This is a genomic window from Streptomyces pseudovenezuelae, assembly GCF_029892565.1.
Taxonomy (GTDB): Bacteria; Actinomycetota; Actinomycetes; order Streptomycetales; family Streptomycetaceae; genus Streptomyces; species Streptomyces pseudovenezuelae_A.
The window spans coordinates 1-56,822 of the sequence record NZ_JARXVH010000006.1 but is presented as its reverse complement, the minus strand read 5'-3'; the positions used below and the strand labels follow the sequence as shown (position 1 = coordinate 56,822).

At 71.7% G+C, this 56,822-nt stretch carries 52 protein-coding genes, 1 rRNA gene and 1 pseudogene; 16 read left to right on the top strand and 38 right to left on the bottom strand.

Annotated elements, in window-relative coordinates; translation table 11 throughout:
- Positions 1-172: 172 nt before the first annotated feature.
- Both M2283_RS20185 and M2283_RS20180 read left to right on the top strand, forming a co-directional pair.
- Entirely contained in the window at positions 173-1,414 is a 1,242-nt protein-coding gene (locus M2283_RS20185; RefSeq protein WP_280877702.1) for a hypothetical protein, read from the top strand.
- A 238-nt stretch (positions 1,415-1,652) separates the two neighbouring features.
- Complete coding sequence (locus M2283_RS20180) at positions 1,653-2,669, top strand: phosphatase PAP2 family protein (protein ID WP_280877701.1); 1,017 nt, start codon at positions 1,653-1,655, stop codon at positions 2,667-2,669.
- Positions 2,670-2,796: 127 nt separating this feature from the next.
- Here the strand turns inward: M2283_RS20180 and M2283_RS20175 are convergent, their stop codons facing one another.
- The 4 genes from M2283_RS20175 to M2283_RS20160 form a co-directional block, all read right to left on the bottom strand.
- Entirely contained in the window at positions 2,797-3,012 is a 216-nt protein-coding gene (locus tag M2283_RS20175) for an I78 family peptidase inhibitor (RefSeq protein WP_280877700.1), read from the bottom strand.
- Positions 3,013-3,356: 344 nt separating this feature from the next.
- Positions 3,357-4,340, bottom strand: coding sequence for a helix-turn-helix transcriptional regulator (locus tag M2283_RS20170; protein WP_280877699.1), 984 nt, complete (start codon positions 4,338-4,340; stop codon positions 3,357-3,359).
- A 14-nt stretch (positions 4,341-4,354) separates the two neighbouring features.
- Positions 4,355-5,659 (bottom strand): ABC transporter substrate-binding protein, encoded by a 1,305-nt coding sequence (locus tag M2283_RS20165; RefSeq protein ID WP_280877698.1) that lies wholly within the window; start codon positions 5,657-5,659, stop codon positions 4,355-4,357.
- Entirely contained in the window at positions 5,628-6,209 is a 582-nt protein-coding gene (locus tag M2283_RS20160) for a hypothetical protein (RefSeq protein ID WP_280877697.1), read from the bottom strand. Before M2283_RS20160 ends, M2283_RS20165 begins: the two co-directional genes overlap by 32 nt.
- A 131-nt stretch (positions 6,210-6,340) precedes the next feature.
- Between M2283_RS20160 and M2283_RS20155 the strand changes: the two genes are divergently transcribed.
- Genes M2283_RS20155 through M2283_RS20145 form a run of 3 tightly spaced genes read left to right on the top strand, consistent with a single transcriptional unit; the run spans position 6,341 to position 10,517 of the window.
- Positions 6,341-6,817, top strand: a complete 477-nt coding sequence (locus M2283_RS20155; protein WP_280877696.1) for a hypothetical protein — start codon at positions 6,341-6,343, stop codon at positions 6,815-6,817.
- A complete protein-coding gene (locus M2283_RS20150) occupies positions 6,817-9,777 on the top strand; it encodes an ABC transporter permease subunit (protein ID WP_280877695.1) in 2,961 nt (986 codons plus the stop codon). Before M2283_RS20155 ends, M2283_RS20150 begins: the two co-directional genes overlap by 1 nt.
- Positions 9,774-10,517 carry an ATP-binding cassette domain-containing protein gene (locus M2283_RS20145; RefSeq protein ID WP_280877694.1) on the top strand — a complete coding sequence of 248 codons (744 nt, stop codon included), beginning with the start codon at positions 9,774-9,776 and terminating at the stop codon, positions 10,515-10,517. The genes M2283_RS20150 and M2283_RS20145 overlap by 4 nt, the downstream gene beginning before the upstream one ends.
- On the opposite strand, the gene M2283_RS20140 is transcribed toward M2283_RS20145, so the two are convergent.
- Entirely contained in the window at positions 10,417-11,055 is a 639-nt protein-coding gene (locus M2283_RS20140) for a transglycosylase family protein (RefSeq protein WP_280877693.1), read from the bottom strand. The two genes, M2283_RS20145 and M2283_RS20140, sit on opposite strands and share 101 nt — an antisense overlap.
- Before the next feature lie 215 nt (positions 11,056-11,270).
- Positions 11,271-11,948, bottom strand: coding sequence for a transglycosylase family protein (locus M2283_RS20135; RefSeq protein WP_280877692.1), 678 nt, complete (start codon positions 11,946-11,948; stop codon positions 11,271-11,273).
- A 543-nt stretch (positions 11,949-12,491) separates the two neighbouring features.
- On the opposite strand from M2283_RS20135, the gene M2283_RS20130 reads away from it, so the two are divergent.
- Positions 12,492-13,274 (top strand): hypothetical protein, encoded by a 783-nt coding sequence (locus tag M2283_RS20130; RefSeq protein ID WP_280877691.1) that lies wholly within the window; start codon positions 12,492-12,494, stop codon positions 13,272-13,274.
- Between the two features lie 80 nt (positions 13,275-13,354).
- Complete coding sequence (locus M2283_RS20125; RefSeq protein ID WP_280877690.1) at positions 13,355-13,732, top strand: hypothetical protein; 378 nt, start codon at positions 13,355-13,357, stop codon at positions 13,730-13,732.
- A 63-nt stretch (positions 13,733-13,795) separates the two neighbouring features.
- On the opposite strand, the gene der is transcribed toward M2283_RS20125, so the two are convergent.
- The 6 genes from der to M2283_RS20095 all read right to left on the bottom strand — a co-directional run bounded on the left by der (position 13,796) and on the right by M2283_RS20095 (position 18,960).
- Positions 13,796-15,274: a ribosome biogenesis GTPase Der gene (gene der / locus M2283_RS20120; RefSeq protein WP_280877689.1), complete on the bottom strand. Its 1,479-nt coding sequence runs from the start codon at positions 15,272-15,274 to the stop codon at positions 13,796-13,798.
- A gap of 76 nt (positions 15,275-15,350) precedes the next feature.
- Positions 15,351-16,043, bottom strand: coding sequence for a lysophospholipid acyltransferase family protein (locus tag M2283_RS20115; protein WP_432423104.1), 693 nt, complete (start codon positions 16,041-16,043; stop codon positions 15,351-15,353).
- The gene (cmk, locus tag M2283_RS20110) at positions 16,001-16,696 is read right to left on the bottom strand and encodes a (d)CMP kinase (RefSeq protein WP_280877687.1); all 696 of its coding nucleotides are present in this window, start codon (positions 16,694-16,696) and stop codon (positions 16,001-16,003) included. Before cmk ends, M2283_RS20115 begins: the two co-directional genes overlap by 43 nt.
- Before the next feature lie 172 nt (positions 16,697-16,868).
- Positions 16,869-17,954: a prephenate dehydrogenase gene (locus M2283_RS20105; protein WP_280877686.1), complete on the bottom strand. Its 1,086-nt coding sequence runs from the start codon at positions 17,952-17,954 to the stop codon at positions 16,869-16,871.
- Positions 17,951-18,313, bottom strand: a complete 363-nt coding sequence (gene aroH, locus M2283_RS20100) for a chorismate mutase (protein ID WP_280877685.1) — start codon at positions 18,311-18,313, stop codon at positions 17,951-17,953. Before aroH ends, M2283_RS20105 begins: the two co-directional genes overlap by 4 nt.
- Before the next feature lie 146 nt (positions 18,314-18,459).
- Positions 18,460-18,960, bottom strand: a complete 501-nt coding sequence (locus M2283_RS20095; protein WP_432423103.1) for a YidB family protein — start codon at positions 18,958-18,960, stop codon at positions 18,460-18,462.
- Positions 18,961-19,057: 97 nt separating this feature from the next.
- Here M2283_RS20095 and M2283_RS20090 point away from each other — a divergent pair, with 97 nt between their 5' ends.
- The 4 genes from M2283_RS20090 to M2283_RS20075 all read left to right on the top strand — a co-directional run bounded on the left by M2283_RS20090 (position 19,058) and on the right by M2283_RS20075 (position 21,593).
- The gene (locus tag M2283_RS20090) at positions 19,058-19,723 is read left to right on the top strand and encodes a hypothetical protein (RefSeq protein WP_280877683.1); all 666 of its coding nucleotides are present in this window, start codon (positions 19,058-19,060) and stop codon (positions 19,721-19,723) included.
- 55 nt (positions 19,724-19,778) lie between these two features.
- A complete protein-coding gene (locus M2283_RS20085) occupies positions 19,779-20,360 on the top strand; it encodes a DUF6529 family protein (RefSeq protein ID WP_280877682.1) in 582 nt (193 codons plus the stop codon).
- The gene (locus tag M2283_RS20080; protein WP_280877681.1) at positions 20,357-20,767 is read left to right on the top strand and encodes a Rieske (2Fe-2S) protein; all 411 of its coding nucleotides are present in this window, start codon (positions 20,357-20,359) and stop codon (positions 20,765-20,767) included. The genes M2283_RS20085 and M2283_RS20080 overlap by 4 nt, the downstream gene beginning before the upstream one ends.
- Positions 20,768-20,855: 88 nt before the next feature.
- Entirely contained in the window at positions 20,856-21,593 is a 738-nt protein-coding gene (locus M2283_RS20075) for a nucleotidyltransferase domain-containing protein (RefSeq protein ID WP_280878191.1), read from the top strand.
- Here M2283_RS20075 and M2283_RS20070 read toward each other — a convergent pair.
- From M2283_RS20070 to M2283_RS20010, 13 genes are all read right to left on the bottom strand, one after another.
- On the bottom strand, positions 21,525-22,274 hold the full coding sequence (locus M2283_RS20070; RefSeq protein ID WP_280877680.1) for a nucleotidyltransferase domain-containing protein: 750 nt from the start codon (positions 22,272-22,274) through the stop codon (positions 21,525-21,527). The genes M2283_RS20075 and M2283_RS20070 overlap by 69 nt on opposite strands.
- A gap of 3 nt (positions 22,275-22,277) precedes the next feature.
- Entirely contained in the window at positions 22,278-23,300 is a 1,023-nt protein-coding gene (locus M2283_RS20065; RefSeq protein ID WP_280877679.1) for an ADP-ribosylglycohydrolase family protein, read from the bottom strand.
- The gene (locus tag M2283_RS20060; protein ID WP_280877678.1) at positions 23,297-24,031 is read right to left on the bottom strand and encodes an NUDIX hydrolase; all 735 of its coding nucleotides are present in this window, start codon (positions 24,029-24,031) and stop codon (positions 23,297-23,299) included. Before M2283_RS20060 ends, M2283_RS20065 begins: the two co-directional genes overlap by 4 nt.
- Before the next feature lie 145 nt (positions 24,032-24,176).
- Positions 24,177-24,776, bottom strand: coding sequence for a TIGR03086 family metal-binding protein (locus M2283_RS20055; RefSeq protein ID WP_280877677.1), 600 nt, complete (start codon positions 24,774-24,776; stop codon positions 24,177-24,179).
- 251 nt (positions 24,777-25,027) lie between these two features.
- Positions 25,028-26,221, bottom strand: coding sequence for a pseudouridine synthase (locus tag M2283_RS20050; protein ID WP_280877676.1), 1,194 nt, complete (start codon positions 26,219-26,221; stop codon positions 25,028-25,030).
- Positions 26,221-26,877 carry an SMC-Scp complex subunit ScpB gene (scpB, locus tag M2283_RS20045; RefSeq protein WP_280877675.1) on the bottom strand — a complete coding sequence of 219 codons (657 nt, stop codon included), beginning with the start codon at positions 26,875-26,877 and terminating at the stop codon, positions 26,221-26,223. Before scpB ends, M2283_RS20050 begins: the two co-directional genes overlap by 1 nt.
- Positions 26,874-27,944, bottom strand: coding sequence for a segregation and condensation protein A (locus tag M2283_RS20040; RefSeq protein WP_280877674.1), 1,071 nt, complete (start codon positions 27,942-27,944; stop codon positions 26,874-26,876). The genes scpB and M2283_RS20040 overlap by 4 nt, the downstream gene beginning before the upstream one ends.
- An 18-nt stretch (positions 27,945-27,962) precedes the next feature.
- Complete coding sequence (locus M2283_RS20035; protein ID WP_280877673.1) at positions 27,963-28,523, bottom strand: hypothetical protein; 561 nt, start codon at positions 28,521-28,523, stop codon at positions 27,963-27,965.
- On the bottom strand, positions 28,508-29,653 hold the full coding sequence (locus M2283_RS20030; protein ID WP_124002477.1) for a ParA family protein: 1,146 nt from the start codon (positions 29,651-29,653) through the stop codon (positions 28,508-28,510). The genes M2283_RS20035 and M2283_RS20030 overlap by 16 nt, the downstream gene beginning before the upstream one ends.
- Positions 29,654-30,098: 445 nt before the next feature.
- Positions 30,099-31,214, bottom strand: a complete 1,116-nt coding sequence (ald, locus tag M2283_RS20025) for an alanine dehydrogenase (RefSeq protein ID WP_280878190.1) — start codon at positions 31,212-31,214, stop codon at positions 30,099-30,101.
- A gap of 145 nt (positions 31,215-31,359) precedes the next feature.
- Positions 31,360-33,495, bottom strand: a complete 2,136-nt coding sequence (locus M2283_RS20020) for a tetratricopeptide repeat protein (RefSeq protein WP_280877672.1) — start codon at positions 33,493-33,495, stop codon at positions 31,360-31,362.
- A 201-nt stretch (positions 33,496-33,696) separates the two neighbouring features.
- Positions 33,697-34,323: an NUDIX hydrolase gene (locus M2283_RS20015; RefSeq protein WP_280877671.1), complete on the bottom strand. Its 627-nt coding sequence runs from the start codon at positions 34,321-34,323 to the stop codon at positions 33,697-33,699.
- Positions 34,324-34,443: 120 nt separating this feature from the next.
- Positions 34,444-36,093: a CTP synthase gene (locus M2283_RS20010; protein ID WP_280877670.1), complete on the bottom strand. Its 1,650-nt coding sequence runs from the start codon at positions 36,091-36,093 to the stop codon at positions 34,444-34,446.
- 505 nt (positions 36,094-36,598) lie between these two features.
- Here M2283_RS20010 and M2283_RS20005 point away from each other — a divergent pair.
- Entirely contained in the window at positions 36,599-38,401 is a 1,803-nt protein-coding gene (locus tag M2283_RS20005; protein WP_280878189.1) for a glycoside hydrolase family 15 protein, read from the top strand.
- 97 nt (positions 38,402-38,498) lie between these two features.
- Positions 38,499-39,881 (top strand): FAD-binding oxidoreductase, encoded by a 1,383-nt coding sequence (locus M2283_RS20000; RefSeq protein WP_280877669.1) that lies wholly within the window; start codon positions 38,499-38,501, stop codon positions 39,879-39,881.
- Here M2283_RS20000 and M2283_RS19995 read toward each other — a convergent pair.
- Positions 39,868-40,824 carry an LLM class F420-dependent oxidoreductase gene (locus tag M2283_RS19995; protein WP_280877668.1) on the bottom strand — a complete coding sequence of 319 codons (957 nt, stop codon included), beginning with the start codon at positions 40,822-40,824 and terminating at the stop codon, positions 39,868-39,870. The two genes, M2283_RS20000 and M2283_RS19995, sit on opposite strands and share 14 nt — an antisense overlap.
- A gap of 78 nt (positions 40,825-40,902) precedes the next feature.
- Between M2283_RS19995 and M2283_RS19990 the strand changes: the two genes are divergently transcribed.
- A complete protein-coding gene (locus M2283_RS19990; RefSeq protein WP_280877667.1) occupies positions 40,903-42,579 on the top strand; it encodes a PucR family transcriptional regulator in 1,677 nt (558 codons plus the stop codon).
- 52 nt (positions 42,580-42,631) lie between these two features.
- On the opposite strand, the gene M2283_RS19985 is transcribed toward M2283_RS19990, so the two are convergent.
- The 5 genes from M2283_RS19985 to M2283_RS19965 all read right to left on the bottom strand — a co-directional run bounded on the left by M2283_RS19985 (position 42,632) and on the right by M2283_RS19965 (position 48,129).
- Positions 42,632-43,768 carry a glycosyltransferase family 4 protein gene (locus tag M2283_RS19985; RefSeq protein WP_280877666.1) on the bottom strand — a complete coding sequence of 379 codons (1,137 nt, stop codon included), beginning with the start codon at positions 43,766-43,768 and terminating at the stop codon, positions 42,632-42,634.
- A gap of 468 nt (positions 43,769-44,236) precedes the next feature.
- Positions 44,237-45,955, bottom strand: coding sequence for a DNA repair protein RecN (recN, locus tag M2283_RS19980; RefSeq protein WP_280878188.1), 1,719 nt, complete (start codon positions 45,953-45,955; stop codon positions 44,237-44,239).
- A 161-nt stretch (positions 45,956-46,116) separates the two neighbouring features.
- Complete coding sequence (locus M2283_RS19975; protein ID WP_124002468.1) at positions 46,117-47,025, bottom strand: NAD kinase; 909 nt, start codon at positions 47,023-47,025, stop codon at positions 46,117-46,119.
- Complete coding sequence (locus M2283_RS19970; RefSeq protein WP_280877665.1) at positions 47,022-47,837, bottom strand: TlyA family RNA methyltransferase; 816 nt, start codon at positions 47,835-47,837, stop codon at positions 47,022-47,024. The genes M2283_RS19975 and M2283_RS19970 overlap by 4 nt, the downstream gene beginning before the upstream one ends.
- A gap of 7 nt (positions 47,838-47,844) precedes the next feature.
- The gene (locus M2283_RS19965) at positions 47,845-48,129 is read right to left on the bottom strand and encodes a hypothetical protein (protein ID WP_280877664.1); all 285 of its coding nucleotides are present in this window, start codon (positions 48,127-48,129) and stop codon (positions 47,845-47,847) included.
- A gap of 42 nt (positions 48,130-48,171) precedes the next feature.
- Here M2283_RS19965 and M2283_RS19960 point away from each other — a divergent pair, with 42 nt between their 5' ends.
- Positions 48,172-48,519, top strand: coding sequence for an SCP2 sterol-binding domain-containing protein (locus M2283_RS19960; RefSeq protein WP_280877663.1), 348 nt, complete (start codon positions 48,172-48,174; stop codon positions 48,517-48,519).
- Here M2283_RS19960 and M2283_RS19955 read toward each other — a convergent pair.
- From M2283_RS19955 to M2283_RS19940, 4 genes are all read right to left on the bottom strand, one after another.
- Complete coding sequence (locus M2283_RS19955) at positions 48,503-49,363, bottom strand: ABC transporter ATP-binding protein (protein WP_280877662.1); 861 nt, start codon at positions 49,361-49,363, stop codon at positions 48,503-48,505. The genes M2283_RS19960 and M2283_RS19955 overlap by 17 nt on opposite strands.
- A gap of 46 nt (positions 49,364-49,409) precedes the next feature.
- Entirely contained in the window at positions 49,410-50,447 is a 1,038-nt protein-coding gene (locus M2283_RS19950) for a FecCD family ABC transporter permease (protein ID WP_432423102.1), read from the bottom strand.
- Positions 50,444-51,487: a FecCD family ABC transporter permease gene (locus M2283_RS19945; protein ID WP_280877660.1), complete on the bottom strand. Its 1,044-nt coding sequence runs from the start codon at positions 51,485-51,487 to the stop codon at positions 50,444-50,446. The genes M2283_RS19950 and M2283_RS19945 overlap by 4 nt, the downstream gene beginning before the upstream one ends.
- Before the next feature lie 89 nt (positions 51,488-51,576).
- Positions 51,577-52,605 (bottom strand): HAD hydrolase-like protein, encoded by a 1,029-nt coding sequence (locus M2283_RS19940; RefSeq protein ID WP_280877659.1) that lies wholly within the window; start codon positions 52,603-52,605, stop codon positions 51,577-51,579.
- Between the two features lie 71 nt (positions 52,606-52,676).
- Between M2283_RS19940 and M2283_RS19935 the strand changes: the two genes are divergently transcribed.
- Positions 52,677-53,966, top strand: coding sequence for a DUF1015 domain-containing protein (locus M2283_RS19935; RefSeq protein WP_280877658.1), 1,290 nt, complete (start codon positions 52,677-52,679; stop codon positions 53,964-53,966).
- Between the two features lie 75 nt (positions 53,967-54,041).
- On the opposite strand, the gene M2283_RS19930 is transcribed toward M2283_RS19935, so the two are convergent.
- The 3 genes and pseudogenes from M2283_RS19930 to rrf form a co-directional block, all read right to left on the bottom strand.
- Entirely contained in the window at positions 54,042-54,935 is an 894-nt protein-coding gene (locus M2283_RS19930) for a tetratricopeptide repeat protein (RefSeq protein WP_280878187.1), read from the bottom strand.
- Positions 54,936-54,950: 15 nt separating this feature from the next.
- Positions 54,951-55,940, bottom strand: a pseudogene (locus M2283_RS51960) (hypothetical protein); the annotation flags it as partial.
- A gap of 586 nt (positions 55,941-56,526) precedes the next feature.
- A 5S ribosomal RNA gene (gene rrf, locus M2283_RS19920) occupies positions 56,527-56,643 on the bottom strand.
- Positions 56,644-56,822 lie beyond the last annotated feature (179 nt).

Sequence of the window (56,822 nt, the reverse complement as noted above, 5' to 3'; positions counted from 1 at the left end):
CCGGCCCGCGCAACGAAGGCGAGTGACACGTCAGCGTACGCGAGTTCGCGCCACCGTCACGTGGCGGACCTCTCAGACTTGGCACCCAACCCGTGTGGCGTACGCCACTCCCCCTGCCGTCGTCCACGTCGCGGCGGGCCCCCCGGTTCCGGGGCCGTCGATAATCGGGCCCGTGACCGATCTTGAGACGCGCGCGGTGAGCGCCGGCCCCTTGGCCGCCCTGCGCCGCGCGGCCCCGGCCCTCCTCGGGTACGCGGCCGTACGCGCCCTGGGCCTGCTCGCCCTGGCCCTGTGGAGCGCCGCACGCGGCAAGAGCGCGTACACGCTGCTGACGGCCCGCTGGGACGCGCTGTGGTACACGAGGGTCGCCGAGGGGGGTTACGGCTACGAGGTGCGCCTGCCGAACGGCGACGTCCACTCGAACCTGGCCTTCTTCCCGCTGCTGCCCTGGCTGGAACGGGGCCTCGCGGCGGTGTCCCCGCTGTCGTACGCCGACGCCGGTTTCGTCGTCGCACTGCTCGCCTCGCTCGCCGCGGCCTGGGGGATCTTCGCGGTCACCGACCACGTGTACGGCCTCCGGGCCGGCGTGTGCGCGGTGCTGGTGTGGGCCGTACTGCCGGTCGGGATCGTGCAGTCGATGGCGTACAGCGAGTCGCTGTTCACGGCGCTGGCCGCCTGGTCGCTGTACGCGGTCCTGACCGGCCGCTGGCTCACCGCGGGCACGCTGGCGCTGCTGTCCGGCCTGACCCGGCCGGTGGGGCTCGCGGTGGTCGCGGCGGTGTGGGCGGCGGGGGTCGTCTCCTTCCTGAGACGCGACTCTTTCGGGCGGGAGCGAAGCACGGCCGCCGCGCGGGGCGCACTGGACACACCGCACGCCCCATCCGCCGCGGACGGCGGGCCCCACCCCGGCGCACCGGCCTGGCGGCGCGCCCTCGCCATGCTCCTCGCGCCCCTGGGCGCCGCCGGTTACGTCCTGTGGGTCGGCCACCGCACCGGAAAGGGCCCCTTCGGCTATCTGGACGTCCAGGCGGGCTGGCGCAACGGATTCGACGGCGGTTACGCCTTCGCCCGCTTCGTCGCCGACAAGTTCACGTCGGTCCCGGGAGCGCTCGCCGGCGTGGGGCTGATGGTCGGAGTCGCCCTTGTGGTCTGGCTGTACGTCACCTGTGTGCGACAGCGTCAACCGCTCCCGCTGCTGGTGTACGCGGGCGTCGTCACCGTGCTCGCCCTGTGCGCGTCGAGCTATTTCGGCTCGAAACCACGCCTGCTGATGCCCGCCTTCCCCCTGCTTCTCCCTCTCGCCCTGGCCCTGGGCCGGCTACGAACGCGCAGGTCGGCGCTGGTGCTGGGCGGCATCGCGGTGGCCTCGGCCGTGTACGGAGCGTTCTGGCTGAACGGCTCCGGTCCACCATGATCGACCCGTGGCGGCCGGCGAGCGCCAGGCGAAATCAACCCCATCTCCAGGTGAACGAATTCATAAGTCCCTTTTAACCAAGGCCTGGAATGATCAAAGGAATTGAAGGAAGCGGTCATCCAACATTGCGGATTCCTCGGAAATAAACCCCGCCTTGAGAGGAATCCCACATCACATCGTCATCACAAAGCCGCTGATTCGCCCGGGAACTGAGCTCACTCGCTGTAACGTCGATTGGGTGCGTACCGAACGAACCCTCACCCGTCTGGACCGGGTGTTCGCCAGGCTCGACCGAGAGCCGGAACGCCCGGCCCACATCGATGTGCCGAAGATGAGCAGGCACAGGGTCGCCCTCCTTACCGGGACCCTGGCCTTCTATCTGGCGATCGTGTGGGCCGTGGTGACCACATCGTGGCTGGTCCGCCTCGACTGGCAGGTCATGTTCTTCCGCCCGTACCAGCAGTGGCAGGGCATCCACTGGTTCGTCGACTACTACGTGGTGCTCGGCCAGCGCGGCCCGACCGCGGTGATGGTCGCGGCCTGGCTGGGCTGGCGCTCCTGGCGGCAGCACACGCTGCGCCCGATGCTGACTCTGGGCGCCTCGTTGCTGCTGCTGAACATCACCGTCGGCGCCGCCAAGCTCGGCATGGGCCGCCTCGGGCCGCACTACGCGACCACGATCGGCTCGAACGAGATGGGTCTGGGCGGCGATATATTTCCGAGCGGTCACACCGCGAACGCCGTCGTGACCTGGGGAATCCTGGCCTATCTGGCCTCCAGCCCGAGGACGCGCCGCTGGCTTTCGGCCGTCTCCGCGGTGACCTCGCTGGGCGTCGGCATGGCCACCGTCTACCTCGGTACGCACTGGCTGAGCGACGTACTCCTCGGCTGGGCCGCCGGTCTGCTGGTCCTGCTCGCCCTGCCCTGGTGCGAGCCGCTGATCACCCGCGCCGAGACCGCGATCTTCGACCTGCGCGACCGCTGGCGGGCCCGCGCTCCCGTCGGGGCACCCGCACCGGCCCTCCCCGTGGGGGCACCCGTGCTGGTCGAACCGCGCTCCACGGCACAGGACGAGGCCGCGGCGCACGAGCCGGCCTCGGTCTCCCGCTCCGCCCGGGCGCCCGTCTATCTGGCCCCCGGCCCGCACACCACCCGCGCGGAGCGCACTCCGGTCACCCCGATCGGCAGCCGCCGCCCACCGCACGCGGACCGCGTCCCGCGCGGCACCCCGGCCCGCCCGGTGACGGCCGACTGACCGGCCACTGACGGGCGCCTGATCGGCGGCACGGACAGCGGGGTCGGTACGCACCACCACCCCCGCAGGACGAAGGCCCCGGTTCCCATCACAGAAAACCGGGGCCTTCGTCACGCCATGCGCCCGTTCAGCCCTTCCAGGCGCGGGCCACGCTGCCGTCCTTGACCTCGAAGTTCAGCCGGCCCACGCGGTACTCCATGGTGATGATCGCCCCCGGTGGCAGCGAGCGCACCGTGGACCACCCCCGCTCGCGCGCGCGCCGCTCGGCGTCGGTCGCGGCGAGGCCGACGTATCCGTCCGGACTGTCCTGGGGCTCCGCTGGAGGAGTCGGAATCGGTGCCATGCCGCCACGCTAGGCCCTGCCGGGCGGGCAGGGAAGCCGAGGCCGCGGCCATGGGTCCCATATCCCCCTCCGGTCACGCTTCTGTCACAGGATCACGACACGCGTTCCGTCCGAACTCCGCCACACGGAGGAGCGGTTCGGTACGCCTTCCGCCGGTAATCGAACGCAATTCCCGGGTGCCTCGGAGGCTCTTCTTATAGTCCGCCGGAAAGTGCCGCGAGAACTCCTCGGGACCGGCCCGCAGGGACCGTCCGGAGTCCATTCCCGGCCGATTCCACGCGGTCCGGCGGGAGCTGACGACGCATAGGAAATACACGGTTCCAGCACACAATCGCCGCACCGCCTCACGGTGCCTGCCCGGCTCCGGACCGGCCCAGCGAGCGGGTCAGCCGGTCACGGGCCGTGCTGATCGCCTCGGTGAGCTCGGTCGGCTCCAGCACCTCGAACTCGAAGCCCGTCAGCATCACGTGAATGACCATCACGTCGAGGCTCGCGGCCCCGGTGCGCAGAATGCAGGCGTCCGGCCCGTCCGCCTCCAACTGCCCGGACGAGGGCGAGATCCGCTCGGCCGCCTCCGCCAGGGGCACCAGCAGCCGGACGACGGCGTGCGTGGCGTACGCGCGCGTGGAGACGCCCTTCGAGACGTACGCGGCGAGGTCCTCGGCGGGCGGGTCGCGCGGGGCGAAGCGCGGGCCGTGCGGCGGCTTCGGCGTGATGCGGTCGACGCGGAACGTGCGCCAGTCCGCGCGGTCCAGGTCCCAGGCGACCAGGTACCAGCGGTGCTCGGTGCACACCAGGCGGTGCGGTTCGACGGTGCGGCGGGTGGGGGCGCCGTCGTGGCTGCGGTACTCGAAGCGCAGGCGTTCGGAGTCCCGGCAGAGGTGGGCGATCTCCGTCAGGACGGCCGGGTCCACGGCGGAGGGCCGGGGGCCGCGGAGCATCGGCACGGTGAAGGCGTTCAGGGCGCCGACGCGGCGGCGCAACCGGGTCGGCAGGACCTGTTCCAGCTTGGCCAGAGCCCGTACGGACGTCTCGCCGATGCCCTCGATGCCCTGCCCGGCGGCCGTGCGCAGGCCGACGGCCACCGCGACCGCCTCGTCGTCGTCCAGGAGCAGCGGGGGCAACTCGGCGCCCGCGCCCAGCTGGTAGCCGCCGCCGGTGCCCGGGCTGGCGTTGACGGGGTAGCCCAGCTCGCGCAGTCGGTCGACGTCCCGGCGCACGGTGCGCGGGGTGACACCGAGCCGGTCGGCCAGGTCGGCCCCGGACCACTCGCGGTGGGCCTGGAGCAGCGAGAGCAGGCGCAGGAGTCGTGCCGAGGTCTCCAACATGGTCGAAGTCTCCATCAAGGGCTGTACGGCAGTTGCGGCACATCGAAACAAGTGCTGTTCATGTCCCCCTGCGCCACCCAGCCCTTGCCGTCCTGCCAACGGGCCACCGACAGACACGTCCTGCGCGTCTTCGGCGGTTCGGCCAGCCGCTCGAAGGAGACGGGAACCAACAGGCCGCCTGCGGTGTAGTTCTCGCTCCGGTTCATGAAGCCGTCGACGCACGCGCGCGTGATGCCGGTCTTCGTGTCCGCGCAGGACTTCGCCGCGTCCGTGAACCACATCGCGGCCGCCCAGCCCTCCAACTGCCATTGCGAGTGCGTCTTCAGGCCTTTGGTGGCGTCCCTGAACTCCCGCACCGCCGCGTTCCCGGTGTCCTCGAAGTCGCGGCTGGACCCGGTCGCCCACAGCGCGTTGCGGCAGCGCGGCGCGTCCTTGTAGTCGTCGACGACGGTGGACGTCCAGTTCTGGACGTTGGTGACCTTGGCGATGACCTTCGCACCGACCTCGTCCATCGCTTCGCACAACTGCGCGTTGCCGTGCGTGTCGATGGCGTCGAAGACCAGGTCGGCACCCTGCTGCTTCAGATCGGCCGCGGCGGCACGGAAGTTGGGCAGCGCGAAGTCCACCTGCTCGGTGACGACCGTGTAGCCCTCGGCCCGCAGCCCCTGTTCGACGAGCCGGGCGTAGGCGGCGGACGCGGCCTGGTTGTACGACACCACGGCGGCCGTACGGGCGCCCTTCTCCCGCTTGAAGTAGCGGTAGACCTCCGTGCCGCCGTACAGCTTGCCGCCCCAGCCCGGAGTTCCGCCGCGGGGCGCGAGGCTGCCGTAGATGCCGTAGAGGTGCGGCCAGGTGTCGTAGGCGGCGCCGATGGGCTGGCCGCCGATGTCGGGCACGCGCGCGTGGGAGACGCGGGAGGCGCCGGCGTAGTCCAGCGCGGTGGTGGCGACCAGGGCGACCACCTTGTCCTCGTCGATCAGCCGGTGCACACACGTGTTGTTGCCGACCCCGCTGCCGCCGTCGTCGCACTCCCGCACCTCCACGGGGTGGCCGTCGACGCCCCCGCGCGCGTTGAGGCGGTCGAAGTACGCCTTGGCGCCGTCGCGCGGGCCGGTGAAGGTGTCGCCGCCGACCGGGCTGGTGACGCTGGTGACGATGCCGACGCGGATCGGAGCGGCGTCGGTACGCGCGGGCACCGGCGTGCGCGTGTCGGACCCGAAGTCGCTCTCCGGCAGCCGGCTGCCGCACGCCGTGCCCAGCAGGAGCAGCGCCGCGGCAGCCGCCCCCTCAGCAGCCCGCCGCGGGCGACTGCGAGGCATCGCCGCTCAACGCCACCAGCGCGCACAGTGTGTTGACGGACACCTTCCAGGTGCCGTCCTCCTCGACCGACGTCCCGGAGGCGTTCGGCAGGGCGGTGGCGCCGTTGAGGGTCAGCGTGTACGTCACGGTCGCCTTGTCCGCCTTGGTGAACTCGACCTTGGTGGCCTTCGCCTGCACCTGTCCGCCGCGTTCGTCGCCGCTGAAGGCCTGCAGCACGGGCCCCATCTCGTCGCCGTTCTCCAGGACGGCCTGCTTGTCCTTCGTGGAGGTCTTGGGGTCGAAGAACTTCTCCCAGTTCTCCTTGACCTGCCGCTCGGCCGCCGCCGGGTCGGAGGGCACGGTGGCCGCGGGCTCACTCGCCGGCTCGCTCGTCGTCTCCGCGGCGGACGGAGTGGGCGGCGCACTGTCGTTGCCGCCGCTGTCGTCGCTGCACGCGGTGAGGATCGGGGCGAGAACGAGCACCAGGGCGGCCGTCAGCGCCGTGCCCCGTCCCGCCGCCCCTGGACCGCGCCGTGCGTTCCCCCGCTTGAGGTCGCTCCCGAGAACCATCTGGCTCACCACCGGGTGTCGGTCCGGGCAAGGCGCGCCCGGTGCTTTCAGGGTCAGCTGACAGAAGGCATAGTGCAAGTCCATGGGCGGACTTGGAAGAGGGTCGGACTCATGACGTGCGGGAGCCAGAAATGCGGACACCCCGACTGCGGACCGTGCATCCCGTCCTGTGGGCCGGCTGGGCCGCGCTCGCCGCGGGCGCGGTGCTGTGCGTGATCGGCTGGTACGGCATCTCCGGCGAGCGCTACGCCGAGCGGCAGCTGCCCTATCTCGCCTCCTGCACGATCCCCGGCGCGGCCCTGATCATCGCCGCGTCCGTGCTGCTCACCCACGGCCGCACGACGGTCGCCGCCGCGCGCGTGGACGAGCTCTACGGTCTCCTGGTCGACGCCGAGCCCGCTGACGCCGACGCGTCCGGGCCGGCGGTCACCGCACCCCTCGCGGTCAGCGGGGACCTGCTGATGGTCCCCGGCGGCACGCTCTGGCACCGCGCGGACTGTCCGCTCGTGGCCGGGAAGGCGGAGGCGGTCCCGGTGGACGCCAAGCTGCTGGCGAGCGGCGAGTTGGGGCCCTGCCCCATCTGCGAGCCCGCCGAAGAAACCGACTGATGTCGTCGCTGACGTACGACCTCACGCTCGCCGGGCTCTCGGTCGGCAGCGCCGCCGCGCTCACCGGGATCGGCCTGATCGTGACGTACCGCGCGACCGGGGTGCTCAACTTCGCGCACGGGGCGATCGCCATGGTGTGCGCGTACGTGCTGCGGCAGTGCGTGGTCGAGTGGGGCTGGCCGCTGTGGCCGGCCGCGACGGTGACGCTGGTGGTGCTGGCGCCGACGCTGGGTGTGGTGCTGGAACGGTTCGTCTTCCGCCCGTTGGCGATTCTGGGCGGCGACCCGGCGCAGACGCTCGTCGCGTCGATCGGGGTCTTCGTGCTGCTGGTCGGCGGGGCGGCGCTGCTGTGGGGCCAGGGGGCGCGGGACGACGCGCCCGAGCTGGTGTCGGCGGACCCGTGGGGGCAACTGGCCGTCGTCCTGGTGCTGGCCGTCGGGGTCGGGGCGGTGATCCGCTGGACACGGTTCGGGCGCGAGCTGCGGGCCGTGGTGGACGACCGGCAACTCGCCGTGCTCGGTGGGATCGACGCGGACCGGGTGGCCGCCGCGGGCTGGGCGTTCGGGGCGTTCACGGCGGGCCTGACGGGCGTACTGCTGGCGCCGTACGTCCGCCTCGACCCGTACGGACTGCCGCTCCTGGTCATGGAGGTCGTGGCGGTGGCGGTCGCCGCGCGGATGCGGAGCCTGCCGGTAGCGGTGGTGGTGGCCCTCGGGATCGGGGTGGCGCAGAGCCAGTTGACGCGGCTGCATCCGTCCGGCTGGAGCGAGCAGTTGCTCCAGGCGGTGGGCGCGAACCTGTTCGTCGTCGCCCTGTTGGTGGCGTCCCTCGTGCTGCCCCGCATCGGCACCCGCGACGCCCTACCCCGCACCGCCACCGCGCGCGTGCCGACGCCGCCTGGCGCGTGGATCGTGGCGGTGGTGCTGTTCCTCCTCCCGCTCGGCTTCGCGGGCTCGGACCTCCATACGTCCGTCCAGGTGCCCGCGCTGGGCGTGGTGCTGCTGTCTTTGGTGGTCGTCACCGGCCGCGGCGGCCAACTCTCGCTGGGGCAGGCGGCGTACGCGGGTCTGGGCGCCCTGTTCACGGCGCTGCTGGCGGCGGGCCGCTTCCCGGGCCTGCCCCGCCTCCCCGAACTGGCCGCGCTCGCGCTGGCGGTCGTCCTGGTCGCGCCCCTGGGCCTGCTGACCGGCTGGCCCGCGATCAGCCGCCAGGGCCTCGCGCTGGCGCTCGCGACGTTCGCGGTGGGCGTCGGCGTGAGCCGGTTCGTGTTCGCGCAGCCGTACGCCACGTCCGGGCTCCCCCTGGACCGCCCGGCCGGCTTCGACGGCGACCGCGCGTACTACGTCCTGGAGTTGGCCCTGCTGGCGGCCGCCCTGCTGGCCACGCACGCGTTGCGCAGAGGGCGTACCGGCCGGGCCCTCGCCGCCATGCGGGACCACGAGTCGGGAGCGTCGGCGGCGGGCGTCCAGGTCCCGTCCCTGAAGCTGCTCGCCTTCGTCTCGGGCGCCGCACTGGCCGCCCTCGGCGGCGGCATGCTCGGCATGGGCCTACGGGCCTTCGACCCCGGCGCCTACGACCCCGTCCGCGGCCTCCTCTGGTTCGCCGCGGTCGTGGTCCTGGGCGCCGACAGCACCCTGGGCGCCCTGGCCGCGGCGGCCCTCCTGGTCGGCCTGGACGCGGGTGCGCGCGGTGGTGTGGCGGCAGCACTGATCGGCGTGCTGGCGGTGCTTGTCGGGCGATTCCCCGGAGGGCCGTACGAGGCGCTGCGGACGGCTGCGGGGCGGCTGCGGCTCGGGCGGGGAGCGACGTTGACCGCGATGGGGGTTCGGGTGCGGGCCAGGGTGCGGCCGGTGGCGGGGCGGGCCGCGTATCGGCCGGCTCTGGCGGGGGTTACGGCGGTGTCGCGCGGGGTGGTGAGCGAGGGGCGGGGGGCTGGTGGGCCAACTGCCGGTCCGGCCCGGCGGAGTGGGACGGCGACCGGGTATTCCGCAGCGCCGACGGGGGCGGACCGAGCAGGCGATGGCCCGGCGGGCCGGCAGGACCGCGGGCCGGAGGCGGCTCCGGCTGACCGGGCCGACGACCCCGCCACCCTTCCCAACAGCCCGCGCACTCCGAGCCTTTCGGTCCCCGAGGGAGCGGAGGCACCGCCTACCGCAACCGCCGATGGCTCGCGTACCTCGACCCCCGGCACCTCGATCCCTGCCACCCCCAACACCCGGATCGCGCCCACCCTGCCCACCGCGTCCACCACCGCCCCCACCCTCTCCGCCCGCGCCCTCCACGCCCGTTACGGCGGTTTCACCGCGCTCGACGGCGTCGATCTCGACGTGCGGCCCGGTCAGGTCACCGCCGTGGTCGGGCCCAACGGGGCCGGGAAGAGCACCCTGTTCCACTGTCTGGCCGGGACCTTGCGGCCCGCGCGCGGGGAAGTGCGTTTCGGAGGGCGGGACATCACGCGGCTGGCGGCGCACGCCCGTACCCGGCTCGGTATCGCTCGGACGTTCCAACAGCTCGCCGTCTTCCCGTCGTTGACCGTGGCCGAGAACGTCCGCGTGGGTGCCGAGCAGGGCCGGGTCGTCGATCCGGACGCCGTGGAGCGGGCCCTGCGGCTGTTCGGGCTCGACGGACCGGTAGGGGCGCTGCCCGCCGCCGGACTGCCCACCGGCACCCTGCGCCGCGTCGAACTGGCCCGGGCCCTCGCCGGCAGCCCGCGCGTGCTGCTGCTCGACGAACCGGCCGCCGGCCTCGACGACGCCGAAGTCGCCGCCATGGCCCGGGTGCTGAAGGCCCTGGCGGCCGACGGCACCGCCCTCCTCGTGGTCGAGCACGACCTCGATCTCGTCGCCGACCTGGCCGACGTCGTCCACGTCATGACCGCGGGCCGCATCGTCGCCTCCGGCCCCGCCACCTACGTCCTGGAGACGCTCGGCACGCTGGGCACCCGCGAGGCCGGCGCATGACCGGCTCCCTGGCGACCCAGACGACACCGACGGCCATCTCCCTGCGTCACGCGCGTGTGCGCTACGGCCCCCTGGAGGCCCTGCACGGCATCACCCTCACCGCTCCCGGCCCCGGGCTCACCGTCCTGCTGGGCCGCAACGGCTCCGGCCGTACGACCGTGCTGCGCGCGCTGGCCGGGACCGTGCCGTTGTCCGGAGGCGCGGTGGTGTGGGACGGCGTCGACGTGACGCGGCTGCCGGCGTTCGAGCGGGCCCGCCGCGGGCTGTGCCTGGTCCCGGAGCGGCAGGCCGTGTTCGGCTCGCTCACCGTGCGGGAGAACCTGGAGTTGGCGGCGCAGGATTACACCCCCGCCCTCGACGCCTATCCGCAACTGCGCCCCCTGCTTCAGCGCCGGGCCGGCACGCTCTCCGGTGGTGAGCAGCGCATGCTCGCCCTCTCCCGTGCCCTGTTGGCACGCGCCCGCGTGGTGCTCGTCGACGAACCCGCGCAGGGCATGTCGCCGACGGTCGCGGCCCGCACGTACGAACTGCTGGGCGCGCTGGACGCGTGCGTGGTCGTCGCCGAACAGCGGCTGCCACCCGGGCTCCAGGACCGGGCGACCGTCTTCGTGCACGAACTGCGCCGCGGCACCGTCGTGTTCAGCGCAGAGGCGGGCGAACTGGAACGACGGGCGCGGGCGGACCGAAGGCGGCGTGGGCCGGGGGTAGTTCGCGGCTCCGGGTCGAACCCTCCGGGATGACCAGCAGGGTGCCGATGGCGATCCGGTCCGGGCGTGGTCCGACCACGTCCTCGTTGGCCGCGTAGAGGCCCCGCCAGCCGCCCTGGACGCCGTACTTGGCGGCAATCGACGCGAGCGAGTCCCCGGCGCGGACGGTGTACATGCGCCCCTTGAGCCCGTACCGCTTGGAGCACTCCGGCCAGGCCTCCCACCCCTGCACCGCCAATACCTCCTGGGCTACGGCGATCTGCTGCTCGCGGGTGGCGAGATCGGCGCGCGGGGCGTACCGCAGGCCGCCGAACTCCTCCCAGGTGGACGGCCAGAACTGCAGCCCGCCGTAGAAGCCGTTGCCGGAGTCGACGTCCCAGCGCCCGCTGCTCTCGCACTCGGCGATACAGCCCCAGGGCCACTGGTCCTTGGCGCACTCGTCGGGCACACGCGCGGGGAGCGGTCCCGGGGGCGGCGGGGGCGGTGCCGCGTGTACGGCCGTGGCGGGGGCGAGTGCGGTGAACACGGCGACGGCGAGGGTGACAGCGAGGGCGATCGGTGCGCGATACATCGGCCCACGCTAAGCAGCGTGTCGCCAGGGGCTGCCATGGCGCGTCCGGTGCGGCCGGGGGCCGTTGCGAAAGTCCCGTCGTCCGGCCGAAGGCCAAAGGCGCAGGAGCGAAGTCCGACGGGTCCCACCCGGTCGATGGACCGGGTGGGACCCCGTGCTCGGATCAGGGGCCCGAATCAAGGATTCGGATCAAGGACCCGGATCAGGGAAGCGGCTCAGAACGAGAGTCGCTGTCCGGGCACGATCAGATCGGGATCGGCCCCGATGACGGCCTTGTTGGTCGCGTACAGCCGCTGCCAGGTGGTCCCGTGCCGGGCGGCGATCTTGCTCAGCGTGTCGCCCTCGCGGACGGTGTAGTCACCTCGCGAGGCACCACGGGCCGGGTGGCTCGGCGAACGGGCCGGCTTCTTCGACGGCTTCGCCGCGGTGGATTCGGTGGTGGAGCCGGAGTTCGACCCGGTGGCCGACTTGGGCGTCGACTTCGGCGTCGACTTGGTGGCCGGTGAACCCGCGGCGGGTGCGCCGCCGGACGCTCCGGCCCGGGCCGAGCAGGTCGGCCAGGCGCCCCAGCCCTGGGCGCCCTGGACCTTGGTGGCGACGGCGATCTGCTGTTCCCTGGAGGCCTGGTCGGCGGTCGACGCGTAGGCCGTGCCGCCGTACGCGCGCCAGGTGCCGGCGGAGAACTGCAGCCCGCCGTAGTAGCCGTTGCCGGTGTTGATGTGCCAGTTGCCGCCGCTCTCGCACTGCGCGATGCGGTCCCACACTCCGCCGTCCGCCGCCACGGCGTTGCCGGTCGCGGCGAGCAGTCCGAGCGGGGCGAGCAGAGCCGCTCCGGCGAGGACCGCCGTCGTGCGCTTGCGGGTCGGACGGTTGGTATCAACACATTCGGACATGTGAATCCCTCTCCACAAACCCGGGGTCCCCCAAAGCGGGACGCGCTCCGTGCACTGGGGCACGGTTGGCGCGTTCCACCCCGTCCGCCTCGGGGATGGTGCTGGTTTCCTGCTGGCTTGGTGCGGTCGACGGACGTACCCGAGCGGTGCTCTGTGCACACGGCCGAGGAATCTAAGGAGCCGGGCCAGTTGGTATCAACCAACTCCTTGTCATTCCAGGCCAGTTCGCCGTTACCGCGGGTATCGGCTATTTTCGGAAACCCACTTCATTCGCCGATTTCATGATTTATCGACCAGCGACCCCAGCATCCTGTGACTCAGTTCACGTAATCAACTTCCTTTGGTTTCCAAGGAATTGACATTGAGTGCCCGATTCCGCACAAGCGGTGACCCTGCGCGCTGGATGGGGCGATTCCGTTCGGCCTGGGGCGTGACTCCCGCCACAGATCGTCCGTTGTCATCTTCATGAGCCCGGGACCCACCCGGTTCACGGACCGGGAGCCACCCGGCCCCGTCACGCACCACATCCCGAGGGAGCCACCCGTGCCGCGCATGCTCGACGTCAGCGACGAGGTACGCGCCGAGATCGGCGACGAAGAAGCCGACCGGCTGCTCGCCGGAGAGAACGCCCCCGGCAGCTACGACTGCACGTCCTGCCGCACCCCGGGCGACTCCGAACAGGAGCGCACCAGCACCGTCCTGTTCATCGGCGACGAGACCGCCGTCCTCGCCTTCGCCCACTCCAGCTGTCTGCCCTCGCAGGTCGTCCAGGTCACCGAGGAGCAGCTCCGCGGCGCCGTGAAGTCCATCTCCGGGGACACGGTGGATCTGGAGCCGGAGAAGATCGTGCCCGAGCAGGCCGTGCTCGGCATCACCAGCGGACTCGTCCTGATCGCCGGGGAGTTGCACCCGGCCCTGGTCGTCGAGCCGACCGCGCCCATCGCCCGCCCCGGCACCACCGGTTCCGGCGACGACTTCCTGCCGCTCCTCATCGAGCAGGGCTTCATGCCGCTCACGGAGCTGACCGAGGTGCCGCCGGTGCTGCACGGCTGGTCGGTGCTGCTCGCCGTGGGCCAGCTGCACGCGGTGCTCCAGCCCAGCACCACCGGCGGCCAGCCGGTCGCCTGGTGGCAGGCGCACCAGCCGTTGCAGGTGACGGAGAGCTGGCGGGCCGCCGCGAACAAGCACCAGCAGGTACTGATGTTCGCGGCGCCGGTGGGCTCGATCGGGCGCCAGCCCCGGGAGGACCTGCTGCGGGACGCGATCGACAAGGCGGCGGCGAACGGGAAGCTGGTCGCGGTGGCGATGCCGCTTGCCGGGACGTGACATCGCCCACGGGACGGGGCGCCCCTAAAAGGCCTGCTGCCCAACCGCATCCCTGACCAGTCGGTGTCGTTTGGACATACGTGTACGCATACGACGTTCCACGCCGCCAGTCCTATCAGCCGATCCCGTCCGCGCGGTCGGCCCAGGACTACCTGAGCGGCCCATCGGCCACGCCGATCTACGACGCGCTCTATGCCGAGTACGTCAAGTCCTTCCGTACGCTGCCGGGCGACCGCAGCGGCGAGGAGGAGCTGGGCTTCACCGCCTTCGGGAACATCCCGCACAGTACGGGTGCGTACGGCGGGCACCGGCCGGGGTCGTTCAGCAGCTCGTACAGCGCCTACAGCGCGGGGGCCTACAGCGCCCGGCAGCAGTCGCAGTGGCAGCGCGTGGGGCAGGTCGGCCAGCAGGGCACGCGAATGCACCACGTGCCCGCGGCGCTGCCACCGGGGCACTGAGTTCTGGGGCATGGGAAAGGGCGGTCCCCGTCGGGGACCGCCCTTTCCCATGCCCCAGAACTACTACTTCTTCTTCGCGCCGCGCTTCTCGCGCACCCGCACCGAGATGTGGATCGGCGTCCCCTCGAAGCTGAACTCCTCGCGCAGGCGGCGCTCGATGAAGCGCCGGTAGCCCGCCTCGATGAAGCCGGAGGCGAAGAACACGAACCGCGGGGGCTTGGTGCCGGCCTGGGTGCCGAAGAGGATGCGGGGCTGCTTGCCGCCGCGGACCGGGTGCGGGTGGGCGGCGACCAGCTCACCGAGGAAGGCGTTCAGGCGGCCCGTCGGGACGCGGGTCTCCCAGCCGGCGAGGGCGGTCTCGATGCCCGGGACCAGCTTCTCCATGTGCCGGCCGGTGCGCGCCGAGACGTTCACCCGGGGCGCCCAGGCGACCTGGGCGAGCTCGGTCTCGATCTCGCGCTCCAGGTAGTAGCGCCGCTCCTCGTCGAGGGTGTCCCACTTGTTGAAGGCGAGGACGATCGCGCGCCCCGCGTCCACGGCCATGGTGACGATGCGCTGGTCCTGGATCGAGATGGACTCGGAGGCGTCGATCAGGATGACCGCGACCTCGGCCTTCTCGACGGCGGCCGCGGTGCGCAGCGAGGCGTAGTAGTCCGCGCCCTGCTGGAGGTGCACACGCTTGCGGATGCCCGCCGTGTCGACGAACTTCCAGGTGATACCGCCGAGTTCGATCAGCTCGTCGACCGGGTCACGGGTGGTGCCCGCGATCTCGTTGACGACGACGCGCTCCTCGCCCGCCACCTTGTTCAGCAGGGAGGACTTGCCGACGTTCGGGCGGCCGATGAGGGCGATACGGCGGGGGCCGCCGACCGCGGTGCCGAAGGTCTGCTCGGGCGCCTCCGGCAGCGCTTCCAGGACGGCGTCCAGCATGTCGCCGGTGCCGCGGCCGTGCAGCGCGGAGACGGGGTGCGGCTCGCCGAGGCCCAGGGACCACAGGTAGGCCGCGTCGGACTCGCCGCTCAGGCCGTCGACCTTGTTGGCGGCCAGCACCACGGGCTTGCCGGCCTTGCGCAGCAGCCGTACGACCGCCTCGTCGGTGTCGGTCGCGCCGACCTTGGCGTCGACGACGAACACGACCGCGTCGGCGGCCTCGATCGCGTACTCGGCCTGCGCGGCCACGGAGGCGTCGATGCCGAGGACGTCCTGCTCCCAGCCGCCGGTGTCGACGACCTTGAAGCGACGCCCCGCCCACTCGGCCTCGTACGTCACGCGGTCCCGGGTGACACCGGGCTTGTCTTCTACGACGGCCTCGCGGCGGCCGATGATGCGGTTGACGAGAGTCGACTTGCCGACGTTCGGGCGGCCGACGACGGCGAGGACCGGCAGCGGGCCGTGACCGGCCTCGCCGATCGCCCCCTCGACGTCCTCGATGTCAAAGCCCTCTACGGCGGCGAGCTCCATGAACTCCGCGTACTCGGCGTCGCCGAGGGCTCCGTGCTCGTGCTCCTCGCCCGGGCCGTCGGAGGGGATGTGGTCGTTCATGAAGTCCGTACCTCGTTCATCGTGGTGATCGGTGGACCGACCGGTTTGTCCGGTGTGATCCACTACTCAGTGTCGCCTAGCGGCCGGTCAGCCGCCTGGCGTTTTCCAGGTGCGCGGTGAGCTGCTTCTGGATGCGCTCGGTCGCCTCGTCCAGCGCCCTGCGTGTACGTCGTCCGCTGCCGTCGCCCGCCTCGAAGGGGTCGCCGAAGACGACGTCGATACGGCTGCGCAGCGGAGGCAGCCCCTTCATCAACCGTCCGCGCCGCTCCGAACTTCCCAGCACCGCGATCGGCACGATCGGGGCGTCGCCGCGCACCGCGAAGTAGGCGAGCCCGGCGCGCAGGGAGGCGAAGTCGCCCTCGCCCCTACTGCCCTCCGGGAAGATGCCGAGCACCCCGCCGGCCGCCAGGACGTCCAGCGCCCGGGTGATCGCGGTGCGGTCGGCGGTCGTACGGTCCACCTTGAGCTGCCCGATGCCCGTCAGGAACGGGTCGAGCGGGCCGATGAACGCCTCCTGCTTGATCAGGAAGTGCGTCGGCCGGGGCGCCACACCCATGACCATCGGGCCGTCGATGTTGTGCGAGTGGTTGACGGCGAAGATCACCGGGCCGGTCGCGGGCACCTTCCAGGCGCCGAGCACGCGCGGCTTCCACAGCCCGTACATCAGGCCGACGCCGATGCGCCGGCCGACCTCGGCTCCCCGCTCCGAGGCGGCTGAGGGCCTGGTCACTTCCCGGCCCGCTTCTCCTCGACGAGGGTGACGACACACTCGATGACCTGCGCCAGCGTGAGCTCGGTGGTGTCCACCTCGACCGCGTCGTCCGCCTTGGCGAGCGGCGAGGTCTTCCGGCTGGAGTCGGCCGCGTCCCGCTTGACCAGGGCCTCACGGGTGGCGTTGATGTCCGCGCCCTTGAGCTCGCCGCTGCGGCGGGCGGCGCGGGCCTCCGGGGAAGCGGTGAGGAAGACCTTCAGATCGGCGTCGGGCAGCACGGTCGTACCGATGTCCCGGCCCTCGACGACGATGCCCCGCTCCGCGCCGGCCGCCACGGCCCGCTGCAGCTCGGTGATCCTGGCCCGCACCTCGGGCACCGCGCTGACCGCGCTGACCTTGGAGGAGACCTCCTGGGTGCGGATCGGGCCGGCCACGTCGACGCCGTCGACCGTGATCGTCGGCTCGGCCGGGTCGGTGCCGGAGACGATCTCGGGCTTGCCGGTCACGGCGGCGATCGCCGTCGGGTCGTCGATGTCGATCCCGTTGGTCACCATCCACCAGGTGATCGCCCGGTACTGGGCGCCGGTGTCCAGGTAGCTCAGGCCGAGCTGCGTGGCGACGGCCTTCGACGTGCTCGACTTGCCCGTGCCGGCGGGGCCGTCGATGGCGACAATCACGGCCTGGGCGGTCGGGGCGGCGCCGTTTTCCACAGGGGGACACCTTCCTGGTGCGGTGCGGTGAGCGGTGTGCGGGACACGAAAGTGCCCCGCACAAGGTTACTGGCTTCCCGGGTCCCCTCTTACAGGCGGATGATCGGCGCGATCACCGCCGCGTCTACGCGATCACTGCCGGATCCTCGCGATCACCGCCGGGCCTACCGGATCACTGCCGGATCGCCCAGCCCCGCTCCCGCAGCGACGCCGTGAGGACCGGCGCCGCCTGCGGCTCCACCATCAGCTGAACCAGGCCCGCCTGCTGCCCGGTCGCGTGCTCGATGCGTACGTCCTCGATGTTGACCCCGGCCCGTCCGGCGTCCGCGAAGATACGGGCCAGCTGACCGGGCTGGTCGTCGATGAGGACGGCCACGACCTCGTAGGACCGCGGCGCCGACCCGTGCTTGCCGGGGACCCGGACCTGACCGGCGTTGCCCCGCCGCAGGACTTCCTGGATGCCGGAGGTGCCCTCGATGCGCTTGGCCTCGTCGGCGGACTGCAGGGCGCGCAGTGCCTGCACCGTCTCCTCCAGGTCGCCGGCCACGTCGGTGAGCAGGTCGGCGACGGGCCCGGGGTTCGCGGAGAGGATGTCGATCCACATCGCGGGGTCGGAGGCCGCGATCCTCGTCACGTCCCGGATGCCCTGCCCGCACAGCCGTACGGCCGCCTCCTCCGCGTTCTCCAGCCGCGCGGCGACCATGCTGGACACCAGGTGGGGCATGTGGGAGACGAGCGCGACGGCGCGGTCGTGGGCGTCGGCGTCCATGACGACCGGCACGGCACGGCAGTGCGAGACCAGTTCCAGGGCGAGGTTCAGCACCTCGGTGTCGGTGTCGCGGGTCGGGGTCAGCACCCAGGGGCGGCCCTCGAAGAGATCGCCGGTCGCGGCCAGCGGGCCGGACTTCTCGCGGCCTGACATGGGGTGCGTGCCGATGTACGCCGAGAGGTCCAGGCCGAGCACCTCCAGCTCGCGGCGCGGGCCGCCCTTGACGCTGGCGACGTCGATGTAGCCGCGGGCCACGCCCCGGCGCATGGCGTCGGCGAGCACGGTGGCGACATGGGCCGGCGGGGCGGCGACGATCGCGAGGTCGACCGGTCCGTCGGGTGCCTGGTCGGTGCCGGCGCCCAGGGCCGCGGCCGTGCGGGCCTGCTCGGGGTCGTGGTCGGCGAGGTGGACGACGACGCCACGCTGGGACAGGGCGAGCGCGGCGGACGTGCCGATGAGCCCGGTGCCGATGACGAGTGCGGTTCTCACTGGGCGATGTCCTTGCGCAGGGCGGCCGCGGCACCGAGGTACACGTGCGCGATGTCGGCCCGGGCGCGGTCGGACTCGATGTGCGCGAGGACGCGGACCACGCGGGGCATGGCGCCCTGGATGTCGAGTTCCTGGGCGCAGATCAGCGGTACGTCGGTGATGCCGAGCTTGCGGGCGGCGGCCGCCGGGAAGTCGCTGTGCAGGTCGGGCGTGGCCGTGAACCAGATGCTGATCAGGTCCTCGGCACTCAGTCCGTTCCGCTCCAGGACGGCGGTGAGCAGGGCGCCGACCTGCTCGTCCATGTGTCCGGCCTCGTCCCGCTCCAGTTGGACGGCTCCCCGGACCGCTCGTACCGCCACGGCTCAGCTCCTTGCTCACGGATCGGCTCTTCGCCCGTCCAGCGTAGTCAGCCCGACTGACACCGGTGCGCGGCGCCCGCCCGCTGAGACGAACGCGGCGCCCTCGGGGTCGGACACGGAAGGCGCCGCGCCCCGCGCTCACCGCCTCACAGCTGCTGCTGCTTCACCAGGTCCTCCAGCGAGGCGGGCACCTGCCCGTTCGGGGTCAGCTTGTCGACGGCCGCCGGCAGCACCTGGGCCAGCTGGTCCGCGGCCTGGTCCGGGGTGACGCCGGCCTGCTGGGCGACCTGGTCGAGGGTCTTGTCGGGCAGTGCCTGCTGGATCTCGGCGCCGGTCACGGACTCGTTGGCGCCGGTGCCGACCCAGGAGTCCTTCTGCTGGGCGAGGCCGGACTTGGTGAGCATGTCCAGCAGGCCGCCCAGCGGATCGGAGCCGTTGCCGCCCCGGGTGCCGCCGAGGGCCGAGAGCAGCGCCCCGAGGATGTTGCCGCCGGAGCCGGCGGAGCCGCCGCTGCCCTGGCCGCCGCCGAGGAGCCCGCCCAAAAGACCGCCGAGATCGTTGCCCGCCATGATCACGCCTTTCGCGAGGGGCCGGGCACTGTTCGGGCCCGGCCTCGAACTCTGCTCAATGTCACCGAATTGACCCAATTTCGCTACTTGGCGAGAGACGCCCCTGTGCGCCTCTTTACGCCGGGGCCGCCGGTCCGCTCTGATGGCAGGAAACTCGCCTCGGGGGAGGGCTTCGATGAAACGTCCAGGACCGCTGCTGACCATGCTCGCGGGACTACTGCTCGGTGTGTTCATGCTGTCGCTCAACGCGACGACAGGGACGAAGAACGTCGCGTCCACGAAAAAGGAGCCGCCGCCCGCCGCCTCGGCGTCGCCGTCACCCGCCAAACCCGCGCAGTCGCCGAGCCCGTCGCCGACGCGGACGCGGGTGCCCGTGCCGAACGCCGACTACGCCGGCCGTACCGACGACGACTCGTCCGCCGTCGCCGTCGCGGTGCACGACGGCAAGGCGGTCGCGTACTTCTGCGACGGCCGCACCAAGGAGTCGTGGCTGAAGGGCGACGTCAAGGACGACGGGAGCATGCGGCTGACCGGGAAGAACGGCGACTCGCTGACCGGCACTCTCAAGGAGGGCAAGCGGATCCGCGGCACGGTCGACGTCGCCGGCGGGCACTACGCCTTCACCGCCGACAAGGCCAAGAAGCCAGGGGGCCTGTACCGGGCGACCGCCACGGTGCGTGGCGCCAAGGTCGACGGCGGCTGGATCGTCCTGCCGGGCGGTCGGCAGGTCGGCATCGTCACCCGTGACGAGGAGCCCTCGGCCGCGCCCTCCATCGACCCGGAGACGGGTGCGGTGACGGTCGACGGACAGCAGCTCACGGCACGCCCCGTCACCCCCTGACATCACGTCAGCGACCCCACGTCCGCGACATCACCGTCCGCCCAGGGAGCCGACCATGACCGTCGACCCGAACGCCGCCACGCAGTTTTTCCAGCCGGAACCGCCCCGCCGTGCCTCCGGCGCCGCCCGCTATCTGATCCCCGCCCTGGTCGCCGCCGCCGTGGCGGTCGCCCTCGGGGTGTACGGCAAGGTCCACGACCCGGCCGGGACCGCCTTCAACCTCGCCGGGTTCAGCAGCACCGCCGCGGTGAAGTCGTGGCTGGCGACGACCGCGTTCTTCTTCGCGCTCGTGCAGCTGGTCTCCGCGTTCATGGTGTACGGCAAGCTGCCGGGCCCGAGTTGGGCGTCGACCCTGCACCGCTGGTCGGGCCGGATCGCGTTCCTCGTGGCGGTCCCGGTCGCCGTGCACTGCCTGTACGCGCTGGGCTATCAGACGTACGAAACGCGCGTTTTGTTGCACTCCATCCTGGGTTGCTTCTTCTTCGGTGCTTTCAGTGCCAAGATGCTGCTGCTTCGCTCGGAGCGGCTTCCCGGCTGGCTGCTGCCGCTCGTCGGCGGCCTGGTCTTCACCGCTCTGACCGTCATCTGGCTGACGTCCGCCCTCTGGTTCTTCCGCACTTTCGGAGTGACGACATGACCCACCGCTCGACGCGCCGCACGGTTCTCCTCGCGACGGGCGCCTCGGCGCTCGCCGTGGGGTGCAGCAAGTACGGCGACGACAGTGACTCCGGCTCCTCCGACGTGAAGGCCTCCAGCGGTCAGGAGTTGGCGAAGACGACCGACATCCCGGTCGGCGGCGGCAAGATCTTCAAGGACGAGAAGGTCGTGGTCACCCAGCCCGCGAAGAACGACTTCAAGGCCTTCTCGGCGATCTGCACACACCAGGGCTGCACGGTGACGACCGTCTCCGACGGCACCATCAACTGCCCGTGTCACGGCAGTAAGTTCAAGATCGCGGACGGTTCGGTGGCAGGGGGCCCGGCGCCGAAGCCGCTGCCCGCGGAGCAGATCAAGGTGGAGGGAAATTCGATCACCCTGGCGTGACGGTCCCCGTACTGTCCCGTCCATGACCAGCCCGCTCCCGTCCACGACCCGCTCCGGCTCGGCCACGTCCACCGGCGTCCCGTCCGCCGTGCCGCCCGAGGCCCTGGTCCGCGACCACACCGTCTACGCGTGCGTGATGGGGTCGCGGGCCTTCGGTCTGGCGACGGAGGGCAGCGACACCGACCGGCGGGGCGTCTTCCTCGCCCCCACTCCCCTGTTCTGGCGCTTCGAGAAGCCGCCGACGCATGTCGAGGGCCCGGCGCCGGAGCAGTTCAGCTGGGAGCTGGAGCGCTTCTGCGAGCTGGCGCTGCGCGCGAACCCGAACATCCTGGAGTGCCTGCACTCGCCGCTCGTCGAGTACGTCGACGACACGGGCCGTGAACTCCTCGCCCTGCGCGAGGCGTTCCTCTCCCGCCAGGTCCACGAGACGTTCACGCGCTACGCGCTCGGCCAGCGCCGAAAGCTGGAGGCCGGCGTCCGCACGCACGGCGCCCCGCGCTGGAAGCACGCGATGCACCTCCTGCGCCTCCTGACGAGCGCCCGCGACCTGCTGCGCACGGGCGCCCTCACGCTCGACGTGGGCGATGGACGCGAGCCGTTGCTCGCCGTCAAGCGCGGCGAGGTCTCCTGGCCCGAAGTCGAGGCACGGATGGCCCACTTGGCGGCCGAGACCGACGAGGCACTGCGCCGCAGCCCGCTCCCCGAGGAGCCGGACCGGGCCCGCGTCGAGGCCTTCCTGGTCCGCGTCCGCCGCGCCTCAGCCCGCCAGCCGGACCCGTACGACGAAGTCGTGCAGGGCGTCGTGGGCGACGGGCGCGTCGGGTAGCGCCGACGCCTCCTGCGCCGCGTCGAGCACGCCGTGCAGCCGCTCCACGTCGGCCAGCACGCGCGCGTGGTCGACATCGGCGTCCCCGTGCTCCCGCTCCGCCTTCGCCGCGATCAGCTCCGGCAGATAGGCGGGCGCGTCCACCTCGCCGAGCAGCGTGGGCAGATGGGCCCGCACCTCTCCGCTGCGCATGAGGTGCACGCCGGTCAGCAGGGCGCGGAAGGTGTAGAGCAGCGGCTTGAGTTCGCCGGTCTTCTCGAACAGCCGCCACTGGGTCACCGCGAACCCCCGGTAGTGGTGGGCGTGATGGCCGGTGAGGACGTCGGGCGCGAGCGCGACCAGTTCGCGGTGCGCGTCGGTGGTGTGCACGACGAGGGGCGAGAGCAGCTGCTCCAGCACATAGCCGTTGCGCCGCAGCATCAGCCGTACGAACTTGCGCAGGTCGTGCGTGACCAGGTCCATCTCGACGCCGTCGCGGTCCCACATCCGGGAGCGGGTCTCCTCGGGCTCGCGCAGCCCCACCAGCGCCGCCGTGGGCAGCAGGTGGACGCCTCGCAGGTCCACGTCCGAGTCGCGGGACGGGAAGCCGTACAGATGCGCGCCGGAGACGGTCGCGAACAGCACCGGATCGGGCTGTTCGGCGACCACCGGCCTCAGGTCGATGTCCAGGGTGTCGATCACGGCTCAAGAATCCCAGAGGGCCCCGAGGGTCATGAGGTCGCTCTGGTACTCGATGCGGTCGGCCCACTCCGTCGGCCAGGCCTCGGCGCCGCGGTGGGCGCCCGCGAAGGCCCCGGCCAGACAGGCGATCGAGTCCGAGTCGCCGGAGCTGCAGGCGGCCCGCCGGATGGCGGTGACCGGCTCGTCGGCGAAGAACAGGAAGCACAACAGGCCGGTCGCCAGGGCCTCTTCGGCGATCCAGCCCGCGCCGGTGGCCAGGCACGGGTCGGTCTCGGACGAGGAGGTGTGCAGGGCGACCTGGAGCCGGTCGAGGATCGCCAGGCACTCGTCCCAGCCGCGGGCGATGAACTCCTCGGGCCCGGGGTCCTGGCTGCGGGTCCACAGGTCGCCGAGCCAGGACTGGTGGTAGTGGCTGCGGTTGTCGTCGGCGTACGAGCGCAGCTGGTCGAGGAGCTCGGCCGGCTCGGCGCCCTGCGCGAGCAGGTGCACGGCGCGGCCGGTGAGGTCGGAGGCGGCCAGCGCCGTGGGGTGCCCGTGGGTGAGGGCGGCCTGCAACTGGGCGGCGCCCGCGCGCTGTTCGTCGCTCAGCCCGGGGGCGAGTCCGAGGGGCGCCACGCGCATGTTGGCGCCGCAGCCCTTGGAGCCCATCTGGCTGGCGTCCTGCCAGGGCAGGTCCGGGTTCTCCAGCAACTCGCAGGCACGCAGGCAGGTGTTGCCTGGGGCTCGATTGTTGTCTGGGGAGCGGTTCCAGGCGATGAACTCCTGTCGCACGGTCACCGCCATGTCCTCGGGCCCGAGCGCCCCGCGGTCCATGGCGGTGCGCATTCCCCGGGCCACCGCCAGGGTCATCTGCGTGTCGTCGGAGACGATCGCGGGCTTGATGAGTGGCATCTGCCGCCAGGGCCCGAACTTGGCGATGATCGAGGGGACGTCGTTGAACTCGGTCGGGAATCCGAGCGCGTCCCCGAGTGCGAGGCCGATCAGGGCCCCCGTGGCTGCGCGTTTGTCGACGATCGTGCTGGTCATGCGGAACGTCCTTCCGGATTCGGCCGGAGCAGAGGGGGCTGGAGGGTGGTCGCGGTGCCCGCGCGGTACAGCGCCGCCGGTTTGCCGCGGCCGCCGGTCAGGCGCGCGGCGCCCGGCACCGGTTCGACGAAGCCGGGCGTGGCGAGCACCTTGCGGCGGAAGTTGGGCCGGTCGAGGGCGGTGCCCCACACCGTCTCGTAGACGTGCTGGAGCTCGCCGAGCGTGAACTCGGCCGGACAGAAGGCGGTGGCGAGACAGGTCAACTCAAGCTGCGTGCCCACGTGTTCGTGGGCGTCGGCGAGGATCCGGTCGTGGTCGAAGGCGAGCGGCCGGGGTTTGTCGTACGCCAGCCAGCCCGCCCGCGCCGCGTCGCTGCCCGCGTGCGGCTCGGGCGCGTCGGGCAGCAGCGCGGTGAAGGCGACGGACACGACCCGCATACGGGGGTCGCGGTCGGGCTCACTGTAGGTCCGCAGCTGCTCCAGGTGCAGCCCGGTGACGTCGGCGAGCCCTGTCTCCTCGGCGAGTTCACGCCGCGCGGCCGTCTCGGCCGACTCGCTCGGTTCCACGAAGCCGCCGGGGAGCGCCCAGTGACCGGCGTAGGGGTCCTGGCCGCGCTCGACGAGCAGGACGTGCAGGGCGCCGGAGCGGATGGTGAGGACGGCGAGGTCGACGGTGACGGCGAAGGGCTCGTAGGCGTACTTGTCGTAGCCGTGCGGCTGCGTGTGGCCCATGCACCCCCGCCCCTTAATAGTCAATGCGACTATAAAGAGCGCGAACGCCCTTCCACAACCCCTCGGTCGGCGTCCCTGTGTCACAACTCCCGGGCGCCGGACGCCTCCTGGGACCGCGACGACGCGAACACCGTCACCGCCGCGCCTACCCCCGCGCCTCCGGCCGACACCCGCCCTCGCCCTTGCCCGCGCCCGGAGACGAATCGAGCCGCCCGAGGAACGCCAGCAGCCGGACGTCGAGTCCCGCCCAGGCCGGCACGGCGACCGGCACGCCGAACCGCTCGCCCCGGTCCTCCCGCGCGACGACGCACCGCGCCACGGGCAGCAGTTCGGCCGCCAGCGGGACCGGGATGGGCCGTGGCCGCCCGCAGGCCTGTGCCACGTCCCAGCCGTGCACGGCGATCTCCACGGCGCCCACGGCCCCCATCACCCGCACGTCCAGCGGCCGTTCGCCCACCAGGACCGTCTCCGCCGGCGGCCCGGCCGCCCACGCGCCCAGCACCGCGCACGCACGCGTGCGGAACGCGCACGCCGGATCCGCCCCCGGCACCCCGGGGAACAGCCCGATCCGCCCGCCGGTCAGCCCTTCGTGCAGCGCCTCCAGCGCGTCGTCGAGATGCCCGAGCAGCTCACCCAGGTCCCACTCCCCGCACGGCGTGCCCCGCCCCAGACTCCCGGGCACGACCCCGGCCACGCTCCCCAGCGCATAGGCGAGCGAACGCTCCAGCAGCTCCCCTGAGTTCACGACAGCACCTCGGGGCACCCGGGACGCCCGAACGGCCCCGCATCGGCCACAGCGGCCCCTGGGCGCCCGTCAGGCGCCGTCCCAAGCGTGTCGGTGGCGATCCCGCGCCTCTGCCACCGGCAGGGCTCTGTCGTCGTATCCATGCCCGCTCCTCGTCTCGCCGTCAGCCATACAGACCGCCGACAGGGCGAAAACGCATCGGCCGGCCCCGGAGAAAATCCAGGACCGGCCGTTCAGGAACTGAGGTCGTCCTAGAGGTCGACCTCCTGCATCAGCATCCCGACCTCGGTGTTCGACAGCCGCCGCAGCCAGCCCGACTTCTGGTCGCCCAGCGTGATCGGCCCGAAGGACGTGCGCACCAGCTTCTCGACCGGGAAGCCGGCCTCCGCGAGCATGCGGCGCACGATGTGCTTGCGACCCTCGTGCAGGGTGACCTCGACCAGGTAGTTCTTGCCGGTCTGCTCGACCACCCGGAAGTGGTCCGCACGCGCGTACCCGTCCTCCAGCTGGATGCCGTCCTTGAGCTGCTTGCCCAGGTCGCGCGGGATCGGGCCCACGATGGCGGCGAGGTAGGTCTTCTTCACGCCGTACTTGGGGTGGGTCAGCCGGTGCGCCAGCTCGCCGTGGTTGGTGAGCAGGATCACGCCCTCGGTCTCGGTGTCGAGCCGCCCCACGTGGAAGAGCCGCGTCTCCCGGTTGGTGACGTAGTCGCCGAGGTTCTGACGCCCGTCGGGGTCCTCCATGGTGGAGACGACACCGGCGGGCTTGTTCAGCGAGAAGAACTGGTACGACTGCGTGGCGACGGTCAGCCCGTCGACCTTGACCTCGTCGTGCTCCGGGTCGACCCGCTTGCCCTGCTCGACGACGATCTCGCCGTTGACCTCGACGCGGGACTGCTCGATCAGCTCCTCGCAGGCACGCCGGGAGCCGTAGCCCGCGCGCGCGAGGATCTTCTGCAGCCGCTCGCCCTCCTGCTCGGCGCCCGGGAAGGTCTTGGGCGGCTTGATGTCCTTCTTGCCCGCGTACCGCTCCCGGTTGCGCTCCTCGGCCCGCGCGTCGTACTCACGCGAGGTCGCCGGCACCGAGCGCCCGCGTCCGGTGCCCTGGCCCTGCCTGGGACCGCCCTTGGCACCACCGCGCGCGGAGGCGCCGCGCCCGGACTTCGGACCCTCGTGGGAGGCCGCCGGGCCTACGTCGTAGCGGCGCTCCTCGGGACGGGGCTTGCCGGGACGCTTCGGCTTGTCGTCGCGCCCTCCCGCGCCCCTGGGCTGGGAGCCGCCCCCACCGCCGGAACCCCGGGAGCCGCCGCCCCCACCGGAACCCCGGGAGCCGCCACCGCCACCGCCACCGGAACCGCGGGGGTTGCCCCCACCGGCACCGCGGGGATTGCCGCGCCCGCTGTTCCTGCCACTACCGCCGCCACTGCCACTGCCACTGCTTCGCATCAAAGTTCCGTCGTCGTCGTGTCGTCTGCATCTGCATCCGGTGCATCCGGATCGAACGACGGGACCCCTTCCAGCGTCTCCGCCTCGATCGCCTCGGCCTCAGGGAGGAAGGGCGCGAGCTCCGGGAGCTCGTCCAGGCCGCGCAGGCCCATCCGCTCCAGAAAGTAGTTCGTCGTCGTGTACAGGATCGCACCTGTTTCGGGTTCCGTGCCCGCCTCCTCGACCAGACCCCGCTGCAGGAGGGTGCGCATCACGCCGTCGCAGTTGACTCCGCGGACCGCCGAGACCCTGCTGCGGCTGACCGGCTGGCGGTACGCGACGACCGCGAGGGTCTCCAGCGCCGCCTGGGTGAGCCGGGCCTGCTGCCCGTCCAGGACGAACCCTTCGACGGCCGGCGCGTACTCGGGCCGGGAGTAGAAACGCCACCCGCCGGCGATGAGCCGCAGCTCGAAGCCACGCCCCTGCACGGCGTACTCGTCGGCCAGCTCCCGCAACGCGTCCCCGATCTTCCGCTTGGGCCGCTGCAGTATCTTCGCGAGGTGCTCCTCGGTCGCGGGCTCGTCCACGACCATGAGGACGGCCTCCAGGGCGGGCTTGAGATCGAGGTCGGCGACAGTGCGCGGGCCCGCCGACAGATCAGTGGTCTCCTCGCTCACGCCTTCTTCTCCTCCGTCGGCTCCTTGGACTCCTTGGGCACCTCGGGCGGCCGGTCGAACTCATCGGTGACCACGGGCTCGCTCTCGCCCTCCCCACCGGTCCACCGCACGATCAGATCCCCGAGGGCGATCTCCTGATCGAGCGCCACGGCCTTCTCCCGGTACAGCTCCAGCAGGGCCAGGAACCTCGCCACGACGGTCAGGGTGTCGTCGGTGTCCTCGACGAGCGTCCGGAAGCTGGCCTCGCCGAGTTCCCGCAGCCGCGCGACCACGATCCCGGCCTGCTCCTGCACGCTCACGAGCGGCGCGTGGATGTGATCGACGTACACCTGCGGCTTGGGCCTGGGCTGCATCGCCTTCACGGCGAGCTTCGCGAACCCCTCCGGCCCGATGCTGATGACCACCTCGGGCAACAGCTCGGCGTGATGCGGTTCGAGCCCGACGGTACGGGGATACCGGCGCGCCTCCGCTTCAAGCCGCCGGTTGAAGATGTCGGCGATCTGCTTGTACGCCCGGTACTGCAGCAGCCGCGCGAAGAGCAGGTCCCGAGCCTCCAACAACGCCAGATCGGCCTCGTCCTCGACCTCGGCGGAGGGCAGCAACCTGGCCGCCTTGAGATCCAGCAACGTGGCGGCGACGACCAGGAACTCCGTCGTCTGATCCAGATCCCAGTCCGGCCCCATGGCCCGGATGTGCGCCATGAACTCGTCGGTGACCTTCGACAGCGCGACCTCGGTGACATCCAACTTGTGCTTGGAAATCAACTGAAGCAGCAGATCGAAGGGCCCCTCAAAGTTGACGAGCCGAACCTTGAAGACACCGTCGTCGGCTTCGGCGACGTCCTCGGCCGGCTCGGGGACAGCCTCGGCCGGTTCGGGGACGGGCTCCGACAACTCGGCGACCTGTTCCGCCGGTTCGTCAACCGACGGCTCGATCTCAGGTTCGGCCCCGTTGTGCCCACCGGGCTCAGCCGGCGACTCGACCTCAGCGGTCCCGGGCCCCCGCCCGAGCGCACGCCGACGACCGCCGGAAGCGGCGGAAGCGGAGGCAGCATCGTTCGAGGTCATCGCCCCGCACGTTACCGCCTACCGCCCACGCAGTCGCCGTACCAGAATGCTCGCGTCCCCGCGGGACTCCAGGTCGGCCAGCACCACGGCGACGGCCTCCCGCACGATCCGCCCGCGGTCGACCGCGAGCCCGTGCTCACCCCGAAGCACCAGACGCGCGTGCTCCAGATCGATGAGCTCCTCGGCGGAGACGTACACCGTGATCTTCTCGTCGTGCCGTTCGCGCCCACTGGGCCGACGCGAAGGACTCCGCCCCCGCTTGCGCGGAGCGGCCTCGGCGGCAGAACCTTCCTGCGCCCCCTGACGTCGTCCGGAGCCGGCCGCGCCGCGACTGCGGGACTCGCCGTCGTCGGCCTCCGACTCGGCCGCCACATGCTCGGCGCCCTCGCCGTCGCCGCCCTGTACGGGCACCGACTGCGGCGCGTCCTCACCGGCCGCGACCCCGTCGCTCTCCCCCGCGGGAGCGGGCACACGGGCTTCGCCGTTGACCCCCCGCCGCGGAGTGGACGGCTGGAGTGCCATTCCCCCTGTCGTACGGAAGAGTTCGTCGGCCCCCGGCAGACTCACTCGGCGTGACACCGGGCGAGCACCTCCCTGGCGAGCTGACGATAGGCGGCGGCACCGACGGAGTTGGAGGCGTACGTGGTGATCGGCTCACCGGCGACCGTGGTCTCCGGGAAGCGGACCGTGCGCCCGATGACCGTGTGGTAGACGTGGTCGTCGAACGCCTCGACGACACGCGCGAGCACCTCACGGCTGTGCACGGTGCGCGAGTCGTACATGGTGGCGAGGATCCCGTCGAGCTCCAGTTCCGGGTTGAGTCGCTCCTGGACCTTCTCGATCGTCTCCGTCAGCAGTGCGACACCACGAAGAGCGAAGAACTCGCACTCCAGAGGCACTATCACCTTGTGCGCGGCCGTCAGAGCGTTGACCGTGAGCAGACCGAGCGAGGGCTGACAGTCGATCACGATGTAGTCGTAATCGGCCATGAGCGGCTTCAGGGCGCGTTGCAGTGTCGACTCGCGCGCGACCTCGGAGACCAACTGGACCTCGGCGGCGGACAGGTCGATGTTGCTCGGCAGCAGGTCCATGTTCGGGACCGCGGTCTTCAGGAGCACCTCGTCGGCCGCCATGCCCCGCTCCATGAGCAGGTTGTAGACGGTGAGGTCGAGCTCCATCGGGTTGACCCCGAGACCCACCGACAGCGCGCCCTGCGGGTCGAAGTCCACGAGCAACACGCGCCGTCCGTACTCCGCGAGCGCGGCACCCAGGTTGATGGTCGACGTGGTCTTGCCGACGCCGCCCTTCTGGTTGCACATCGCGATGATCTTCGCGGGGCCGTGATCGGTCAGCGGGCCCGGGATCGGGAAGTACGGCAACGGGCGTCCGGTCGGGCCCACGCGCTCGCGGCGCTGGCGGGCGGCGTCGGGCGCGAGCGTGGCCGCGTACTCGGGGTCGGGCTCGTACTCCGCGTCGGGGTCGTAGAAGTGCCCCTCGGGCAGTTCGTCGTAGTCGGCGAAGTGGTTGTGGGGCGCGCCACTTCCGTCGCCGGCCATGGCGTTCACGTGATGGCCATCCATGCTCTGGTGTGCTGGCTGAGTCATCCCGGACATCTGAGACACCTGATGACTCCTCTGGGCTGCGAAGGTGCGCACAGCAACGGAGCCGACAGCCTCGAACCCCGCGGGACCCTGGCCCCGTACAGGCATTCCTGGTTGACCACCCCCGGGAGAAAATGTCGACTCATTCACAAGTCGTCTTACCTCCTTGGTGACCAGGAAACTTCTAGACAGGTCAGCGTGGCACCATGCCGACGGTTGGCGACTCTATGGCGTGTCGGGCGTTCGCAGCAACACAATCCGCCGGACCCGGCAGGATGTGTCGGCAATGAAACATCCCTCTGTCAAGGGCGTACGGGCGTCGCACGGCAGGTTTCACCGGTGCACGAATCGGTTCAAGGGTTACGTTCGACGCGAGTTGACCGAGAGTCGCAAAGTGACCATACACACATCCGGCCGAACCTTGTGGTGCAAGGTCCGGCCGTGTGTACGTCGTTGACGCGCCTTGTTGACGTATCGCCTTTACGAAAAGGTGACTTAGCCCCTGAGCTGCCGCGAAGCCGCGTTCAAGTCGCCCTCCATGTCGACTTGGGGCTCAGCCGAGCAGCGAGTCGAGCTCCACGTGCTCCAGGCCGTGCGCCTCGGCGACCTCCTTGTAAACGACCTTGCCGTCATGGGTGTTGAGGCCCTTGGCCAGCGCGGCGTCGCGGCGCAGCGCCTCCACCCAGCCGTGGTTGGCGAGTTCGACGATGTAGGGCAGCGTCGCGTTGGTCAGCGCGTAGGTCGAGGTGTTGGGCACCGCGCCCGGCATGTTGGCGACGCAGTAGAAGACCGAGTCGTGGACCATGAAGGTCGGTTCGGCGTGCGTGGTCGGACGGGAGTCCTCGAAGCAGCCGCCCTGGTCGATCGCGATGTCGACAAGAACACTTCCGGGCTTCATGCGCGACACCAGCTCGTTGGTGACCAGCTTCGGTGCCTTGGCTCCCGGGATGAGGACCGCGCCGATGACGAGGTCGGCCTCCAGGACGGCCTTCTCCAGCTCGAAGGAGTTGGACATGATCGCCCGGACCTTGGTGCCGAAGACCCTGTCCGCCTCGCGCAGCTTGTTGATGTCGCGGTCGAGCAGCGTGACGTGGAAGCCCATGCCGACGGCGATCTGCGTCGCGTTCCAGCCGGAGACCCCGCCGCCGATGACGACGGCCTTCGCGGGCTGGGTGCCGGGGACGCCGCCGGGGAGCACGCCGCGGCCGCCGGCCGAGCGCATCAGGTGGTAGGCGCCGACCTGCGGGGCGAGCCGGCCCGCGACCTCGGACATCGGGGCGAGCAACGGGAGCGCGCGGCCCGGGAGTTCGACGGTCTCGTAGGCGATCGCCGTGGTGCCGGACTCGACGAGCGCGTCGGTGCACTCCTTGGAGGCGGCCAGGTGCAGGTAGGTGAAGAGCGTCTGGTCCTTGCGGAGGCGGTGGTACTCCTCGGCGATGGGCTCCTTGACCTTGAGCAGCAGGTCGGCGGTGGCCCAGACCTCGTCGGCGGTCTCCAGGATGTGGGCGCCTGCGGAGACGTACTCGTTGTCGGGGATCGAGGAGCCGAGACCGGCGCCGCGCTCGATGACGACCTGGTGGCCGCCGCGCACCAGCTCGTGCACACCGGCGGGGGTGATGGCCACCCGGAACTCGTTGTTCTTGACCTCGCGGGGGATGCCGACCTTCACGTGGATCACGGTCCTTGGCTCAGGGGAATGTGGTGCATTACATGACATACCCAGGCACGAAGGCGCACACCGGGGTACACCGCAGGAGAAGGTGCGGCAGACCCAGTTTAATGAAGGCGTTCCCGCTGTCTAGCCTTTCATTGCATCAATCTTCTGCGGATGTACTACGGATTTCGCAGGCATCAGCGTCTTGTTTCGGGAGATCGGCCTGCTCCGGCCCCTCTTCGGCCTGTTCCGGCCCCTCTTCGGCCTGCTCCGGTCCCGCCTCGGCCCGCTCCGCGTCCGCCTGCTCCGCCTCCTCCTCCCCCAGCAGCCGCTCGGCGGTCCCCCGGTGCAGCTGCGCCGCGGCGGGGTCGCCCAGGCGCTCCAGCGTGTCGGCGAGCCGCAGTTGCAGCGCCGCCTGCAGCCGTACGTCCTCGGCGCGACGCGCCCACTCCACCGCCTCGTGGCAGGTCGCCAGCGACTCCTCGGGCCGCCCGGCGTACTCCTGGACGCGCGCCAGTTCGCTCAACGCCCGTGCGTGCGCGGCCACCTCACCGTTCCTGCGGTGCCCGGCGACCGCGGCCCGCCAGGACCGCTGTGCCTCGCCGTAGCGGCCCGCGTAGGTCTGGGCCGCGCCGATGCGGCCGTACAGCCGGGCCGCCTCCGCGCGGTCGTCGCGGGCGAGCCGCTGGGCCAGCGCCCGGCCGAACCAGTCCGCCGCCCGGTCGAAGTCCCCGAGCTCCAGATGCGCCCCGCCTACGGATTCCGTCGCGCGGCCGGTCGCGTACGGGTCGTTCGCCTCCCGTCCGGCGTCCAGCGCGGCCCGGTAGCGCGCCAGCGCGTCCTCGGTCCGCCCGGTCTGGGCGTCCAGGTCGCCGAGGTTCAGCAGGGCGGCGGCCTGTTCGCGGGGCAGCCCGCGCCGCTCGGCCACGTCGAGGACCAGCCGGTGGATGCCGTACAGGTCGGCCGCGGCCGCCTGGGTGCCGAAGTGCGCGACCATCGCCCTGACCAGCTGGGACATCAGTCGGCGGGCCAGCGTGTCGAGCTCCCCGTCGGCGACCGCGAGCCGGGCGGCGGCCAGCAGGGCGGGCCTGCGGATGCGCAGCCAGTCCTCGGCGGCCCGCGGGCTCGGGAAGCGCAGGGAGCGCGGCATGCCCTGGAGCTTCTCGCGCGCCTCGGGGTTGTCCGTCTCGGTGATGGCCCGGCAGGACTGCAGCAGCCGTACCGTCCGCTCCAGCATCCGGGCCCGGGCCAGCTGGAGCTCTCCGGGGCGGTCCTGGGTCTCGGTGAGGGCCTTCAGGAGGGGGTGCAGGCCGCCGGGGACCTCGTACTGCGGCAGCGGCGACTCCACCGCCCGCAGGAGGCCGAGGCCGACGAAGTCGTCCAGGGTGGTGCGGGCGCCGTTCACCGAGCAGCCGGCCAGCGCGGAGGCGGTGTGCGGGTCGACCAGACCGGCCGGGGCGAGGGCGAGCAGGCGCAGTATCCGGGCGGCCGGAGTGGGCAGCGAGGTGTACACGAGCCGGAAGACCCGGCTCAGCGGGGTGCCCTCGTCACCGTCGGCGCGCAGGTGCTTGGCGAAGTCGGCAACGGCGGCCTTGGGGCGCGCGGCGAGCCAGCCGCCGGCCAGGGTGAGCGCCTCGGGGTGCGCCTGGCACTCCTCGGCGAGGTCCTCGGCGGCGCGCGGGTCGACGGTGATGCGGACCGAGCCGGTGTACCGGGTGAGCAGTTCCAGGGCGGACTTGGTGTCGAGGCCGCCGAGGGTGCAGGGGCGGACGTCGGAGATGCCGGTGAGCGGACCGCCGGACACGGCGACGACCAGGCAGTCCGGGGTGTCCGGCAGCAGGGCGTCGACCTGCTCGGCGTCGGCCGCGTCGTCCAGCAGGATCAGCGCCCGGCGGTCGGCCAGGGCGGTGCGCAGCGCCTCGGTGAGGTCGTCCTCGGCGGCTCCGGCGGGCGCCGGCCGCTCCAGGGCGGCGAGCAGGACGCGGGCGGCGCGCTCGACCGGCACGGGGGTGCCGTCGGGCTCGCTCAGCCGGGCCCGGAGCACCCCGTCGTCGTAACGTTCCGCGACCTGCCGTACGAGTTCCTCGGCGAGCGCCGTGCGTCCCGAACCGGGTCGGCCCGCGATGAGCAGCACGCGTGCGCGGGGCGCCTTCTTGCCGGACAGCGTGTCCAGGCCCGCGCGCTCGATGTCGGCGCGGAGTTCCTTCAACTCCCTTGTACGGCCCAGGAACTGACTCTCCGCCGGATCGCGCCCCGACAGCCGGACGCCGCCTGTGTCCACCGCCTGATCCGTCACGGGCCACGCTCCCGTCCCACCGCACGCGCAAGCCCGCCGGGACTCCGGTATCGGGCGTTAACAGAGCCTAGTTCACGCTCTGCTACGTTCCGGGCGGAGCGCGGCGGGCACGTCCCCCGATCGGATCAGCCGATGGTCACACCGGATGGAGTCACTGTGGGTCGCGGGTAGCCGTGGGGACTCTGTGAGATCCCTGTGGGTTCAGGACTCGAACGGACGCGCCGGCCAGGGCGCCTCCGCCGGCCGCAGCGCGTCGAGACCGTCGCCGGCGCGCGCGGCGACCAGTGAAAGGACGCCCACGACGAGGCAGTTGTTGTGCAGGTCGCCGGCGAGCACGCCCCGTACGAGTTCGTCGAGGGGCACGCGTGCGTGCTCCAGGTCGATCTCCTCGTCCTCCGCCTCGAAACGCTGTCCCTCGGCCTCCGACAGATCACGGGCGAGGAAGATACGCACGGCCTCGTCGCAGCCGCCGGCGGTCGTGTAGACGTCCGCAAGCACCCGCCAGTCCTCGGCCTTGACGTGCGCCTCCTCGTACAGCTCCCGCTGGGCGGCGTGCAGCGGGTTCTCGCCGGGCACGTCGAGCAGGCCGGCCGGGATCTCCCACAGCCGCTGGCGCACGGGGTGGCGGTACTGGCGGATCACCAGGACGCGGTCCTGGTCGTCGACGGCGAGGATGCCGACCGAGCCGGGGTGGACCTGGTAGTCGCGGCGGACCACCGAACCGTCGGGCATGACCACCTCGTCCGTGCGGACCGAGGTCTTGTTGCCCACGAACGGGGTCTCCGTGGCCCGGATCTCCCACTCCTCCGGGGTGTCCTTCAGCGTCATGCCCTGTCCTTCCACGAACCTCAGCACGGCCGGCCGCGGACCAGCCGCGGACCGGCCACAAGAAAACCGGGGTGCCCACCTTTTGAAGGTATGCACCCCGGCCACCGTACAACTGGTGTGTTACTTGGAATTCTTGCGCTCGACCGAGGCCTTCACGAGCCCGGCGAACAGCGGATGCGGGCGGGTCGGCCGCGACCGCAGCTCGGGATGCGCCTGGGTGGCGACGAGGTAGGGGTGCGCCTCGCGCGCGTACTCGACGTACTCGACGAGCTTGCCGTCCGGCGAGGTGCCGGAGAACACGATGCCGGCCTTCTTCTCCAGCTCCGCGCGGTAGGCGTTGTTCACCTCGTAGCGGTGGCGGTGCCGCTCCTCGACGTACTCCTTGCCGTCGTACACCTCACGCACGATGGAGCCCTCGGCCAGCTTGGCCGGGTACATGCCCAGCCGCATCGTGCCGCCCATGTCGCCGTCGCCGGCCACGATGTCGAGCTGCTCGGCCATCGTGGAGATGACCGGGTGGGCGGTGGCCGAGTCGAACTCGGTGGAGTTGGCGTCGGCGATGTCGGCCAGGTTGCGCGCGGCCTCGATCACGATGCACTGCAGGCCCAGGCAGAGGCCGAGCAGCGGGATCTTGTTCTCGCGGGCGTACTTGATGGCGCCGACCTTGCCGAGCACACCGCGGTCGCCGAAGCCGCCGGGGATGCAGACGCCGTCGACGTCGGCGAGCTGGGCCGCGGCGCCGGCCGGGGTCTTGCAGTCGTCCGAGGTGACCCACTTGATCTTCACGCGGGCCTTGTTGGCGAAGCCGCCCGCGCGCAGCGCCTCGGTGACCGAGAGGTAGGCGTCGGGCAGGTCGATGTACTTGCCGACCAGGGCGAGGGTGATCTCGTGGTCCGGCTTGTGGACGCGGTCGAGCAGGTCGTCCCAGGTCGTCCAGTCCACGTCGCGGAACGGCAGGTCCAGCTTGCGGACGACATAGGCGTCCAGGCCCTCGCTGTGGATGGTCTTGGGGATGTCGTAGATCGAGCGGGCGTCGGGACAGGCCACCACGGCGGCCTCGTCGACGTCGCACATCAGCGAGATCTTGCGCTTGATCGCGGTCGGCACCTCGCGGTCGGACCGCAGCACGATCGCGTCCGGCTGGATACCGATGTTCCGCAGAGCCGCAACCGAGTGCTGGGTCGGCTTCGTCTTCAGCTCCCCCGACGGGCCGATGTACGGCAGGAGGGAAATGTGGACGACGAACACGTTGTCACGGCCGACCTCGTGCCGGACCTGGCGGACCGTCTCCAGGAACGGCAGCGACTCGATGTCGCCGACCGTGCCGCCGACCTCGGTGATCACGACGTCGACCTCGTCCGTCGCCATGCGGCGGATGCGGTGCTTGATCTCGTTGGTGATGTGCGGGATGACCTGCACGGTGTCACCGAGGTACTCGCCGCGCCGCTCCTTGGCGATCACCGTCGAGTAGACCTGGCCCGTGGTGACATTGGCGGTGCCGTCCAGGTCCCGGTCGAGGAAACGCTCGTAGTGGCCGATGTCCAGGTCGGTCTCGGCGCCGTCGTTGGTGACGAACACCTCACCGTGCTGGAAGGGGTTCATGGTGCCCGGGTCGACGTTCAGATACGGGTCGAGCTTCTGCATGACGACGCGCAGGCCCCGGGCCTTGAGCAACATCCCCAGGCTGGAGGCCGTGAGGCCCTTGCCGAGCGAGGAGGCGACACCCCCGGTGACGAAGATGTGCTTGGTCGTCGTGGATTTCCGAGGCATGGCCAAGAGGGGGCTCCCGTGGTCGCGGTCTGGGGTGCGGTACGGCTGCCTACCGGGATTCTCCGGGGGCACCGTCGCTGCGGTTCGGGGGTTTTTCTCCCACCGGTCCACGGGCTACCAGGGTATCAGCGCCTCGGCGCGATGGCTTCCGGCCACGCTCCGCGTGCAGGTCGACACGTGCTCGCACGCGGTCACGGGTTTCTCACCCGTTGCTCACCCGATCGGCCGATCCGGGTTGCCCGGAGCGGCACGCAGATCATCTACGTGCGTCGTATCCTGCTCGGACACTCGCTGCCGAGCCCGGCCGGAAACACGGCACCACCCCCGCCCGTCCCTCCCGGAACAACGAGAGCTCGTCAGTTCGTTGAGCTGAGATCGTCGTTTTGCCACATGGCCGGAACGACTGCTTTGCTTCACCGCTCAACGACGCATTACAACGACCCCTTGACCGCACTAGCGACAGCCCCCTGCGGGGGGTGACGTGGCCGTTCGACTGGAGTTGCACGTGGCCGGGCGCATCGAAGACTACGCACTCATCGGAGACATGCAGACCGCCGCATTGGTCTGCCGGGACGGCACAGTGGACTGGCTGTGCCTCCCCCGCTTCGACTCCCATGCCGTCTTCGCCGGCCTGCTGGGCACCGAGGAACACGGCTTCTGGCGGCTCGGCCCCGCCCACGCCTCCGACGCGCCGCCGCCGACGGCCGCCCGGCGCACCTACCGCGGCGACTCGCTCATCCTGGAGTCCGAGTGGGACACCCCGCGCGGCACGGTCAGAGTGACCGATTTCATGCCCCCGCGTGACGGCGCCCCGCAGCTGATCCGCATCGTGGAAGGCGTCTCGGGCCGCGTCCCGATGCGCTCGGCCCTGCGCATGCGTTTCTCCTACGGCCGTGTCGTGCCGTGGGTGCACAAGCACGAGGGCCGCACGGTCGCCGTCGCCGGACCGGACTCCGTGTGGTTCGACACGGAGGCCGAGACCTACGGCAAGTCGCTGACCACGTACGCCGACTTCACGGTCGCCCCGGGTGACCGGATCGCGTTCACGATCTCGTGGGAGCCCTCGCACAAGAAGCCGCCCGCCCTGCCGGAGCCGGAGGCATCGCTGCAGGCGACGGAGGACTTCTGGCGGGAGTGGGTGGAGCACTGCACGTACCACGGCCCCTACCGCGAGGCCGTCGTCCGCTCGCTGATCACCCTGAAGGCGCTGACGTACGGGCCGACGGGCGGCATCGTCGCCGCGCCGACCACCTCCCTGCCCGAGGACATCGGCGGGGTCCGCAACTGGGACTACCGCTACACCTGGCTGCGCGACGCCGCCATCACCCTCTCCTCGCTGCTGCGCACCGGCTACCGCGAGGAGGCCAGCGCCTGGCGCGAGTGGCTGCTGCGGGCGGTCGCGGGCGACCCGGAGAACCTGCAGATCATGTACGGCATCGCCGGCGAGCGCGAGTTGGGCGAGGCGGAGCTGGACTGGCTGCCGGGCTACGAGAACTCGGCGCCGGTGCGCGTCGGCAACGGCGCCGCGCACCAGCTCCAGCTCGACGTGTACGGCGAGGTCACCGAAGCCCTGCACCTGGGCCACATGACCGGCCTCGCGCGCAGCGACTACGCCTCCCTGCTCCAGCTCAAGCTGATCCGCTACCTGGAGCAGCACTGGGACGAGCCGGACGAGGGCATCTGGGAGGTGCGCGGCCCGCGCCGCCACTTCGTGCACTCCAAGGTCATGGCCTGGGTCGCCGTCGACCGCACGATCAAGCTCATCGAGTCCGGTGACGCGGACGGCCCGCTGGAGCGCTGGCGCGAACTGCGCGACGACATCCACCGGGACGTGTGCGAGAGGGGTTACGACAAGGAACGCAACACCTTCACGCAGTCCTACGGTTCGAAGGAACTGGACGCCTCGCTGCTGCTGATCCCGCAGATGGGCTTCCTGCCGCCGGACGACAAGCGCGTGATCGGCACCATCGAGGCCATCCAGCGCGAACTGTCCACCCCGGACGGCTTCATCCTGCGCTACCCGACCGAGGGCGACAGCGAGGGCGTCGACGGCCTGCCCGGTGACGAAGGGGCCTTCCTGGCCTGCTCGTTCTGGATGGCGGACGACCTCGCGATGATCGGCCGCGTGGACGAGGCCCGCAAGCTGTTCGAGAAGCTGCTCTCCCTGCGCAACGACCTCGGCCTCCTCGCCGAGGAGTGGGACCCCCACCTGCAACGCCAGGTCGGCAACTTCCCCCAGGCCTTCAGCCACGTCCCCCTCATCGACACCGCACTGCGCCTGACGGCGTCGGGGGCGTACGGCGGCTGATTCCGCCGGGCGGCGACGGCGGGCGGTTGAACAGGACCGCCCGCCGAAGCACGCCTAGGCTGGGACCCATCAGCCCCTTCAGGAAGGGGGCGCCCCCATGGCCTCCCCATCTACGGCGGGCGCGGCTCTCACCGCGCTGCGCGAGGATCTGGTCGGCGACGTGTTCGCCCCGGGAGATCCGGGCTACGACGAGGCCCGGACCGTCTTCAATTCGATGATCGACCGGCGTCCCGCGGTCATCGCGCAGTGCGTCACCGGGGACGACGTCGTACGGGCCGTGCGCTTCGGCAGAGAGCTGGATCTGCCGATCGCGGTGCGCGGCGGCGGGCACAGCGTGGCCGGCATGGCACTCAACGACGGCGGACTGGTCGTCGACCTGCGCCACCTGCGCGCGGTCACCGTCGATCCCGCGGCCCAGACGGTACAGGTCGCGGGCGGCGCCACGATGAGCGACCTGGACCGCGCCTGCCAGCCGCACGCCCTGGCCACCACCGGCGGCCGGGTGTCGACGACCGGGGTCGGCGGTTTCGTCCTGGGCGGCGGCTCCGGCTGGCTGGACCGCTGGTGCGGACTCGCCGTCGACAACCTGCTCGGCGCCGATCTCGTCACCGCGGACGGCGAGCGGGTCCAGGCGAGCGCCGACGAGAACCCGGAGCTGTTCTGGGGCCTGCACGGCGGCGGGGGCAACTTCGGCATCGCCACCGGGCTCACCCTCAAGCTGCACACGCTGCCCGAGTTCTCCATCGCCATGGTGCTGTACCTCCCCGAGTTCGGCCCCGAGGCCGTCCGCACCTATCGCGACCTGATCGCCGCGGGCCCGGACGAGGCGAGCGGCGGCGCGCTGTACATCACCGGGCCACCCGAGGAGTTCGTACCGCCGCACCTGGTCGGCACGCTCCTGTGCGCGGTGCTGCTGACCTATGCGGGGCCCGAGGAGGACATGCTCAAGCTGGCCGAACCGCTGCTGGCGCTGCCGCACGAGTCGCAGGTCGTCGGGGCGATGCCGTACGCCGATGTGCAGTGCATGCTCGACGATCCGCCCGGGATGCGGAACTACTGGTCGGCCGAGTACCTCACGGGCGCGCCTGACGAGTATCTGGACGTCTTCTGCGCCGGGGCGCGGTCCATGCCCGTGCCGACCGGCACCATGCACGTGCTGTTCCCGCTGGGCGGGGCGATCGCGGCCGGTCCGCACGAGTACCCCGTGCCCTACCGGGACGCGCCCTGGGCCGTCCACCCCTTCGCGATGTGGGAGGACCCGGCCGACGACGAACGGTGTGCCCGCTGGGTCCGGGACATGCGCGCCGAAGCGCGGCCGTGGAGCACGGGCGACGTCTACCTCAACTTCATCGGCGACGAAGGCACCGAGCGGGTCGTGGCCGGGGTGGGCGCGGAGAACGCGGGGCGGCTGGCCGCGCTGAAACGGCGTTACGACCCGGACAACGTCTTCCGCTTCAACCACAACATCAGGCCGGCCTGAGAGCCGTCAGCGTCCGCTCCCCGCCCGGGTCCCCCGCCGTGGCCGGCACGAGGGCGATCTCGTCCAGACCCGCCTCCGCGTAGTCGTCGACACGCGCGCGTACGGCGGCCAGGTCGCCGACCAGGCCCACCGTGGTCGCGGCCTCCAGTGGCAGGGCCCGGACCAGCGTGGCGCGGTCGGCGCCGGACGCGGCGAGTTCCACGGCCGCGGCGAAGCCCGCCTCGGCGAACACCTCGCGGTAGCCCGGCACGGTGAGGTAGCCCGCGATGCTGCCCAGCACCTGGGCGAGGGACGCGGGGCCGGGATCGACGGCGGCGGGCAGCCAGGCGGCGAGCGTGGGCCGCGTACGGCCCGCCTTCTCGGCCGCCGCGTCCAGCTTGGCCCGCAGCTCACGGACCTGCGCCGGGGAGACGACGTCGAGGAGCATCCGGTCGGCGTGCGCGGCGGCGGTGGCGATCGCGCGGTCGCCGAAGGCGGCCACGGTGAGCGGGCCGCCGGGGCCCGGAAGGCGGCGGGTGAACACGCTGCCGGGTACGACCGGCTCGCCCACCCGACCCCGCAGCAGGCCGCTCAGGGCCGCCGCCGACTCCTCCAGTGCGGCGGCCGGGCGGACCCGGGGCCGGCCGTGCACGCCCTCGACGACCCGCTTGCTGGACGTGCCGAGCGCCACGCCGACCGCGCGGCCCGTCACGGCCGCGGCCGAGGCGGCACCCCGGGCGATCGTGTACGGGTCCCGCACGTTCACCGGCACCGGCCCCGCCGTCACCGCCACCCGCTCGGTGGCCGCCCCGACGGCCGCCGCGAGCACGAAGGCGTCCCACGTCGGTCCCTCACCGGCCCACACCTCCCGGTATCCGAGCCGGTCGGCGAGGAGCGCGACCCGCACCGGCTCCTCCACCGCACTGTCGTCCTCCCGGGCCACGGCCACCACGCTGAAGTCCATGTCCCGCCGCTACCCCGCTGCCCCCGGCCCACTCCCGGTGGGCTGACCTGGAGGCATCCCGCAGGTAGCGTCCGCTTCATGAACAGCGGCACGGACAGCAACACGGGCACCGGCACCGGCACCGGCACGGACAGCGGATACGACTCCCACGGCGCCGGGATCACCGTTCAGCGGGCGCTGGAGCTGCCCGGCCTGCGCAGCGGGCTCCCCGAGGTCCTGGCGGGCGCCGACCGGCTGCAGCGGACCGTGCGGTGGGTGCACGCGGGCGAGGTGCCCAACATCGCCTCGCTGCTGAAGGGCGGCGAGCTGCTGCTGACCACGGGCTACGGCCTCGGCACCCGTCCGGCCGATCAGCGGGCGTTCGTCCGCACCCTGGCCGAGCGCGGTATCGCGGCCCTCGTCGTGGAGCTGGGCCCGCGCTTCACGCGCCTGCCGGCCACTCTCGTCGACACGGCCAGGGCGGCCGGCCTGCCGCTCGTCCAGCTGCACCGCGAGGTGCCCTTCGTGGCGGTCACCGAGGAGATCCACACCGAGATCGTCAACGGCCACTACACGCTGCTCCAGCGGGCCGAGGAGGTGCACCGCCGTTGTACGGAGGCGCTGCTGGGCGGCGGCGGGGTGCCCCAGGTGCTCGGCATCCTGGCCGACTTCAGCGGCAACCCGGTCTTCCTGGAGACGCCGGACGGGCAGCTGCTGTACGCCGCAGGGGCCGGTCCGGAGGGCGCGGAACCACTCCAGGTGTGGGAGGGGCTGCGCGGCCAGCACAAGGACACCCCGCCGGCCGGTTCCGCCCTGGTGGACGTGCCCGGGGGCGGCCCCGGTACGGGTTCGGTGCGGGCGCGGCTGGTCCTGCTCCCCGTCCGCGCTCCGCTCACCGCGGTGCACCGGATGGCGGCCGAGCGGGCCGCGGGCATCCTCGCCGTCGTGCTGATGCAGGCGCGTCAGGAGGAGGAGTTGGCCGCGCGCGGGCGCGGGGACTTCCTGACCGACCTCGCCGAGGGCCGTATCGCCGCGGAGGACGCGCCCGCGCAGGCGCGCGTGCTGGGCTTCAAGCCGGGCACCAGCCCGCTGCTGCCGGTGGTCATGCGGATCGGCGACGCGCTCGCCCCCGGCGGGGGTTGGGCGGTGCTCGCGCGGGCGGTCGCGGAGGAGCTGGCCTCGGTGGGGGTGCCGGTCCTGCTGGGCGTACGGCCCGTCGAGGGCCGCGTCCCGCTGCTGCTGGGCCTGCGGTCGGAGTCGGAGCGGTCGGCGGTCGCGGACCGGGTCGCGGCGGCGCTGCGGGCCGGGGTGGAGCGCGCCGGGATGCAGCGGCCCGGGGCGCAACCGCCCGTCGTGGTGGTCGGCGTGGCCGGCGGCTGGGCGGCGGCCTCGGCGGGGCTGCGGCACGCGGCGGAGACGGCGACCGCGGCACAGGGCCTGACCGACCTGCCCTGGTACGACGCCCGCCGCCTCGACATCGACCTCCTGCTGTGGCGGCTGCGCGAGCACCCGGACCTGGCGGCCTTCGTAGACCGCGCGATCGGCCCGCTGCGCGACCACGACAACCGCTCCCGCCCGCCGCTCCTGCCCACCCTGGAGACGTACTTGGCGCACGCGGGCCGCAAGGCGGAGACGGCCCGCGAACTCCACCTCAACCGGCAGACGCTCTACAACCGCCTGGCCCGGATCGGCGAGTTGCTCGGCACGGACCTCGACGACCCGCAGACGGTACTGGCGTTGAGCCTGGCCCTGCGGGCCCGCAGGCTCGTGTCCTGAAACGGCGTGCCCGGTTGAGCGGCCAGGGCTGGTGGACGGGCGGCCGGGGCTGCTAGATGAGCGGCCGAGGCTGCGTCAACTCGTCGTACACACTCAGCACTTGCGCGACCGTCTCGTCCTCGGTCGGCCAGGTGGCCGCCTGTCGGACGCCCTTCTCCCTGAGGAGTTCGCAGCGCTCGGGGTCGGCGAGCAGGCGCACGACGGCGTCGGCGAGGGCCTCCGCGTCCGCGGCGGGGACGAGTTCGGCGGCGTCGCCGACGAGTTCGGGGATGCCTCCGACGCGGGTCGCGACCAGCGGCACGCGTGCGTGGAGGGCCTCCTGGGCGAGCACGGAGCGCGCTTCCCGGCCGCTCGGCAGCAGTGCGAGGTCGGCGGCGGCGAGGAGTTCGGGGATGTCGTCGCGCCGTCCGACGAGCCGGACCGGCAGTCCCTCGTCCTCGATCCGGCGCTGCAACTCGCCCCGGAGCGGCCCCTCCCCCGCGATCGCGACGAGCGGCACGGGGTCTAGGCCGCGCCACGCGCGCGTGGCGTCCAGGAGGGTGTCGTAGCCCCGGTGCCGCTCCAGGGAGCCGACGGCCATCAGCAACGGGCGGCCGATGGCGCCGAGTTCGGCCCGCACCTTGGGGCGCAGCCGGTCGGGGTCGTCCTGCTCGGCGGAGTGGCGCGGGCCCGGCAGGGAGACGGCGGCGAGCCGGGCGTCCCGCGCCCCGGTACGGCGGGCCCGGTCCACGAGGTCCGAGGTGGTGCCGAGCACCACGGTGGCGGCCTTGACGACCCGCCGCTCCAGCAGGCGCAGCAGATGGGCGCGGGCGCCCTCCGCGTACGCGCGGTCGTGCCAGGTGACGACGAGCGGGGTACGCCGGCCGCTGAGCGCCAGTACGGCACGGAAGGAGGCGTGCAGGCCGTGCGCGTGGACCAGGTCGGCGTCCCTGCACGCGTCACGGAGGGCGGCCACGGAGGCCGGGTCGCTGCTGCGGGGCACGTGCACGTGTTCGGCACCGGCGCCGGTGAAGTCGTAGGTGTGATCGGCCTCGGCGGGGGCGCACACCGTGACGCGTACGCCCCGTGCGGCGAGCCCGGAGGCCAGCGAACGCACGTGTGCGCTACTGCCGGCGTTGCCTCCGCCGAGCACCTGGACGGTGCGCAGCGGCGACTGGCCGGTCGCTGAGTGGCTGCTCACGTGGGTCACGTGGCCGGGGCTCCTGGTTCGGCGTCGGGCGGTCACGAAGAAAGTACAGAAGGATCGAGCGGAGGGGGTGTACCGCGCGGCTTCCTCCACGTACAAGCCCAAGGATGCCAGCACGCACGGGCGTTCCGGGAACGCCGAGGGCGCGAGGAGTCGGCGGACCTGGGCGCCGGGTCACCCACACGGGTGAGGGAAGCGGTGGTTCCGGTGACAGAACGAGGGCGGGCAGGTAGGCGGGCGGACCTGGTTCCCCATGCGCTGTCGCACTCGGAGGCACCCTCGCTCGGAGACACCCGCACTCGGCGATCTTGGTGACCCCCCTCCCCACGTGCCGTTGCGCTCGCACGCGGGCGCGCCCGCCCCACACGCCGTTACGCGCCCTCCCGCCACCCGAAACCGCCCCGACGCGGCCGCACCGGTCCGGCCACGTCGGCAGCCGCGACACCGACCCCGAGCCGCGCCTTCGCGCCGCTACCCGTCAGCCCGAGCCGTGGCCAACAGCTCCTCCGCATGCGCCCGAGCCGTCTGCGAGTCCTCCTGGCCGGCCAGCATCCGGGACAACTCCCGGATCCGCTCCTCGCCTTCGAGGACCTTCACGCCGGACCGGGTCACGGACCCGTCGTTCGTCTTCTCCACCAGCAGCTGGCGGTCGGCGAACGCGGCGACCTGCGGGAGGTGGGTGACGACGACCACCTGCGCGGACTTGGCGAGTTTGGCGAGCCGGCGTCCGATCTCGACCGCCGCCTTGCCGCCGACGCCGGCGTCGACCTCGTCGAAGAGGTACGTCGGCACGGGGTCGGTGCCCGCGAACACGACCTCGACGGCGAGCATCACGCGTGAGAGTTCACCGCCGGACGCGCCCTTGGCGATGGGCCGCGGCGGTGCTCCCGGGTGCGGGGCGAGGAGCAGTTCGACCTCGTCGACGCCGGACGGCCCGTAGGCGACCGTGCGTCCGCCGACCTCCACGCCCTCCGGGTCCTCGGTCTGCCGGATCTCGAACGAGATGCGCGCGTGGGGCATGGCGAGCGAGGCCAGCTCGGCGGTCACGGCGGCCGCGAACCGCTCCGCCGCCTCCGCCCGCGCATCGCTCAACGCCTGCGCGAGTCCGCCCAGTTCGACCCGCAGCGCGTCCCGCTCGACGGTCAGTTCGTCGATCCGCTCGTCGTCGCCGTCCAGCTCGGTCAGCCGCGCGGCACTCTGTTCGGCCCAGGAGAGCACGGAGTTGACGTCCTCGCCGTACTTCCGGGTCAGCGCGGTGAGCGCGGCCCGCCGCTCCTCGACGGCCGACAGCCGCAGCGGATCGGCGTCGAGATCGTCGGCGTACCCCGCCAACTCCCCTGCCACATCGCCGAGAAGGATCCCGATCTCCCCGATCCGGTCGGCGAGCGCGGACAGCGCCGGGTCGTGCGCCCTTACGGCGTCCAGGGCCCGGTGAGCGCCCGCGACCAGCGTGGCGGCGTCGATGCCCTCGGGGTCCTCGGGGTTGCCGGCGAGGGCGGCATGGGCGGCCGTGGCGGCGGACGACAGGGCCTCGGCGTGGCCGAGCCGCTCCGCCTCCTCCGCCAGCTCCACGTCCTCACCGGCGCGCGGTTCGACGCCCGCGATCTCGTCGAGGCCGTAGCGCAGTCGGTCGGCTTCCTGGGCCCGCTCACGCGCACGGGTGACGATCTCGTCCAGCTCGACCGAGACGGCCCGCAAGCGCCGGTAGGCCTCGCCGTACTTGGCGAGCGGGCCGGCGACGGCGTCACCGGCGTACCGGTCGAGCGCCTGTCGCTGCCGGGACAGCTTCAGCAGCCCCTGCTGGTCGGTCTGGCCGTGGACGGCCACGAGGTCGTCGGCGAGTTCCGCGAGCAGCCCCACGGGCACGCTGCGTCCGCCCACATGCGCCCGCGACCGCCCTTCGGCGGAAACGGTACGGCTGATGAGCAGCGCCCCGTCGTCGAGTTCGGCCCCGGCCTCCTCGGCGCGCACGATGGCCGAGGCGCCCGGGGGAACGGAGATCCGCCCCTCCACGACCGCCTTCTCGGCGCCGATCCGTACCAGCGCCGCATCCGCCCGTCCGCCCAGCAGCAGTCCCAGGCTGGTGACCACCATGGTCTTGCCCGCACCCGTCTCACCGGTGACGGCGGTGAACCCGGGCGACAGCTCGACGACCGCGTCGTCGATGACACCGAGCGACCGTATCCGCATTTCTTCCAGCACGATGAAGACCTTACGAGGTCCGACCGGGCGAGTGCGAGGTGCCCTTGTCACCCGGGGGAGTGTCAGGCCCCGAGCGGGGCGCGGAACTGCGCGAGCGACCACAAACCCACCCACGGTCGCCCGCGCTTCCACACATCCGCCTCGAACGGCTAGTGGTGCGGCGCCCCGCGCCATCCGGAGACCGGCAACGCGAACTTCGCGACCAACCGGTCCGTGAACGAGGCGTGATGCAGCCGGGCCAGCCGCACCGGCACAGCGCCCCGCCGCACCTCGACCCGCGCCCCCGGCGGCAACTCGAAGGTCCGCCGCCCGTCGCACCACAGCACCCCCGGCGGAATGTGCGGCAGCAGCTCCACGGCGAGCACCGAGTTCGGCGAGGTCACCAGCGGCTTCGCGAACAGCGCGTGCGCGCTGATCGGCACCATCAGCAGCGCCTCCACCTCGGGCCACACCACCGGTCCCCCGGCGGAAAAGGCGTACGCGGTGGATCCGGTGGGCGTCGACAGCACGATCCCGTCGCACCCGAACCCGGTGACCGGTCGCCCGTCGATCTCCAGGACGACCTCAAGGAGCTTCTCGGCGCCGGCCTTCTGCACCGCCGCCTCGTTCAGCGCCCAGTCCGTGTGCACGATGTCGCCGTTGCGGTGGACGACCACATCGACGGTCATCCGCTCCTCGACCTCGTAGGACTTGGAGACCACCCGGTCGACGACCTTGTCGAGGTCGTCCCGCTCGGCCTCGGCGAGGAAGCCGACGCTGCCGAGGTTGACGCCGAGCATCGGCACCCCGGACGCGCGGGCGAACTCGGCGCCGCGCAGCAGCGTCCCGTCACCGCCCAGCACGATGAGCAACTCGCACCCTTCGAGGCACTGTGCGGTCGCTTCCTTGACCAGCTCCACCTCTTCGGGCAGCGGCAGGTCGGCGGCCTCGTACTCCAGGACGCGTACGCCGATTCCCTCGCGCAGCAGGCCCTTCACCACCAGTTCGGCGCTGCGGATGGCCGCGGGCCGCCCGGTATGGGCGAGCAGGAAAACAGTACGAGCTCGGTTCGGTGTCAACGGGGCCCCTCCGCCACTGCACGGTCGACATCGGCCGGGTCCAGTTGGGGTGCCCCGGCCCGCAGCCACAGAAAATACTCGACGTTCCCGGAGGGTCCGGGCAGCGGGCTGGCGGTGACGCCCTTCACCCCGAGCCCGAGCTCCCACGCCTTCCCGGCCACCCCCCGCACGGCCTCCGCCCGCAGCTGCGTACTGCGTACGACACCGCCGCTGCCCAGCCGTTCCTTCCCCACCTCGAACTGCGGCTTGACCATCATCACCAGGTCGGCGTCCGTCTTCACACACCGCGCGAGGGCCGGCAGCACCAGCCCGAGCGGGATGAAGGACAGATCACCCACGACAAGATCCACAGGTTCCCCATCGATCGCTTCAAGCGTCAACTCGCGTACGTTCGTACGGTCCTTGACGGTGACGCGTTCATCGCTCTGGAGAGACCAAGCGAGTTGTCCGTATCCGACATCCACCGCCACGACATGGTCGGCACCTGCCCGCAACAGGACATCGGTGAAACCGCCGGTGGACGCGCCGGCGTCCAGCGCCCGCCGCCCCTCCACCACGAGTCCCTGCGGTACGAAGGCCTCCAGCGCGCCCGCGAGCTTGTGGCCGCCCCGGGAGACGTAGTCGGGATCGCTGTCGTCGGTCTGGACGACGATCGCCGCCGCGGTCTCCACCTGCGTGGCGGACTTGGTCGCGACGGTCTTGCCGACGGTGACCCGGCCGGCCGCGATCAGCTGCCCGGCGTGCTCGCGCGAGCGCGCCAGCTTCCGGCGGACCAGCTCCGCGTCCAGACGGCGGCGTGCGACTCCTGCCACGTTCGGTTCAGCTCCTGCTTTCGTACGGTCCTGGGGGCGCCGGAGGTCCCGGGCGGGCGTCGAGCGCGGTGAGCGCGTCGCGCAGCCCCCGGTGTACATCCTCGTACACCTCGAGGTGTCCGTCCGTGGCGAGGTGGTCGGCGTCGCCCAGCCGCCGCAGCTGCTCGTCGACCTCGGCGTCGCCGGTCGGAGTGCGGTCCACGGCCAGGGGGGCGGGAGCGGCGGGGTCGTACTCGGGTTCGACCTCGGCCGGTTCCTCCTGCGCTGTGGCCTCGGGCACTGTGTCGCTCATGCCCAGACGCTACCCCGAAGAGCTGGGGTACCGTCGATCACGATGGCCACGATCGAGGAGTGCCGCGTCGCACTCGAAAAGCTCTCGGACAACATGCAGCGCGCCGAGGGGGACGTCCGCACGGCGGCGGCCCTGGACCGCTCGGTGAGCTGCCGCATCACGGACCTGGACGTCACGTTCGTCGGCCGTATGACGGACGGCCGGATCGTGGTCCAGGACACCCTGCTGGGCCCTCCCAAGGAGAAGGCCCAGATCAGGCTGGCCATGGCCGGCGACGACCTGGTGGCGCTGGTGAACGGCGAGCTGAACTTCGCGAAGGCCTGGGGCTCGGGCCGGGTGCGCCTGGAGGCAGGCCTGCGCGATCTGTTCCAGCTCAGGAAGCTTCTGTAGCGGCGACCTTCTCCTCCACCGCGGCGACCTCCTTCTTGAGGTCGGCCCGTGCCTGCGTACGCGCCTTCCGGGCGGCCGGCACCACCAGCGGGGTCCCCGTCTCCGGGTCGTCGATGACCTGGCAGCGCAGCCCGAACACGTCCTCGACCAGTTCGGCCGTCACGATGTCCTTCGGCGCCCCCTCGGCGATGATCCGCCCCTCCCGCAGCGCGATGAGGTGCGTGGCGTACCGGGACGCGTGGTTCAGGTCGTGCAGCACGGCGACCAGCGTGCGCCCCTGCTCCTCGTGCAGCTCGGCACAGAGGTCCAGGACGTCGATCTGGTGCTGGATGTCGAGGTACGTCGTCGGCTCGTCGAGCAGCAGCAAAGGGGTCTGCTGAGCGAGCGCCATGGCGATCCACACGCGCTGGCGCTGGCCGCCGGACAATTCGTCGACATAGCGATCGGCGAGCTCGGCGACCCCGGTCTGCGTCATGGACTCCTGTACGACCCGCTCGTCCTCGGTCGACCACTGGCGCAGGATGCCCTGGTGCGGGTAGCGGCCGCGGCCGACGAGGTCGGCGACGGTGATCCCGTCGGGGGCGATGGAGGTCTGCGGCAGCAGGCCCAGGGTGCGCGCGACCTTCTTGGCGGGCATCGACTGGATGACCTGGCCGTCCAGCAGCACCTGGCCGACGTTGGGCTTGAGCATCCGCGACAGCGCGCGCAGCAGCGTGGACTTGCCGCACGCGTTCGGCCCGACGATCACGGTGAAGGAGTTGTCGGGGATCTCCACCGAGAGCTGCTCGGCGATGACCCGCTGGTCGTAGGCGAGGGTGACGTTCTCGGCGGACAGGCGGTTCACGGTGCTCCTTCGGTTGTCCAGCCCGCGGCTGGAGGTGCTTGGTCGCTCATATCCGGCCCGCCCTGCGCTCGCCGACGAGCAGCCACAGCAGGTAGACACCGCCGAGGACACCGGTGACGACGCCGACGGGTATCTGGTCGGCGCCGAAGATCCGCTGCGAGAGCCAGTCGGCGGTGACCAGCAGGGCGGCGCCCATGCACAGGGACGGCAGCAGGTTCGGGCCGGGCGAGCGGGTCAGCCGGCGCGCGAGCTGCGGCGCGGTGAGTGCTACGAAGCCGACGGGACCGGCGGCGGCGGTCGCGGTCGCGGTGAGCAGGACGGCGGCCACCAGCAGCAGCGCCCGGACCCGCTCGACGCGCACACCGAGGGCGTTCGACACGTCGTCGCCCATCTCCATCATCCGCAGGCCACGCCCGTTGACGAGGACCAGCGGCACGAGCACCGCGCACAGCGCGAGCAGCGGCCAGACCTGGTCCCAGTCCCTGCCGCTGAGCGACCCGGTCATCCAGACGACCGCCCGGGTCGCATCGACGATGTCGGAGATGGTGAGCAGATAGCCGTTGACCGCGGTGACGATCGCGGAGACGCCGATGCCGACCAGGACCAGTCGATAACCGTGCACGCCCCGCTTCCAGGCGAGCAGATAGATGGCGATCCCGGTCGCCAGGGCGCCCACGAGCGCGCCCATGGTGACCTGGGCGGCGCTGCCGGAGAACAGCACGATCATCACGAGCGCCCCGGCCGTCGCCCCCTGGCTGAGGCCGAGCACGTCCGGGCTGCCCAGCGGATTGCGGGTGACGGCCTGGAAGAGGGCGCCGCCGAGTCCGAGCGAGGCGCCGACCAGCAGACCGACCAGGATCCGGGGCAGCCGCAGTTCGTTGACGATGAACTCCTGGCCGGCGTCCCCGTTCCCGGCCAGCGTCTTGACCACGTCGCCTGCCGAGATGGGGAAGTCACCGGTCCCGATCAGCACGACGCTCGCGGCGAACGCGGTGAGCAGCAGCAGGGATACGACGGTGACGGCACGGACGTCCAGACGCAGGGAGAGTCCACCCGGCGTCCTCATGACACGGTTGGTCCTCACAGCTGCGTCGTCCTCCGGCGTCGTACGAGATAGATGAAGACCGGGCCGCCGATGATCGCGGTGACGATGCCGACCTGGACCTCCGAGGGACGCGCGACGATCCGGCCGACGACGTCCGAGCCGAGCAGCATCACGGGCGACAGGATCGTGGCGTACGGCAGGATCCAGCGCAGGTCGGGGCCGGTGAAGGACCGCACGACGTGCGGGACCATCAGGCCGACGAACACGATCGGCCCGCAGGCCGCGGTCGCCGCCCCGCACAGCACGGTGGCGGCGAGCATCGCCAGCGCCCGGGTGCGGTTGAGGTTGGCACCGAGGGCCTTGGCGGTGTCGTCGCCCATGGCCACGGCGTTGAGCGGCCGGGCGAGCGCGAGGGCGAGGACCGTGCCGACCGCGATGAACGGCAGCACCTGCTCGATGGTCGCGTCGCTCGCCGTCGCCAGTGAACCGACCGTCCAGAAGCGCATCTTGCCGAGCGCCGCCTGGTCACTGATCATCACGGCCTGGAGATAGCCGTAGAGCGCGGCACTGATCGCGGTGCCGGCGAGCGCGAGCCGCACGGGCGTCGCACCCCGGCTGCCACCCAGGAACCAGACCAGCGCGCCGACGGCGGCCGCGCCGAGGAAGGCGAACCAGACGTACCCGGTCAGCGAGGTGACGCCGAAGTACGTCATGGCGGTCACGACCGCGGCGGACGCGCCCGCGTTGATGCCGAGCAGTCCGGGGTCGGCCAGCGGATTGCGGGTGAGCGCCTGCAGTACGGCTCCGGAGAGTCCGAGCGCGGCGCCGGCGAGCAGTCCGAGCAGCGTGCGCGAGACGCGCTCCGCGACGACGACGTCCCCGTAGGTCCCCGAGTCCTCGAACAGGCCGTGCCAGACCTGCGTCAAGGACAGCTCTTTCGCGCCGATCGCGATGCTCGCCACCGCGACGAGCACCAGGATCAGCAGGGAGACCAGGAGCCCAAAGGCCCGTATCGCCCGGCGGTTTGGGGGCACGGGGGCGGTTTCCGCGCGCTGTTCGGGAGGACTGTCGACCAACACGCAGTTAGGTTAGCCTACCCTCGCATTCGCCTTCGATCCCTGGTCGCGACCGCCTTTCGATTCACCGCCACGGCACCATGTGGTCCGGCTCACAACGCCAGTCGCGCCAGGGCCTTCTCCGCGTCCAGCTCGCAGCTGCCGTCGCCGGCCGCCGTCCAGGCCGCCGCGCACAGCGCCCGCAGTCCGTCCAAGGCCTCGCCGTCGCCGTCGAGTTCCAGCCGGTCCGAGCCCGCCCTGGCGGTCCAGCCGCCGCACCGGAACCCGTCACCGGCCTCTTCGATCTCCGGCTGTCCCGTCAGCATCCCGCGCAGATCGGCGTCGACATACGTCGGCCGGTGCTGGGGCGGAGCCGCGAGCAGTTGGGGGCCGTCGGTGACGCCCGTGAGGACCAGCAGCGAGTCCACCTCGCCGTTGAACGCGCCCTCGATGTCCGTGTCCAGCCGGTCCCCGACCACCAACGGCCGCTTGGCGCCGGTCCGCAGGATGGTCTCCCGGTGCATCGGGGGCAGCGGCTTGCCGGCGATCTGCGGCTCGGCACCGGTCGTGATCCGGACGACCTCCACCGCCGCGCCGTTGCCCGGCGCGATGCCGCGCGCGCTCGGGATCGTCAGGTCGGTGTTGGACGCGAACCAGGGCACCCCGCGCGCGATGGCATAACTGGCCTCCGCGAACCGCGCCCACGCCAGATCGGGCCCGCCGTACCCCTGGACCACGGCCGCCGGATCGTCGTCCGCCGACTCGACCGGCTCCAGACCGCGCTCGCGCAGCGCGACCCGCAACCCCTCGCCGCCGATCACCAGCACCCGCGACTTCTCCGGCACCTGCTCGCTGATCAGCCGCGCGACCGCCTGCGCGGAGGTGATGACGTCCTCGGCACCCGTCGGTATCCCCAGCGCGGTGAGATGCGCGGCCACGACATCCGGGGTCCGCAGCGCGTTGTTGGTGACGTAGGCGAGACGCATCCCGCCCTCCCGCGCGGTGGCGAGCGAGTCGACCGCGTACGCGATCGCGTTCCCGCCCGCGTACACCACCCCGTCCAGGTCGAGGAGCGCCGTGTCGTACGCCTCACTCAGGGCCTGGCCACTGCCCTCGGGCTTCCTCCTGGCGCTCTGGCTCATTCCACATCGCTCCTCGTTCGACGGCTTTCCCCGATCATCCCGCACGCCACTGACACACGTACGATGCCGGGATGAACACTGCAGGTCACTCGGAAGCAACGGTGCCCCGAGGCCTGGAACTCACCCCGTTCCGAGGCCTACGGTACGACCCCGACCGGGTCGGCAGCCTGGCCGCCGTGACATCTCCGCCGTACGACGTCGTCGTACGCCCCGACGGCCTGCACCATCTCCAGGACTCCGATCCGCACAACATCGTCCGCCTGATCCTGCCGCAGGCCACCACGCCCAGTGCCCGCAACGAACAGGCGGCCGACACCCTGCGCCGCTGGGTCTCCGAGGGCGTCCTGACCACCGACGCCGAACCGGGCCTGTACATCTACGAACAGCGCCACGACGACGGCATGCTCCAGCGCGGCATCATCGGCGCCCTGCGCGTCTCGGACCCCTCCGAGGGCGTGGTGCTGCCCCACGAGGACGTCATGCCGCACGTGGTAGCCGACCGCGCGGCCCTGATGCGCGCCACCTCAGCGAACCTGGAGCCCCTGCTCCTGACCTACCGCGGCAACGGCTCGGCCCCCACCTCGGAGGTCGTCGAACGCACCGCCCAGCAGCCCCCGTTGCTCGCCACCACCACGGAGGACGGCTACAGCCACCGCCTGTGGTCGGTCACCGACCCGGCCGACCTGGCCGGCGTCCGCTCCGACCTCGCCCACCACCAAGCCCTGATCGCCGACGGCCACCACCGCTGGGCGACTTATCGACTTCTACGCGCGGAGCACGCCTCCCCCAGCGCCTGGGACCACGGCCTGGTCCTCCTTGTCGACACGGCCCGCTACCCCCTCCGGGTCCGCGCCATCCACCGCCTCCTGCACGGTGTACCGGTCGCCGACGCCCTGGCCGCCCTCGACGGCCTCTTCCGCGTCCAGCGCCTGGACGTACCCCTGCCGGAAGCCCTCGTGACCCTCGCGGACGCGGCCTGCGCGGGCAACGCCTTCCTGCTGGCCGGCGACGGCGCCTTCCACCTCGTCGACCACCCGGACCCAGCCCTCCTCGCCCGCACGATCCCCGCCGACCACCCGTCGGCCTGGCGCACCCTGGACGCGACGGTCCTGCACGCCACGCTCCTCGACCACGTCTGGCACATCCCCGAGGACTCCCCGGCCCACATCGCCTACATCCACGACACGGCCGCGACGGTCGAGAAGGCCGAACGCGACGGCGGCACGGCCGTCCTCATGCACCCCGTCCGCGAGGAGGTCGTCCGCGACCTGGCCCGCCAGGGCGTGACGATGCCCCGCAAGTCGACGTCGTTCGGCCCGAAACCGGCATCTGGTCTGGTGCTACGCGCGCTGGAACTCTGACATCCGACGACCGGGCCTGAGGCCGGACATGCAAAAGGGCGGGACCTCACGGCCCCGCCCTTCTCACTGCACAGATCAGTTCTTGCCGTCCTCGACGTCGTCGTCCCCGACTACGTCTTCTACGTCGTCCTCGACCCGAACCTCGTCCTCAACGGGGACCTCAGCCGGAGCCTCAACCTCGGTGTCGGCCTCAACCGCAACCTCGGTGTCGACCTCTGCCTCGACGTCCGTCTCAGTCTCGGTCTCGGTCTCGGTCTCGTCGTCGGCCTGCTCGCCGTCGCTCTCGTCCTCGACGAACGCGTCGACGAACGCGACCCCGTCCAGCTCGGCGAGCCGGTCCGAGGCGTCCGTGCTGCCGTCCCGGTCGGCCTCGATCGCCTTCCCGAACCACTCCCGCGCCTCAGCCTCACGGCCGGCGGCGAGCAGCGCGTCCGCGTACGCGTACCGCAGCCGCGCGGTCCACGGCTGTACGGAGCTGGAGGCGAGCTCGGGGCTCTGCAGCGTCACGATGGCCGCGTCGAGCTGGTCCATGTCACGCCGGGCGCCGGCCACGACGAGCCTCATCTCGACCTGCCCGGCCTTGTCGAGCTTGTTCACCTCGGGAGCACCGGCCATGTCCAGCGCCTTCTCCGGCCGCCCGAGCCCACGCTCGCAGTCCGCCATCACGGGCCACAGGTCCGCGGACCCGGTCATCCGCCGCGCGGCCCGGAACTCTCCGAGCGCCTCGGAGTACTTCTGGTTCGCGTACGCCGCGAACCCGGCCGCCTCCCGTACAGCAGCGACACGCGACGCCAGCCGCAACGCCACCTTCGAGTAGCCGTACGCGCCCTCGGGGTCCTCGTCGATGAGCCGGGCAACCATCACCAGGTTCTTCGCAACGTCCTCGGCGAGCGTCTTGGGCAGGCTCTGCAGCTCCTGCCGTACGTCCTTGTCGATCTCGTCACCAGTGACGTCCTCGGGAATCGGCAGCCGCTTGATCGGCTCACGGTCCCTGTCCCGATCCCGGTCGTCACGGCCTCGGAAACCGCCGCCGCCCTGCCGATCGTCACGTCCTCGGTAACCACCGCGGTCGTCCCTACGGTCGTCACGTCGGGGCCCATGCCCACCACGGTCGTCCCGCCCACGGAACCCACCGCTGCGCTCGCCTCGGTTGTCATCACGCCGGAAGCCACCGCGGTCACCGTCACGGCGCTCCCCACCACCACGGTCATCACGCCGGACGGCGGGCCTGTCACCCCCACGGTCGCCCCGGTCGTCACGGCGGAAGGGCGGACGGTCACCACGGTCGTCCCTACGCGGCCCACGATCACGGTCATCGCGCTGGAACGACGGGCGCGAACCACGGTCACGGTCATCCCGCTGGAACGACGGACGCGAGCCACGATCGCGGTCGTCCCGCTGACCAGCCGGACGAGAACCACGGTCACCGCGGTCGTCGCGACGGAAGGGGGGACGGTCACCACGGTCGTCCCGACGCGGCCCACGGTCCCGATCGTCACGCTGGAAGGAGGGACGGGAACCCCGGTCACGGTCATCCCGCTGGAACGACGGACGCGAACCACGGTCACGGTCATCCCGCTGACCAGCCGGACGAGAACCACGATCGCGGTCGTCACGCTGGAACGACGGACGCGACCCGCGGTCGCGGTCGTCCCTACGGTCGTCACGGCGGGGTGCGCTGCCTCGGTCGCCGTCACGGCGGTCATCGCGACGGTCGTCACGCCGGAAGCCACCGCGGTCGCCGTCCCGGCGCTCCCCACGGTCATCTCGCTGGAACGACGGACGCGAACCACGATCGCGGTCATCGCGCTGGCCAGCCGGACGGGAACCACGGTCGCCCCGGTCGTCACGGCGGAAGGGCGGACGGTCACCACGGTCGTCCCGACGCGGCCCACGATCACGATCGTCCCGCTGGAAGGACGGACGCGAACCACGGTCCCGATCGTCACGCTGGAACGACGGACGGGAACCACGGTCGCGGTCATCGCGCTGGAACGACGGGCGCGAGCTACGATCGCGGTCGTCACGCTGACCAGCCGGACGAGAACCACGGTCACCGCGGTCGTCACGCTGGAACGACGGACGCGAACCACGGTCACCATCGCGACGGTCCTCACGACGACCCGCGTAACCACCTCGGTTGTCATCCCGCCGGAAGCCACCGCGGTCGCCGCGGTCATCGCTCCGGCGGTCGCTGGAGCCACCCCGATTGTCGTCGCGGCGGCCGGGTGCAGGTCGATTGTCGTCGCGGCGGGCATAGCCACCACGGTTGGCACCACCGGAACCACCGGAACCACCGGCGGCCCCGGAGCCACCGCGGTCACTGCGACCTCCGCGGTAACCACCACGGTCGCCGCGATCACCACTGTCCCGGCGCCGCTGGTCGCGCTCCGGTCGATCCTCGGGAGAGTTGGTGGACATCGGTGACTCCTGTCTTCGGTACCGCAAGTCATTCTCGCGCAGCCGAGTAGCCGGCGCGCTCCGGGTGGAGCTTGATTCAAAAAAACAAAAGGACCCCTGGCCCCAGCTTGACGCTGGGACCAGGGGTCCTCCAAAGATTGTTCGGCGGCGTCCTACTCTCCCACAGGGTCCCCCCTGCAGTACCATCGGCGCTGTAAGGCTTAGCTTCCGGGTTCGAAATGTAACCGGGCGTTTCCCTCACGCTATGGCCACCGAAACCCTAATGGTTTCGAGCGAACAAGCACACTTTTCTGTTGTGTGGTTCAAGCTCTAGCCGACAACCGTTCGTTGTCTCAGAACTAACACAGTGGACGCGAGCAACTGAGGACAAGCCCTCGGCCTATTAGTACCGGTCACCTCCACCCATTACTGGGCTTCCAGATCCGGCCTATCAAC

Bases quoted from the DNA above. Each gene is read 5' to 3' on its own strand.
- M2283_RS20175 (WP_280877700.1), bottom strand. From the start codon at position 3,012: ATGGCACCGATTCCGACTCCTCCAGCGGAGCCCCAGGACAGTCCGGAC.
- M2283_RS20170 (WP_280877699.1), bottom strand. From the start codon at position 4,340: ATGTTGGAGACCTCGGCACGACTCCTGCGCCTGCTCTCGCTGCTCCAG.
- M2283_RS20165 (WP_280877698.1), bottom strand. From the start codon at position 5,659: ATGCCTCGCAGTCGCCCGCGGCGGGCTGCTGAGGGGGCGGCTGCCGCG.
- M2283_RS20160 (WP_280877697.1), bottom strand. From the start codon at position 6,209: ATGGTTCTCGGGAGCGACCTCAAGCGGGGGAACGCACGGCGCGGTCCA.
- M2283_RS20155 (WP_280877696.1), top strand. From the start codon at position 6,341: ATGCGGACACCCCGACTGCGGACCGTGCATCCCGTCCTGTGGGCCGGC.
- M2283_RS20150 (WP_280877695.1), top strand. From the start codon at position 6,817: ATGTCGTCGCTGACGTACGACCTCACGCTCGCCGGGCTCTCGGTCGGC.
- M2283_RS20145 (WP_280877694.1), top strand. From the start codon at position 9,774: ATGACCGGCTCCCTGGCGACCCAGACGACACCGACGGCCATCTCCCTG.
- M2283_RS20140 (WP_280877693.1), bottom strand. From the start codon at position 11,055: ATGTATCGCGCACCGATCGCCCTCGCTGTCACCCTCGCCGTCGCCGTG.
- M2283_RS20135 (WP_280877692.1), bottom strand. From the start codon at position 11,948: ATGTCCGAATGTGTTGATACCAACCGTCCGACCCGCAAGCGCACGACG.
- der (WP_280877689.1), bottom strand. From the start codon at position 15,274: ATGAACGACCACATCCCCTCCGACGGCCCGGGCGAGGAGCACGAGCAC.
- M2283_RS20090 (WP_280877683.1), top strand. From the start codon at position 19,058: ATGAAACGTCCAGGACCGCTGCTGACCATGCTCGCGGGACTACTGCTC.
- M2283_RS20085 (WP_280877682.1), top strand. From the start codon at position 19,779: ATGACCGTCGACCCGAACGCCGCCACGCAGTTTTTCCAGCCGGAACCG.
- M2283_RS20080 (WP_280877681.1), top strand. From the start codon at position 20,357: ATGACCCACCGCTCGACGCGCCGCACGGTTCTCCTCGCGACGGGCGCC.
- M2283_RS20065 (WP_280877679.1), bottom strand. From the start codon at position 23,300: ATGACCAGCACGATCGTCGACAAACGCGCAGCCACGGGGGCCCTGATC.
- M2283_RS20060 (WP_280877678.1), bottom strand. From the start codon at position 24,031: ATGGGCCACACGCAGCCGCACGGCTACGACAAGTACGCCTACGAGCCC.
- M2283_RS20050 (WP_280877676.1), bottom strand. From the start codon at position 26,221: ATGCGAAGCAGTGGCAGTGGCAGTGGCGGCGGTAGTGGCAGGAACAGC.
- M2283_RS20040 (WP_280877674.1), bottom strand. From the start codon at position 27,944: ATGACCTCGAACGATGCTGCCTCCGCTTCCGCCGCTTCCGGCGGTCGT.
- M2283_RS20030 (WP_124002477.1), bottom strand. From the start codon at position 29,653: ATGCCTGTACGGGGCCAGGGTCCCGCGGGGTTCGAGGCTGTCGGCTCC.
- M2283_RS20015 (WP_280877671.1), bottom strand. From the start codon at position 34,323: ATGACGCTGAAGGACACCCCGGAGGAGTGGGAGATCCGGGCCACGGAG.
- M2283_RS20010 (WP_280877670.1), bottom strand. From the start codon at position 36,093: ATGCCTCGGAAATCCACGACGACCAAGCACATCTTCGTCACCGGGGGT.
- M2283_RS20000 (WP_280877669.1), top strand. From the start codon at position 38,499: ATGGCCTCCCCATCTACGGCGGGCGCGGCTCTCACCGCGCTGCGCGAG.
- M2283_RS19995 (WP_280877668.1), bottom strand. From the start codon at position 40,824: ATGGACTTCAGCGTGGTGGCCGTGGCCCGGGAGGACGACAGTGCGGTG.
- M2283_RS19990 (WP_280877667.1), top strand. From the start codon at position 40,903: ATGAACAGCGGCACGGACAGCAACACGGGCACCGGCACCGGCACCGGC.
- recN (WP_280878188.1), bottom strand. From the start codon at position 45,955: ATGCGGATACGGTCGCTCGGTGTCATCGACGACGCGGTCGTCGAGCTG.
- M2283_RS19965 (WP_280877664.1), bottom strand. From the start codon at position 48,129: ATGAGCGACACAGTGCCCGAGGCCACAGCGCAGGAGGAACCGGCCGAG.
- M2283_RS19960 (WP_280877663.1), top strand. From the start codon at position 48,172: ATGGCCACGATCGAGGAGTGCCGCGTCGCACTCGAAAAGCTCTCGGAC.
- M2283_RS19940 (WP_280877659.1), bottom strand. From the start codon at position 52,605: ATGAGCCAGAGCGCCAGGAGGAAGCCCGAGGGCAGTGGCCAGGCCCTG.
- M2283_RS19935 (WP_280877658.1), top strand. From the start codon at position 52,677: ATGAACACTGCAGGTCACTCGGAAGCAACGGTGCCCCGAGGCCTGGAA.